At 69.8% G+C, this 57,671-nt stretch carries 44 protein-coding genes and 2 pseudogenes (1 of these 46 running past the window's edge); 16 read left to right on the top strand and 30 right to left on the bottom strand.

Annotated features, from left to right (window positions below; all coding sequences use genetic code 11):
- Positions 1 to 50, bottom strand: the 5' end (the start) of a protein-coding gene (gene thyX, locus ACFZDL_RS45025) for an FAD-dependent thymidylate synthase (protein WP_353596466.1). 691 nt of this gene lie to the left of the window's left edge; the window shows 50 of its 741 coding nt (coding positions 1–50); its start codon is at positions 48 to 50; the stop codon falls past the left edge of the window.
- 186 nt (positions 51 to 236) lie between these two features.
- Here thyX and ACFZDL_RS45020 point away from each other — a divergent pair, with 186 nt between their 5' ends.
- Together ACFZDL_RS45020 and ACFZDL_RS45015 are read left to right on the top strand one after the other, a co-directional pair.
- Entirely contained in the window at positions 237 to 479 is a 243-nt protein-coding gene (locus tag ACFZDL_RS45020) for a hypothetical protein (RefSeq protein ID WP_353596465.1), read from the top strand.
- Positions 480 to 542: 63 nt separating this feature from the next.
- On the top strand, positions 543 to 1,097 hold the full coding sequence (locus ACFZDL_RS45015) for a PH domain-containing protein (protein WP_353596464.1): 555 nt from the start codon (positions 543 to 545) through the stop codon (positions 1,095 to 1,097).
- Positions 1,098 to 1,219: 122 nt separating this feature from the next.
- Here ACFZDL_RS45015 and ACFZDL_RS45010 read toward each other — a convergent pair whose 3' ends face one another.
- From ACFZDL_RS45010 to eccD, 6 genes are all read right to left on the bottom strand, one after another.
- Positions 1,220 to 1,678 carry a tetratricopeptide repeat protein gene (locus ACFZDL_RS45010; RefSeq protein ID WP_353596463.1) on the bottom strand — a complete coding sequence of 153 codons (459 nt, stop codon included), beginning with the start codon at positions 1,676 to 1,678 and terminating at the stop codon, positions 1,220 to 1,222.
- Between the two features lie 9 nt (positions 1,679 to 1,687).
- The gene (gene dapB, locus ACFZDL_RS45005) at positions 1,688 to 2,440 is read right to left on the bottom strand and encodes a 4-hydroxy-tetrahydrodipicolinate reductase (protein WP_353596462.1); all 753 of its coding nucleotides are present in this window, start codon (positions 2,438 to 2,440) and stop codon (positions 1,688 to 1,690) included.
- A gap of 62 nt (positions 2,441 to 2,502) precedes the next feature.
- A complete protein-coding gene (locus tag ACFZDL_RS45000; protein WP_353596461.1) occupies positions 2,503 to 3,882 on the bottom strand; it encodes a pitrilysin family protein in 1,380 nt (459 codons plus the stop codon).
- On the bottom strand, positions 3,879 to 6,131 hold the full coding sequence (locus ACFZDL_RS44995) for a polyribonucleotide nucleotidyltransferase (RefSeq protein WP_353596460.1): 2,253 nt from the start codon (positions 6,129 to 6,131) through the stop codon (positions 3,879 to 3,881). The genes ACFZDL_RS45000 and ACFZDL_RS44995 overlap by 4 nt, the downstream gene beginning before the upstream one ends.
- Before the next feature lie 399 nt (positions 6,132 to 6,530).
- Positions 6,531 to 6,818, bottom strand: a complete 288-nt coding sequence (gene rpsO / locus ACFZDL_RS44990; RefSeq protein WP_030414166.1) for a 30S ribosomal protein S15 — start codon at positions 6,816 to 6,818, stop codon at positions 6,531 to 6,533.
- Positions 6,819 to 7,048: 230 nt separating this feature from the next.
- Positions 7,049 to 8,518, bottom strand: a complete 1,470-nt coding sequence (gene eccD, locus ACFZDL_RS44985) for a type VII secretion integral membrane protein EccD (RefSeq protein ID WP_353596459.1) — start codon at positions 8,516 to 8,518, stop codon at positions 7,049 to 7,051.
- 175 nt (positions 8,519 to 8,693) lie between these two features.
- On the opposite strand from eccD, the gene eccCa reads away from it, so the two are divergent.
- From eccCa to ACFZDL_RS44955, 6 genes are all read left to right on the top strand, one after another.
- Positions 8,694 to 12,650, top strand: a complete 3,957-nt coding sequence (gene eccCa / locus ACFZDL_RS44980) for a type VII secretion protein EccCa (RefSeq protein WP_353596458.1) — start codon at positions 8,694 to 8,696, stop codon at positions 12,648 to 12,650.
- 212 nt (positions 12,651 to 12,862) lie between these two features.
- Positions 12,863 to 13,339 carry a hypothetical protein gene (locus ACFZDL_RS44975; protein WP_353596457.1) on the top strand — a complete coding sequence of 159 codons (477 nt, stop codon included), beginning with the start codon at positions 12,863 to 12,865 and terminating at the stop codon, positions 13,337 to 13,339.
- A 9-nt stretch (positions 13,340 to 13,348) separates the two neighbouring features.
- Positions 13,349 to 15,664, top strand: a complete 2,316-nt coding sequence (locus ACFZDL_RS44970; protein WP_353596456.1) for a hypothetical protein — start codon at positions 13,349 to 13,351, stop codon at positions 15,662 to 15,664.
- Positions 15,665 to 15,964: 300 nt separating this feature from the next.
- Complete coding sequence (locus tag ACFZDL_RS44965) at positions 15,965 to 16,294, top strand: hypothetical protein (RefSeq protein ID WP_353596455.1); 330 nt, start codon at positions 15,965 to 15,967, stop codon at positions 16,292 to 16,294.
- 1,139 nt (positions 16,295 to 17,433) lie between these two features.
- A complete protein-coding gene (locus tag ACFZDL_RS44960) occupies positions 17,434 to 17,907 on the top strand; it encodes a hypothetical protein (RefSeq protein ID WP_353596454.1) in 474 nt (157 codons plus the stop codon).
- Between the two features lie 29 nt (positions 17,908 to 17,936).
- Positions 17,937 to 20,117, top strand: coding sequence for a DUF6571 family protein (locus ACFZDL_RS44955; protein WP_353596453.1), 2,181 nt, complete (start codon positions 17,937 to 17,939; stop codon positions 20,115 to 20,117).
- Between the two features lie 228 nt (positions 20,118 to 20,345).
- Here the strand turns inward: ACFZDL_RS44955 and ACFZDL_RS44950 are convergent, their stop codons facing one another.
- From ACFZDL_RS44950 to eccB, 9 genes are all read right to left on the bottom strand, one after another.
- Positions 20,346 to 20,654 (bottom strand): WXG100 family type VII secretion target, encoded by a 309-nt coding sequence (locus ACFZDL_RS44950; RefSeq protein WP_353596452.1) that lies wholly within the window; start codon positions 20,652 to 20,654, stop codon positions 20,346 to 20,348.
- Positions 20,655 to 20,741: 87 nt separating this feature from the next.
- Positions 20,742 to 21,146 carry a hypothetical protein gene (locus ACFZDL_RS44945; RefSeq protein WP_353596451.1) on the bottom strand — a complete coding sequence of 135 codons (405 nt, stop codon included), beginning with the start codon at positions 21,144 to 21,146 and terminating at the stop codon, positions 20,742 to 20,744.
- A gap of 256 nt (positions 21,147 to 21,402) precedes the next feature.
- Positions 21,403 to 22,524 (bottom strand): S8 family serine peptidase, encoded by a 1,122-nt coding sequence (locus tag ACFZDL_RS44940; protein WP_353596450.1) that lies wholly within the window; start codon positions 22,522 to 22,524, stop codon positions 21,403 to 21,405.
- A gap of 1,837 nt (positions 22,525 to 24,361) precedes the next feature.
- Positions 24,362 to 24,835, bottom strand: a complete 474-nt coding sequence (locus ACFZDL_RS44935) for a hypothetical protein (RefSeq protein WP_353596449.1) — start codon at positions 24,833 to 24,835, stop codon at positions 24,362 to 24,364.
- A gap of 875 nt (positions 24,836 to 25,710) precedes the next feature.
- Positions 25,711 to 27,867: a PQQ-binding-like beta-propeller repeat protein gene (locus ACFZDL_RS44930; RefSeq protein ID WP_353596448.1), complete on the bottom strand. Its 2,157-nt coding sequence runs from the start codon at positions 27,865 to 27,867 to the stop codon at positions 25,711 to 25,713.
- A 64-nt stretch (positions 27,868 to 27,931) separates the two neighbouring features.
- Positions 27,932 to 30,166 carry a PQQ-binding-like beta-propeller repeat protein gene (locus ACFZDL_RS44925; RefSeq protein WP_353596447.1) on the bottom strand — a complete coding sequence of 745 codons (2,235 nt, stop codon included), beginning with the start codon at positions 30,164 to 30,166 and terminating at the stop codon, positions 27,932 to 27,934.
- Positions 30,167 to 30,206: 40 nt separating this feature from the next.
- Complete coding sequence (locus tag ACFZDL_RS44920; protein WP_353596446.1) at positions 30,207 to 31,283, bottom strand: serine/threonine protein kinase; 1,077 nt, start codon at positions 31,281 to 31,283, stop codon at positions 30,207 to 30,209.
- Between the two features lie 92 nt (positions 31,284 to 31,375).
- Positions 31,376 to 32,674 carry a type VII secretion-associated serine protease mycosin gene (gene mycP, locus ACFZDL_RS44915; RefSeq protein ID WP_353596445.1) on the bottom strand — a complete coding sequence of 433 codons (1,299 nt, stop codon included), beginning with the start codon at positions 32,672 to 32,674 and terminating at the stop codon, positions 31,376 to 31,378.
- A gap of 3 nt (positions 32,675 to 32,677) precedes the next feature.
- Positions 32,678 to 34,249, bottom strand: coding sequence for a type VII secretion protein EccB (gene eccB / locus ACFZDL_RS44910; RefSeq protein ID WP_353596444.1), 1,572 nt, complete (start codon positions 34,247 to 34,249; stop codon positions 32,678 to 32,680).
- A 179-nt stretch (positions 34,250 to 34,428) separates the two neighbouring features.
- Between eccB and eccE the strand changes: the two genes are divergently transcribed.
- From eccE to ACFZDL_RS44895, 3 genes are all read left to right on the top strand, one after another.
- Positions 34,429 to 35,793: a type VII secretion protein EccE gene (gene eccE / locus ACFZDL_RS44905; protein WP_391194327.1), complete on the top strand. Its 1,365-nt coding sequence runs from the start codon at positions 34,429 to 34,431 to the stop codon at positions 35,791 to 35,793.
- Positions 35,793 to 36,650, top strand: coding sequence for a hypothetical protein (locus ACFZDL_RS44900; RefSeq protein WP_353596442.1), 858 nt, complete (start codon positions 35,793 to 35,795; stop codon positions 36,648 to 36,650). Before eccE ends, ACFZDL_RS44900 begins: the two co-directional genes overlap by 1 nt.
- A 172-nt stretch (positions 36,651 to 36,822) precedes the next feature.
- Positions 36,823 to 37,053 carry a DUF397 domain-containing protein gene (locus tag ACFZDL_RS44895; RefSeq protein WP_014175992.1) on the top strand — a complete coding sequence of 77 codons (231 nt, stop codon included), beginning with the start codon at positions 36,823 to 36,825 and terminating at the stop codon, positions 37,051 to 37,053.
- Positions 37,054 to 37,088: 35 nt separating this feature from the next.
- On the opposite strand, the gene ACFZDL_RS44890 is transcribed toward ACFZDL_RS44895, so the two are convergent.
- On the bottom strand, positions 37,089 to 38,567 hold the full coding sequence (locus tag ACFZDL_RS44890; protein WP_353596441.1) for a PQQ-binding-like beta-propeller repeat protein: 1,479 nt from the start codon (positions 38,565 to 38,567) through the stop codon (positions 37,089 to 37,091).
- A gap of 345 nt (positions 38,568 to 38,912) precedes the next feature.
- On the opposite strand from ACFZDL_RS44890, the pseudogene ACFZDL_RS44885 reads away from it, so the two are divergent.
- A pseudogene (locus ACFZDL_RS44885) lies at positions 38,913 to 39,143 on the top strand (hypothetical protein); the annotation flags it as partial.
- 20 nt (positions 39,144 to 39,163) lie between these two features.
- Here the strand turns inward: ACFZDL_RS44885 and ACFZDL_RS44880 are convergent.
- Positions 39,164 to 39,370 carry a hypothetical protein gene (locus ACFZDL_RS44880; RefSeq protein WP_391194348.1) on the bottom strand — a complete coding sequence of 69 codons (207 nt, stop codon included), beginning with the start codon at positions 39,368 to 39,370 and terminating at the stop codon, positions 39,164 to 39,166.
- Between the two features lie 73 nt (positions 39,371 to 39,443).
- Between ACFZDL_RS44880 and ACFZDL_RS44875 the strand changes: the two genes are divergently transcribed.
- Positions 39,444 to 42,707, top strand: a complete 3,264-nt coding sequence (locus ACFZDL_RS44875; RefSeq protein ID WP_391194345.1) for an AAA family ATPase — start codon at positions 39,444 to 39,446, stop codon at positions 42,705 to 42,707.
- Between the two features lie 141 nt (positions 42,708 to 42,848).
- Here ACFZDL_RS44875 and ACFZDL_RS44870 read toward each other — a convergent pair whose 3' ends face one another.
- The 8 genes from ACFZDL_RS44870 to rimP form a co-directional block, all read right to left on the bottom strand.
- Positions 42,849 to 43,832, bottom strand: a complete 984-nt coding sequence (locus ACFZDL_RS44870) for a bifunctional riboflavin kinase/FAD synthetase (protein ID WP_353596439.1) — start codon at positions 43,830 to 43,832, stop codon at positions 42,849 to 42,851.
- 355 nt (positions 43,833 to 44,187) lie between these two features.
- Positions 44,188 to 45,102, bottom strand: coding sequence for a tRNA pseudouridine(55) synthase TruB (gene truB / locus ACFZDL_RS44865; protein ID WP_353596438.1), 915 nt, complete (start codon positions 45,100 to 45,102; stop codon positions 44,188 to 44,190).
- A complete protein-coding gene (gene rbfA, locus ACFZDL_RS44860; protein ID WP_353596437.1) occupies positions 45,099 to 45,596 on the bottom strand; it encodes a 30S ribosome-binding factor RbfA in 498 nt (165 codons plus the stop codon). The genes truB and rbfA overlap by 4 nt, the downstream gene beginning before the upstream one ends.
- 98 nt (positions 45,597 to 45,694) lie before the next feature.
- Complete coding sequence (locus ACFZDL_RS44855; RefSeq protein ID WP_353596436.1) at positions 45,695 to 45,991, bottom strand: DUF503 domain-containing protein; 297 nt, start codon at positions 45,989 to 45,991, stop codon at positions 45,695 to 45,697.
- Between the two features lie 123 nt (positions 45,992 to 46,114).
- Positions 46,115 to 49,216 (bottom strand): translation initiation factor IF-2, encoded by a 3,102-nt coding sequence (gene infB, locus ACFZDL_RS44850; protein ID WP_353596435.1) that lies wholly within the window; start codon positions 49,214 to 49,216, stop codon positions 46,115 to 46,117.
- A gap of 156 nt (positions 49,217 to 49,372) precedes the next feature.
- Positions 49,373 to 49,663 carry a YlxR family protein gene (locus ACFZDL_RS44845; RefSeq protein WP_353596434.1) on the bottom strand — a complete coding sequence of 97 codons (291 nt, stop codon included), beginning with the start codon at positions 49,661 to 49,663 and terminating at the stop codon, positions 49,373 to 49,375.
- Positions 49,664 to 49,760: 97 nt separating this feature from the next.
- Positions 49,761 to 50,753 carry a transcription termination factor NusA gene (nusA, locus tag ACFZDL_RS44840; protein WP_353596433.1) on the bottom strand — a complete coding sequence of 331 codons (993 nt, stop codon included), beginning with the start codon at positions 50,751 to 50,753 and terminating at the stop codon, positions 49,761 to 49,763.
- 15 nt (positions 50,754 to 50,768) lie between these two features.
- Positions 50,769 to 51,290, bottom strand: a complete 522-nt coding sequence (gene rimP, locus ACFZDL_RS44835) for a ribosome maturation factor RimP (protein ID WP_353596432.1) — start codon at positions 51,288 to 51,290, stop codon at positions 50,769 to 50,771.
- 525 nt (positions 51,291 to 51,815) lie between these two features.
- Between rimP and ACFZDL_RS44830 the strand changes: the two genes are divergently transcribed.
- The 3 genes from ACFZDL_RS44830 to ACFZDL_RS44820 all read left to right on the top strand — a co-directional run bounded on the left by ACFZDL_RS44830 (position 51,816) and on the right by ACFZDL_RS44820 (position 54,080).
- Positions 51,816 to 52,304, top strand: coding sequence for a hypothetical protein (locus tag ACFZDL_RS44830; RefSeq protein WP_353596431.1), 489 nt, complete (start codon positions 51,816 to 51,818; stop codon positions 52,302 to 52,304).
- A gap of 201 nt (positions 52,305 to 52,505) precedes the next feature.
- Positions 52,506 to 53,009 (top strand): ferritin-like domain-containing protein, encoded by a 504-nt coding sequence (locus ACFZDL_RS44825; RefSeq protein WP_353596430.1) that lies wholly within the window; start codon positions 52,506 to 52,508, stop codon positions 53,007 to 53,009.
- Positions 53,010 to 53,135: 126 nt separating this feature from the next.
- Positions 53,136 to 54,080 carry an aminoglycoside phosphotransferase family protein gene (locus tag ACFZDL_RS44820; protein WP_353596429.1) on the top strand — a complete coding sequence of 315 codons (945 nt, stop codon included), beginning with the start codon at positions 53,136 to 53,138 and terminating at the stop codon, positions 54,078 to 54,080.
- Between the two features lie 65 nt (positions 54,081 to 54,145).
- On the opposite strand, the gene ACFZDL_RS44815 is transcribed toward ACFZDL_RS44820, so the two are convergent.
- The 4 genes and pseudogenes from ACFZDL_RS44815 to ACFZDL_RS44800 all read right to left on the bottom strand — a co-directional run.
- The gene (locus ACFZDL_RS44815; RefSeq protein WP_353596428.1) at positions 54,146 to 55,846 is read right to left on the bottom strand and encodes a proline--tRNA ligase; all 1,701 of its coding nucleotides are present in this window, start codon (positions 55,844 to 55,846) and stop codon (positions 54,146 to 54,148) included.
- A gap of 85 nt (positions 55,847 to 55,931) precedes the next feature.
- Positions 55,932 to 56,498 carry a GNAT family N-acetyltransferase gene (locus ACFZDL_RS44810; RefSeq protein WP_353596427.1) on the bottom strand — a complete coding sequence of 189 codons (567 nt, stop codon included), beginning with the start codon at positions 56,496 to 56,498 and terminating at the stop codon, positions 55,932 to 55,934.
- Positions 56,499 to 56,523: 25 nt separating this feature from the next.
- Complete coding sequence (locus ACFZDL_RS44805; RefSeq protein WP_353596426.1) at positions 56,524 to 57,369, bottom strand: GNAT family N-acetyltransferase; 846 nt, start codon at positions 57,367 to 57,369, stop codon at positions 56,524 to 56,526.
- Between the two features lie 151 nt (positions 57,370 to 57,520).
- Positions 57,521 to 57,671, bottom strand: a pseudogene (locus ACFZDL_RS44800) (4-hydroxy-3-methylbut-2-en-1-yl diphosphate synthase); the annotation flags it as partial.

Below are 57,671 nucleotides of genomic sequence, written 5' to 3'. Positions count from 1 at the left end.
ACATCGCTGCGGAAGCTGGCCTTCTCGCTCTCGGCGGGGATATCGGTCACCGGCGGGTCCTTCCATGTTTCATCGCTCAGGCGCGCCCAGCTTACGGGGCGGCACCGACATCACCTCCGACCGGTCGCAACGCTGAAAATGCCGAAGGAAGTCGACGAAAAAGGGCACCTCGCCCCTCGTGCGCACGTCCTACCTACTGAAGTACCCACGTTCGAGGTTCCAAGGAGAGCCCCCGCATGTCCCGTCGGCGCGAGCCCGTGCCCTTCGCCTTCATTGCCGAAGCCGACCAGTTCCGCAGCAATGTCACCCCGCCGCCCCGGCCCCGCGCCACCCCGTCGCAGATAGCGGGCCGCACACTCATCACCCTGACGATCATCGCCGGGTTCGTGGGCTCGCTGATGTTCGGGTTGCCCGCCCTCGAAAGCGGGCCGCGGACCACTCACCAGGTGCAGCAGTCGGAGGCGTCGAACGGGCGCTGAGCCCCTGGGATAGCCTCAGCCAGCACAGGCCCATCCGGACGTGTGTGTGAGTGAGGACCATTCGTGCCCCTGCCCTTCCTGACAGCGGACCGCGCCCTTGACGAAGACGGACCGGCGGCCGAAGCGGCCCCGTTGCCGTACGAGGACCCGGGCCGCCGGCGCCGCCCCTACCGGCCGGGTCCCTGGAGGGTCGGCGGAGCGGCGCTGCTGTTGCTGCTCGCCTCGTATGTGCTCTTCTCCGCGATGATCATCGCCCTCGCGGGATCGGTCCCCGCCGCCGGCATCTGTGTCGGCGGCGCCGCGCTGGTGATCGTGTGCGCCGTCCGGCTGGTGCGCGCGGGCGTGTGGATCGACGAGGAGGGGCTGCGGCTGACCGGCCTGTTGTCCGCCACGACGGTGCGCTGGTCCCAGGTCGCGGCGGTACGCACCGTCCAGCAACCGGTGCGCTGGCTGGGGCTGCCGCGCAGCGTCCAGGGGCAGGCGGTGCTCATCGAGCTCACGGGGGGCGGGGCCCCGCGCGTGGCCTTCACCGACCACAGCGCCGACTTCCTCGGTCGCCCCGAGTCCTTCGCCATGGCGGCCGACGCGATCGAGAACCGGGCGGCCCGGTACCGCTGAGGCCCCGAGCCGCCTGATGATCCCGGGCTGCCCGAGGCCCGGGATCACCGAGATCAGACATCTCCGCGATCAGGCATCCCGGGGTCAGGCATCCCGAGGTCAGGGATCTCCGAAACCCGCGGTCAGCCCTGCGCTCGTACCGGCCGGCCGTCGTGCAGGGCGATGGCGCGCTGCATCGCCTTGCGGGCCCGTACCGTGTCACGCGCGTCGTAGTAGGCGACGGCCAGCCGGAACCAGGAGCGCCAGTCGTCCGGTGACTCCTCCGTCTCGGCCCGCCGCTTGGCGAAGACCGCGTCCGCGGAGTCCCTGTCGATCCGCCCGCCGGGCGTCCGTACCAGCTCGTCGACCGGGAGGCCGCCCTCGGCCTCCAGCTCGCGGGCGAGCCGGTTCGCGCTGCGCGCGAAGACGGTCGTCTTCCACAGGAACCAGCCGCCGATGAACGGCAGCACCAGCACCGCCGCGCCGAAGGCCACGGTCAGCGGCGTGCCCTGCTCGATGAGCAGCACGCCCCGGCTGCCGACCAGGACGAAGTACACGACCAGGACGGCCGCCAGGACGAAATACGTGATCTTCGCGCGCACCGCTGTACCTCAGTCGAGATCGAGGAAGTGTTCCAGCCCGACGGTCAGGCCGGGAGCGGACACCACGCGCCGCACACCCAGCAGCACGCCGGGCATGAAGCTGCTGTGATGGGTCGAGTCGTGCCGGATGGTGAGGGTCTCGCCCTCCCCGCCCAGCAGGACCTCCTGGTGGGCGAGGAGCCCGCGCAGCCGCACCGAGTGGACCGGCACCCCGTCCACATCGGCGCCGCGCGCCCCCTCCAGCGCCGTGCTCGTCGCGTCGGGCTGCGGGGCGCACCCCGCCTCCTCCCGGGCCGCCGCGATCAGCTGCGCGGTGCGGGCCGCGGTGCCCGAGGGGGCGTCCACCTTGTTCGGGTGGTGCAGCTCGATGACCTCGACCGACTCGAAGAAACGGGCGGCCTGCCGGGCAAACTGCATGGTGAGCACGGCGCCGATGGAGAAGTTCGGCGCGATGAGCACACCGGTGCCCGGCGCGGCCTCGAGCCATCCCCGCAGCTGCGCCAGGCGCTCGTCCGTCCAGCCGGTGGTGCCCACCACGCCGTGGATGCCGTGGCGGACGCAGAACTCGAGATTGCCCATCACCGAGCCGGGGTCGGTCAGCTCGACCGCGACCTCGGCGCCCGCCTCGACCACCGTCTCCAGCTTGTCGCCCCGGCCGAGCGCGGCCACCAGCTCCATGTCCTCGGCGGCTTCCACGGCTCGTACGGCCTCGGAACCGATCCGGCCCTTGGCGCCGAGAACGGCCACGCGCAGCTTGCTCATCGTTCGAATCCCTTGTGTCGTCCGCCGGTGTGCGCGGCGGTCTTGCGCGGTCTTGCCAGGCGCTAGGCGACGGCCTCGTGCAGGCGCGACGCCTGCTTGTCCTTCAGCGGGCCGATGACGGAGAGCGAAGGACGCTGCCCCAGTACATCGCGGGCCACCTCGCGCACCTCGTCCGGGGTGACGGCCGCCATCCGGGCGAGCATGTCGTCGACCGACATCTGGTCGCCCCAGCACAGCTCGCTCTTGCCGATGCGGTTCATCAGCGCGCCCGTGTCCTCCAGGCCCAGCACCGTGGACCCTCGCAGCTGGCCCACCGCGCGCCGCAGCTCCTCGTCGGTCAGCCCGTGCTGCGCGACGTGGTCGAGCTCGTCACGGCAGATCTTGAGGACGTCGGCCGCCTGGCTCGGGCGGCAGCCCGCGTAGACGCCAAACAGGCCGCAGTCGGCGAAGCCCGAGGTGTAGGAGTAGACGCTGTAGGCGAGCCCGCGCTTCTCCCGCACCTCCTGGAACAGCCGGGAGCTCATACCGCCGCCGAGCGCCGTGTTGAGCACGCCGAGCGCCCAGCGCCGGTCGTCGGTGCGCGCGATGCCCGGCATGCCGAGGACGACATGCGCCTGCTCGGTCTTGCGGCCCTGCACCTCGACGCGCCCGGCCGCACGGATGGTGCGGGAGCCGTCGCGCGGGGCGACGGGGACCGCGTCCGTACGGGACAGGGCGCCCGCCTTGTCGAACGCCTTGCGCACCTGCCGGACGACCGCGGCGTGGTCCACATTGCCCGCGGCGGCGACCACCAGATGGGTGGGGTCGTAGTGCTTCTTGTAGAAGCGGGCGATCTGGTCGCGGCCGAGCCCGTTGACGGTGTCGACGGTGCCGAGGACGGGGCGGCCGAGGGGGGTGTCGCCGAGCATGGTGTGCGCGAACAGGTCGTGCACACAGTCGCCCGGGTCGTCCTCGGTCATCGCGATCTCTTCCAGGACGACGCCGCGCTCGGCCTCTACGTCCGCGGCGTCGATCAGCGAGCCCGTCAGCATGTCGCAGACGACGTCGATGGCCAGCGGCAGATCGGCGTCGAGCACCCGCGCGTAGTAGCAGGTGTACTCCTTCGCCGTGAAGGCGTTCATCTCGCCGCCGACCGCGTCGATGGCGGAGGAGATGTCGAGCGCGCTGCGCCGCTGGGTGCCTTTGAAGAGCAGGTGCTCCAGGTAGTGGGTGGCGCCGTTCAGCGCGGGGGTCTCGTCCCGGGAGCCGACGTGCGCCCAGATCCCGAAGGTGGCGGAGCGCACGGACGGCAGGGTCTCGGTGACGATGCGCAGGCCCCCGGGCAGGGTGGTCCTGCGGACCGTCCCGATGCCGTTCTCGCCCTTGAGAAGCGTTTGGGTACGGGCGACGGCCCGCCCCTCCGAAGAGGGGCGGGCCGTCGCCGCATGGGCGCGGGACGTCACTTGGCGTCCGCGGCGGAGCCGCTGTCGGCGGCGTCCTTCGCTTCGTCCTTCGACGCGTCCGAGCCCTCTTCGTCCTCGATGACGGGGATCAGCGAGAGCTTGCCGCGCTGGTCGATCTCGGCGATCTCGACCTGGACCTTGGCGCCGACCTTCAGCACGTCCTCGACGTTCTCCACGCGCTTGCCGCCGGCGAGCTTGCGGATCTGCGAGATGTGCAGCAGGCCGTCCTTGCCCGGGAGCAGGGAGACGAAGGCACCGAAGGTGGTGGTCTTCACGACCGTGCCCAGGTAGCGCTCGCCGACCTCGGGCATCGTCGGGTTGGCGATGCCGTTGATGGTGGCGCGGGCGGCCTCGGCGGCCGGGCCGTCGGCGGCACCGATGTAGATCGTGCCGTCGTCCTCGATGGTGATGTCGGCGCCGGTGTCCTCCTGGATCTGGTTGATCATCTTGCCCTTGGGGCCGATGACCTCACCGATCTTGTCCACCGGGATCTTGACGGTGATGATCCGCGGCGCGTTCGGAGACATCTCGTCCGGGACGTCGATGGCCTCGTTCATCACGTCGAGGATGTGCAGCCGGGCGTCACGGGCCTGCTTGAGGGCCGCGGCCAGCACGGACGCCGGGATGCCGTCCAGCTTGGTGTCCAGCTGCAGGGCGGTCACGAACGTCTTGGTGCCGGCGACCTTGAAGTCCATGTCGCCGAAGGCGTCCTCCGCACCGAGGATGTCGGTGAGGGTGACGTAGTGGGTCTCGCCGTCGATCTCCTGGGAGATCAGGCCCATGGCGATACCGGCGACCGGGGCCTTGAGCGGCACACCGGCGTTCAGCAGCGACATGGTCGAGGCGCAGACCGACCCCATCGAGGTCGAGCCGTTGGAGCCGAGCGCCTCGGAGACCTGGCGGATGGCGTACGGGAACTCCTCGCGGGACGGCAGCACCGGCAGCAGCGCACGCTCGGCCAGCGCGCCGTGGCCGATCTCGCGGCGCTTCGGGGAGCCGACGCGGCCGGTCTCGCCGGTGGAGTACGGCGGGAAGTTGTAGTTGTGCATGTAGCGCTTGCGGGTCTCGGGCGCGAGCGTGTCCAGCTGCTGCTCCATGCGGAGCATGTTCAGCGTGGTGACGCCCAGGATCTGGGTCTCGCCGCGCTCGAACAGCGCCGAGCCGTGAACCCGCGGGATCGCCTCGACCTCGGCGGCCAGCGTACGGATGTCCGTCACGCCGCGGCCGTCGATGCGCTTCTTCTCCTTGATCACGCGCTCGCGCACCAGGGTCTTGGTCAGCGACCGGTACGCGGCGGAGATCTCCTTCTCGCGCCCCTCGAACTGCGGCAGCAGCTTCTCGGCGGCCAGGCCCTTGACGCGGTCGAGCTCGGTCTCGCGCTCCTGCTTGCCCGCGATGGTCAGCGCCTGGGCGAGCTCGTCGCGGACGGCGGCGGTGAGCGCCTCCAGGACGTCATCCTGGTAGTCGAGGAAGATCGGGAACTCGCCGGTGGGCTTGGCGGCCTTGGCGGCCAGGTCCGACTGGGCCTTGCAGAGCACCTTGATGAAGGGCTTGGCGGCCTCGAGGCCGGCGGCCACGACCTCCTCGGTCGGTGCCTCGGCGCCGTCCTTGACCAGCTGGATGGTCTTCTCGGTGGCCTCGGCCTCGACCATCATGATCGCGACGTCGCCGTCCTCCAGGACGCGGCCGGCCACGACCATGTCGAAGACGGCGTCCTCGAGCTCGGAGTGGGTCGGGAAGGCCACCCACTGGCCCTTGATCAGGGCGACCCGGGTGCCGCCGATCGGCCCGGAGAAGGGCAGGCCGGCCAGTTGCGTCGAGCAGGAGGCGGCGTTGATCGCGACCACGTCGTAGAGGTGGTCGGGGTTGAGCGCCATGATCGTCTCGACGATCTGGATCTCGTTGCGCAGGCCCTTCTTGAAGGACGGGCGCAGCGGGCGGTCGATCAGCCGGCAGGTGAGGATCGCGTCCTCGGACGGGCGGCCCTCGCGGCGGAAGAACGAACCGGGGATGCGCCCGGCGGCGTACATCCGCTCCTCGACGTCGACCGTGAGCGGGAAGAAGTCCAGCTGGTCCTTGGGGTTCTTGGATGCGGTGGTGGCCGACAGCACCATGGTGTCGTCGTCCAGGTAGGCCACGGCGGAGCCGGCGGCCTGACGGGCCAGGCGGCCCGTCTCGAAACGGATGGTGCGGGTGCCGAAGGCGCCATTGTCGATGACGGCCTCGGCGTAGTGGGTCTCGTTCTCCACCAGGAAAATCTCCTCTTCTGCGTCCCTCGTCCGTGTGACGGAGGAACGGTGGTGGAGCAGCGCCCCTGGCCTTGGTCCGGCGGCCGGGCCGGTCTTCGATCGAAGCTACCGGAATTGCCAGTTCCGGGAGCCACTACCGAGGACCGGCTCCTGTGGCGCCGGTGCCGCGGGAATGAGGCGCTCCTCCTCGTTCGTTATGACGTTGTTGGGACCAGACTACAAAGCTTCGCCCGTCCTCACGACGGCTGTGGATATCGACGAGGACGGTGCGCGGGCGGCGGCAGGTCCCGGTGGCGCGCCGCGCCGCGCGGGTGCTGAGGCTCCAACGGAGCTGATGTGCGGCACGTACGGCAAAGGGAGCGGCCCCCTGTCCCGGGAACCGCTCCCTACCACGGCGTCTTACTTGGCGCCCGCCGCGCCGCGGCGGATGCCCAGGCGCTCGACCAGCGCACGGAAGCGCGTGATGTCCTTCTTCGCCAGGTACTGCAGCAGACGGCGGCGCTGGCCGACCAGGAGCAGCAGACCACGGCGGGAGTGGTGGTCGTGCTTGTGGGTCTTGAGGTGCTCGGTCAGGTCCGAGATGCGGCGCGAGAGCAGCGCGACCTGGACCTCGGGGGAACCGGTGTCGCCCTCCTTGGTGGCGAACTCGGCCATGATCTGCTTCTTCGTAGCGGCGTCGAGCGACACGCGGTACTCCTTCAGGGTTCTTCTGTTCGGCCACCGAGTGCCCCTGGTCTTGGTCTCAGGGGAGCTTCCGGGACTCGGGAGGCGGGGTCCGCTGGGCGCTGTCTCCAGAGTGCTCGTACGAGAGCTCCGGGGGCGCGTACACAAACGGCCGTCACACAGCGTACCAGCCGCCGACCATCCGTTTGGCCGTCGGCCTCACCTGAAGGCTTCACCCACAGCCCCGCCCCGTCCTACCCGCTGGTCAGGCTGCGCGCGGAGCTGTAGACATCCAGCACGGCCAGGGCGAGGGGCACCAGGGAGAGCAGCAGGGCGCTCTCGGCCAGATCGGAGAAGCGGCCCCAGAACGGGGAGAGTCCCTTCTTCGGAATGATCAGCGCGATGCCGGTGATCAGCGCCGCCCCCGCCGTGACGGAAGCGGCGAGCCAGATCGTACGGACGTCCAGCGGGCCGCTGTCGTGCCGCACCAGCAGCCTGAACATGGCGTCGGCCGGCGGGTTCAGGGACAGCCCGAGCACCAGCAGCCCCAGGCCCACCAGGCCCGCGGCGAGGACGGAGGCGACCTGGGCGGTGTAGCGGAAGAGACGGGCGCGCAGCAGCATCGCGAGGCCGGAGACGAGGGCCAGCACCTGGCCCCAGACGTTGTCGGAGAAGCCGAGCACGGCCGAGGCGCCGACGACGACCGCGGAGCAGCCGCCGACCAGGCCGAGCAGCATCTCGTGGCCGCGGCGGGCCTGGGCGGCGATCCGGTCGGCGTCCACGGGCTCGGGAGCGGGCCCGGCCCCCGGGTCGAGGTCGTCGTCCTCGGCCGCGGAGCGCGGCGCGGCGTATCCGATGGGCAGCCGGGCGACGCGCGCCGACAGGCCCGGCAGGAACGCGATGGCGCCGATCGCGACGGCGGCGCACACCGCGGCGGTCTCGGTGGGGCTGACCTCGGTGAGGATCGCGCAGAAGGTGGCGAGGGTGCCCACGGTCGAGGCGAAGACCGCGGCGACGAACGGGGCGTCACCGGTCGGCATGGCGACCACCAGGGCGACCGAGACGACGAGGACGGCGACACACCCGAGCAGGAACTGCAGGCGGCCGACGCCCTCGCCCTTGTCCAGGGCGAGCAGCCCCGAGCCCGCGATCATGGCGTGCGGCAGGGCGGCCAGGCCGAGCGCGATCGCGGAGGCGCGGTCCTCGTAGACCCGCGACCGTACCCCCGCAAGGGCCGTGAGCAGCACCGCGACTGCGGCGGCGATGATCCCCGGCAGCCCGTGCATATCGTGTTTGAGCGGATCGGCGAACCAAAGCACGAAGCCCATGAGGACCAGCAACAGGGAGCCGCCGAACAACCCGAAGGCGCGCAGGAACCGGTCGTTCCACAGCGTGCGGTCGCGGGTGACGGCGGAGGCGATCGCGTCCGAGACGTCGTCGTAGACGGCGGGCGGCAGCGACTCCGCGAAGGGGCGCAGCGACAGCAGTTCGCCGTCGAGCACCTGCTGGGCGCCCAGCGACAGCGCGCCGTCCAGGACCGTGCCGTCGCGTCGTACCAGGTGGTAGCCGGTGGGGGCGCCCACGGGCTGGGTCTGGCCGGTCAGCCGGAGGATCTCGGGGTAGACGTCGGCGACGGCGATGTCCTCCGGAAGAGCCACATCGATCCGACTGTCAGGCGCGACCACGGTCACCCTGCAGAAGCCGGTCGTGGCGGACGTACTCACCTTAAAGGCCCCCTGTTCGCTGTGGCGCGGCGCACGGCACCACCCGTGCGGCGGCCACCCTACCGGGGCCTGGCAGCTCATACGTCGGTAGGATCGCCGTCCCGCAGAGGTAGTCCGTCGCCACGGGGGTGCCGGAGAGGAACTGTTCATCTGCGTTGAGGGGTTGAGAGATCCGGTGAGCCAGGTCGTCGTCAAGCGCCAACCGCGGGCTCTCCCGCCCGAGGTGCCGAGCGAGGAACTCCGTCTCGAATCGCCCCCTGAGCTGCCGCGCGGCCAGCAAGAGGGCGTCCTGATGCAGCTGCTGCCCACCCTGGGCATGGCCTCGTCGATGGTCTACTTCTTCATGCCCGGCGCCGCGCCGATGATGAAGATCATGGGCGTGATGATGATGTTCTCCACGCTCGGCATGACCGTGGCGATGTTCATCAGGCACCGGCAGGGCTCTCAGGGGCAGCTGGCGGACATGCGCCGCGACTACATCAAGTACCTCGCGCAGACCCGCCGTACGGTACGGCGCACCGCGCGGGCCCAGCGCGACGCCCAGTTCTATCTGCACCCCTCCCCCGACCAGCTGTGGTCCGTCGTGGCCGAGGGCAGCCGGGTGTGGGAACGCCGGGCGAGCGACAACGACTTCGGCCAGATCCGGATCGGGCTCGGTTCACAGCAGTTGTCCACCCCGCTGGTCGCCCCCGACACGGCCGCGGTCGACGACCTGGAACCGCTGACGGCCGGCGCCATGCAGAAGTTCCTGGCGACCCAGGGGTCCCTGGAACACATGCCGATGGCGGTGTCGCTGCGCGCCTTCTACCACGTGACGGTGTCCGGGGAGCCGGACTCCGTGCGGGGCGCGGCGCGGGCGCTCGTCGGCCAGCTGGCCACCCTCCACTCGCCCGAGGACCTCGTCATCGCGGTGGTCGCGCCGCGCAGCTCGGCACCCTACTGGGACTGGACGAAGTGGCTGCCCCACCTGCAGTTGCCTGGCATGATCGACGGGGCGGGCTCGCGCCGGCTGTTCAGCGACTCCCTCGCGGAGCTCGAGGAACTGCTCAAGGGGCGTCTGGAGGGACGGTCCCGGTTCAGCAAGGACGCCCAGCCGCTGCTCGACCAGCCGCATGTGGTGGTCGTGCTGGACGGCGGCATGGTGCCGCCGGAGTCGGCGTTCGCGGCGCAGGAGGGCTTGCAGGGCGTCACCGTCATCGAGGTGGTGGCGGGCGACCTCGACGAGCTGCGCGGCGGGCTCTCGATGATCGTACGGCCGGGCAAGCTGGAGCTGCTGTCGCAGGTCGCGGCGTACGACGGAACCCCGGACGCCCTGTCCCTGGAGGCCGCGGACGCGCTCGCCCGGCAGCTGGCGCCGCTGCGCATGGGCGGGGGCGACGACGACGAACCGCTGCTGGCCAACCTCGACTTCACCGATCTGCTGGGGCTCGGCGACGCGGGCTCGGTGGATGTCTCGCGGACCTGGCGGCCGCGATCGCTGGCCGAGCGGCTGCGGGTGCCGATCGGGGTCGGCGAGGACGGCTCGCCGGTCATGCTGGACCTCAAGGAGGCGGCGCAGGACGGTATGGGCCCGCACGGCCTGTGCGTCGGCGCCACCGGCTCCGGCAAGTCGGAGCTGCTGCGCACCCTGGTGCTGGGGCTCGCGGTCACCCACTCGTCCGAGACGCTGAACTTCGTCCTGGCGGACTTCAAGGGCGGTGCGACCTTCGCGGGGATGTCGCAGCTGCCGCATGTGGCGGCGGTCATCACCAACCTCGCCGACGACCTGACGCTCGTCGACCGTATGCGCGACTCGATCACCGGTGAGCTGCAGCGCCGTCAGGAACTGCTGCGCGCGGCCGGCAACTACGCCAACATCCACGACTACGAGAAGGCGCGGGCGGCCGGCGCCCCGCTGGAGCCCGTGGCCTCACTCGTCCTGGTGATCGACGAGTTCAGCGAGCTGTTGACGGCCAAGCCCGACTTCATCGACATGTTCATCCAGATCGGCCGCATCGGCCGCTCCCTGGGCGTGCATCTGCTGCTGGCCTCGCAGCGGCTGGAGGAGGGCCGGCTGCGCGGCCTGGAGACCTACCTGTCGTACCGCATCGGTCTGCGGACCTTCTCCGCCGCCGAGTCCCGCACGGCACTCGGCGTACCGGACGCGTACCACCTCCCGTCCGTCCCCGGCTCCGGCTACCTCAAGTTCGGCACGGACGAGATGACGCGCTTCAAGGCCGCCTACGTCTCGGGCGTGTACCGCACCGGGGCGGCGCCCGCCGACTTCGACGGCACCTCACTGCCCATCGAGCGCCGGCCGGTCATCTTCACCGCCACCCCGGTCCCGGTCACCTACACCACCCCGGACCCGGCGGCGCTCGTCGCCCCCTCCCGCCAGGAGGACGACGCGCTGGCCGACACGGTCCTCGACGTCATCGTCCGCCGCCTGGAGGGCCAGGGCGCCCCGGCCCACCAGGTCTGGCTCCCGCCGCTGGACGAGGCCCCTTCGCTGGACCAGCTGCTGCCGCCGCTGTCCCCGGTCGAGGGCCGCGGCCTCACCGCGCCCGAATACCCGCGCCTGGGCAACCTCGTCGTCCCTCTCGGCCTCATCGACAAGCCCTTCGAGCAGCGGCGCGACGTGCTGTACCGCGACTTCTCCGGCGCCGCGGGCCATATGCTGGTCGTCGGCGGCCCGCAGTCCGGCAAGTCCACGCTGATGCGCACCCTGATCTCGGCCTTCGCGCTCACCCACACCCCGGCCGAGGTGCAGTTCTACGGCCTGGACTTCGGTGGCGGCGGCATGAGCGCCATCGCCGACCTGCCGCATGTGGGCGGCGTCGCCTCCCGTCTGGACCCGGAGCGGGTACGGCGCACCATCGCCGAGGTGGCCGGCATCCTGGCCCGGCGCGAGGAGTACTTCCGCGCCAAGAACATCGACTCGATCGCCACCTACCGGCGACAGCGGGCCCGCGGCGAGCACGCGGAACAGGGCTGGGGCGACGTCTTCCTCGTCATCGACGGCTGGGCCAACTTCCGGCAGGAGTACGACATGATGGAAGGGGTCGTGGCCGACATCGCGGGCCGTGGCCTCGGCTACGGCATCCACATCGTGGTCACCGCTTCCCGCAACATGGAAGTCCGCGCCTCTTTGAAGGACCAGCTCCTCAACCGCCTCGAGATGCGCCTCGGCGACACGATGGACTCCGAATTCGACCGCAAGGTCGCCGCGAACGTCCCCGTGGGCGTCCCCGGCCGCGGCCAGCTCCCGGAGAAGCTCCACTTCATGGGCGCCCAGCCGCGTATCGACTCGGGCAGCGACCCCGAGGACATCACGGACGCCTCCGGCGAGCTGGTCCGCGCCGTGAACAGCAACTGGCACGGCCCGCACGCCCCCCGCGTACGGCTCCTCCCCCGCCGGCTGCGCGCCGAGGACCTGCCCAAGGGCTTCGAATACCCCCAGCAGGGCATCGCGATCGGCATCGACGAGACCAACCTCGAACCGGTCTTCGTCGACTTCGAATCGGACCCGTTCTTCCTCGTCTTCGGCGAGAGCGAATCCGGCAAGACGGCTCTGCTGCGGCTCATCGCCAAACAGATCACCGAGCGGTACGGCCCGGACGAGGCGAAGATCGTGGTCGGCGACTACCGCCGCTCCCTCCTCGACGTCATCCCGGACACCCACCTCCTGGAGTACGCCCCGATCGCCTCGGCCCTCCAGGTCCACACCACGGCCCTCAACGGCCTCATGGAGCGGCGCGCCCCCAAGCCGGACATCACCCCGCAGCAGCTGCGCGACCGCAGCTGGTGGAGCGGACCGCAGTTCTTCGTCATCATCGACGACTACGAACTCGTCTCCACCAGCAGCGGCAACCCGATGGCCGTCCTCACCGACAACCTGCCCTTCGCACGCGATGTCGGCATGCGCTTCATCATCGCCCGCAACTCCGCGGGCGCCTCGCGCTCGATGTTCGAGTCCTTCATGCAGCGCATCAAGGAACTTGGCGCCCAGGGCGTACTGCTCTCCGGCGACCCCACGGAAGGCGACCTCCTCGGCGGCGTCCGCCCCCGCCCCATGCCCCCGGGCCGCGGCTTCTTCGTCTCCCGCAAGCGGGGGACGCCGCTGGTGCAGCTGGGCTGGCTGCCGGACCAGTAAGCCTCCTGCCTCGTTCGCGGCGCGGCGAAGCCTGCCACCGCGAGACACACGGAGCACTCGCAGACCTCTGCCCCGGGCCGCTCGGCCCGGGGCAGAGGTCTTTCTGCTCGGCGACACGCTCCCCCCAAACTCCCCCACACGTACGGTCAACTCCCATAAGCTGTGCGTGACTTGTGACACCGGGTCAGAAACGCGCATCAGGGGAGAGAAGCGTGTCGTTCGAAGAAGAGTGGAGTGAACTCCGCGCGCAGGCGGAGCAGGGGCAACGAGCCCAGATGAGGCTCAATCACGTCGATGACGGAAGCGGCGGGCGGGGCACCCCAAACGGCAGTGGGCCGAGGCAGCCGGACCTGAGCGTGAAGAGCGACGAACTCGGCAGGATCGGCCACGACGCGTTCCTGCTGTACGACAGGGTCATGTCGGACGGTGGATGGGCCCAGATGACCACGCTCCGGGCGTCCACCGACCTCACCGAAGGCCACCTTGAGACAGGGGCGGCGCTCAGCGAAGCCGACAAAGCGTGGCAGACAAAGCTCGGCACCTTGCAGGAAGCCTGCGCCCACATCTCCAATCACCTGGATTTCTCCGCCAAGTCACACGTCAAGGACGACGCGGACCTCGCCTACACGATGCGCGACATCAACGGCGAACGGCTGACCCTGTCCAAAATCAACAAGTACTTCCACTGAGGAGCTTCAGTGCCATCGTTCGAGGATCTCTATCACCTCAAGCTGAAGTCCCTCGGTGAGTCGGTCGCCGACTGGTCAGAGACGATCAAGAAGCTCAAGACGCTCGCGCAAGACGCCGACGAGGGAATGCTGGCCAAGGCCAAGGGTGCCGACTGGGCAGGCAAGAACGCCGGTGTGACCAAGCCCTTCATCGAGAAGACGGCCAAGGAATTTCACGACGCCGTCACCGAGGCCACGAGCTTCCGCAACATCCTGCGCGACGCTCATGATGCGCTCAAGATCGCCAGAGATGACCTCAAGGGCTTAGTCCACGAGGCCGGGACTCAGGGCCTCACCATCAGCTCCCAGGGCGTGGTCGACGTCAAGCCCACCGACTCCGGCGACAGCGCCGAGCCGCCCAAGGGGTCCCAGGCGAAGATCGACGCCATGGTCGCGAAGATCGAGGCCGTGCTCACCAAGGCCGCGTCGGTCGACACCGAAGCCGCATGGGCACTGAAGACTCTCAGCGGCGATCCCTACAACTTCAGCACCACGAAATACGACTCTCTCGACTCGGCAAAGAAGATCAAGAAGCAGGATGCGGTCGCCGACGCCAAGGAGGCCGCGAACCTCGCCGAGAAACTCACCAAGGAGCGTGTGGCAAGGAATCCCGATGACCTCAAGGCACTGAAGACCCTCCTCCATGAGCATGCACAAGACCCCGATTTCGATGTCACTTTCTACAAGACGCTGGGGCAGGAGAAGGCTCTGGCGTTCTACGCCCACGTCTCGCTGGACTCCACCGCGATGCACGAGAAGACACGCCTTGACCTCGTCCACACCATCCAGACCGACATGGGCACGATGCTCGGCGTCGCGACGGACAGGGACACCAAAGGGCACCTCGGCCCCACATGGATCGACGGCATGGTGCGCGCCGGGCGCAAAGAAATCGACGTGTCAGACATCGCCGGCTACGACAAGAAGATCTACGGCTACCAGGCGCTGAGCTCGATCGTGCGGCACGGCGACTTCAGAGATTCCGACCTCCTCACGGCCGTGGGGCGCGACATGGTAGCCATGGACCGAAAAGACCCGGGTGTCTGGACCCGGAATGCGCCGTCCAACATGAACATGGCGCTGAACTTCGACAAGAAGGGCGGCAAGGGCTTCGACCCGATCACCGGCCTCATGGAGGCATTCAGCCACAGCCCGGATGCCTCGACCCGGTTCTTCAACGAGCCGGTGCGCACAGACACCAATGGCGATGGAATCGTCACCAAGGACGACAAGCCCGTCACGGACTACGACTCCAACTACGACGGCAAGGTCAATGGCGTCGACAAACGTCCCATGAGCATGGTGGATTACATCCTCGACCGCTCCGAGAGTCTGGACCCCAGCGACCAGAGCACTGGGGGCGAACCGAGGCCCGCGGTGCGCGCGGCGGGCAACGCGCTGGAGGCTGCCAGCACGGGCAGGGTTCCCGGAGACGACGACGCACCCCTCATGCGCCACACCGAGGCGATGTCCAATGTGGCAGAGAGAATCGTGGAGAAGATCGGCCACAGCCCCGAGCTCGTATCAGGAGAAGAGCCGGGCGAGCCCGGCCCGCTTGGTGCCCTCTCGAAGAACTTCGGAAACATCATGGCTGGTTACATGGCTGACGTGCAGATGGCTATGGAGAACGGCGAGAAACTGATCAAGCCGTTCGGGTATCCGGCAGAATTCGACAAAGCTGACCTCAAGCTCTTTCTGGGAGCGGTGGCCCAGGACCCCCAAGCTTACGGCGCAATCACCCAGTCGCAACAAGCCTTCACCACGTCGCTCGTCCACGACATCATCCAGGAGAGGGGCAGGAACGTCCTACCAGAGACGATTGGAAATGCGGTGCACTCGGGGTCAGAAATCGCCGGAATCATGGCCGAGGCGCGCACTGAGGCCATCTATGAAAGGCATGCCGCCGAGAATGATGATTTCAACAAGGCGGTCGCCGATAACGCCAAGTGGAGCAATAGAATATGGGACATGGCGGGATCGAAATATGTCGAGATGATCCCCGTGGGCGGCGACCTCATCCAGTGGTTCAAGGAAGACACAATTGATGCGGCCATCGAACGCGCCGAAAAGGATACGTTCGACGAAGCGCACGAAGAGGCGGTCAGGACCTACACACAATCCGAGACAGCCACTAAAAAAGCCGCAGAGCGGGCAGTGCTAGCGGCTTGCAAAGACAGCGGGTTGCCCCAGGATTTCATCAACGCACTCGCGGGGACAGCTAGCACCAAGGCGGGATCAGCATATGCCGTCGGGAACACAGGGATGGCGCCTGGCGAGCATAAGTAGTGGGGCACCCCAATCCATATCGGAACTCGACATTTATTCATCCAGATTGAAGGGCAGATGAGGAACCGTAGACGACTCGCACTCACCCGCTGCACTAGCGCCCTGGTAGCTTCCGCGATCCTCACAGCGTGCCCCCATGGCGGCTCCGAGAAGGCGGCACCAAAACTCCCTCATCGAATCTGCTGGGGCGCATTTCCGGGAGACGAGGTAAGAACACTCTTGAAACCAGGGTCCCGGCTGAGCATAGACACGAAGCGCCCTCTCGATTTGTATAGCGGAAAAATTGACACCAGTTGCATCGTGTATATCGACGGCAACACAGGGTTTCTTGCGACCGCGAACAGGCTTCCCAGTTACGCGAGCTGGGAGCTGAGGAGAGAGCCTTATGATTCCAAGATCCAGGCCGGCCGGGAGGGTGTGTTGTCCGACGTTGGCGCAGCCTCATATTTCACCTGCAATCGCCCGGCCAACCTACCCGAGGATCGCTGGCATCCAAACTCGGAAAAGTACATCATTTTAGAGATCGACATTTGGGGATCCCCCGGGAATCCCGTTGACCACCGCAAGATCCTCACCTCCTTGATGAAGAAGTTTGTGCCCTTCGCACAGCAAAAACTCCGTTGCCAGTGACACCACACACCCGCCGTTTCTTCGCCGTCTCGAACCTGGCTGTCAGCACGGCAAAAATGGGCTAATGTCCGAAGAGTCGGCCCTCCGAGTCACAAGAACCGCGGAGAGTCAGTCTGTGGACTGTTCACACCTACAGAACCGCATGCGCTGTTCGCGGGGCTGGGGCGGCAGGCGCCCACGACGAGGGGGAGAGACTGGGCACTCAAGGTCGCGGACACCGGGGTGCGGAGTCGCGGGCACAATGCGGGAGCACCTCCGGGCACCCGAAGCCCGGTGCTGATGCAAAGCGTTGACGCTGAGCTCGCCCCGACGGTTCGACCTGGAGGCCGCTCAACACAGGGCTCGCTGCCCGTGACGCCGTGACGCAGCTCTGTATGTCGCGCGTACGCCAGACACGGTCATAGCTCAGGAGGGGCCTCCCAGCCGGCCCTCGTCGGCGGCGGGTATACGGACCCCGGCTGGATGCGCGGGGGCGGCACCCCTGAGCAGCCCCCGCACCCCGATGCGGTCTGACCTTCGAGTCAGGTCCACCCCAGGGCTCTACTGATTGTTCGTGCTCATCAATTTCCCGAATCCCACGCCAGAGGCGGTGGGTATAGAAGCCCCTACCCGTCCACCTCTCAAACTGAATACCCGTCAGTGGCCGGGACCTCGCACAGCAACGGCAGCAACAACATGGCGAAAGCTCTGGATTCCAAGGCGGATTGCGAGTTCGTCGCCGCCATCGCGGCCCGTACCTCATCCGATGGCTCGGAACGAGAGCCATCCTCAACTTAACATCCCGCTAACCCAAGGCGCCGACGAGATCACTTAAGGTGTCGGGCTACCACGGCTTGGGCCACAGTCACTTCATAGCCTGTGAATGACGCCCGCCGTGGAACCCGAAGACACGCACGCGCGTCTAACCCCGTAAGTTTCCCTTCCGGACATCACTGGTTCGAGCCTCCGACACGTGGCGTAGTCGGTGCGTCATTCTCCGCAAGGAGAAGTCGTCCGCTCAAGGGCCGAAACGCACAAACCGACCGATCGTTCGACCAGTGTGCCCGGAAAGGGGTGAATAACAAGGCACCAGCGTGCTAACTTCGGAAGGCTAATCGCCGTATGCGACGCGCCACTTGATGCCTAGCCATGGGGGAATCATGACCTTTGAGGACGAGTGGTCCAAGCTCCGCACTGACGCTGCGGCGGGGCGGAAGTCCACCCACATGCAGCTCAACCAGACTGACCCCCCTGGTCCGAGCCTCCCTGGAACGCTCAGCCTGAAGTCGAGCGCATCCAGGAAGAAGAGCGCCGTCAATGCTTTGGAAACCCACGTCGAGCCGGACACGAAGAAGGCCGGCGAGTGCGTCGACGAATCGACCGAGAAGGCCGAGAAGGAGTTCAAGGACTGGGCCACCGGGAGTGGGCTCACCGATGCCCTCAAGGGCTGGCACACCTCGGTCAAGGCACTTCAGGCCCGGCTCTCGCAGGAGAAGGCTGCGCTGAGCGGCACCAACAAGTATTTCGTGACCAATGACTTCCACGTCGGGTCGGAGCTCACCACAGCCGTTCCGTCTGCCCAGTACCCGGACAACACTCCGTTCTCGTCTCGCATCTCGGACTACTACCGCTAGGGGGGCTCGTGCTCACGTACCACCAGGTCATGACCATCGACCTGTCCCTCCTCGAGACGGCCGCCACCAAGTGGGACGAGGCCGCCAAACAGTTCGAGGCAGTCCAAAAGATTTACGACAGCAAGGTCAAATCGGTCGGGCTCGACGGGACCTGGACTGGTGTGTCACTGATGGTCGCCCGGCCCAACATGCAGGTGACCGACGAGCAGTTCACCGCGGCGCCAAAGGAAGCCCGCGCCATCGCCTCGATCCTGAGGGACGCGCACACCCAGTTCGTCGATTTGCGCGGGAAGGTGAAGTCCGCGGTCGCGGACGCCGTGAAGGCCGGTATGCGGGTCTCGGACGCCGGCATCGCGAGCTACGACTACTCGAAGGCGAGCGCCGCCGACGCCAATGCCGCGCGGCACGACCCGGATCTGCACACCATCGAGCAGTCATGGACCCGGCACATCGAAGCGGCGGTCAGGGCGGTCGACGACGCCGACCAGGGCGTAAAGGTCGCCCTCAAGGCGGCCGTGGAGGATCCCAACCTCATCGACGGTGCGGTCAACGGGTTCAACGACAAGGCGGAAGGTGACATCGAGAAGGTCGAGGCCAAGGAAGCCGAAGACCTCGCGACCCGGCTCAACTCCGGCGACAAGCTCAGCAACAAGGAGATGGCCGAGTTCCAGCGGCTGTTCCGGGACAACGAGAACAACAAGGTGTTCAGTCAGACGTTCCTGGACGGCATCGGCCCCAAGGGCACCATCGAGCTGACCAACAAGTTCTTCGACCGCGCCAAGGGCGACGACAAGGAGAACTTCCGTGCCCTTGAGAAAGGCTTGGCCACCACCCTCGCCACCGCTACCAAGTCTCCCTCCGATCCCTTCTACAAGAAGTGGCGGGAGGGCCTCAAAAAGGCGGGTGTCGAGCAGTACGACGTCGACGTTGTGCACGACAAGATTGATTTGAGCAAAGGGCACGGCCAGGGGGCCCGCGGCTACCAGAGCCTGGTCACCCTCATGAAGCAGGGCAAGGGGTACTCCTCGCGGTTCCTCTCCGACCTCACCGACGACATGATCGCGGCGGAGCGGAAGGACAAGAACATCTGGGACCTCTACGGCGAGTTCAGTGGCAAGGACGACGGCTGGTTCGCCAACGACCCCGTCGACGGCGCCCTCGACCTCATGAGCCGTGACCCCGGGACGGCCACCCAGTATCTCGACCCGAAGGCGGACGGCGGAAACGACCGGCTCAAATACCTGCTGCGGGACCGCGACTGGGACCTGAAGAACACCACAATCTGGCGCGGCAACATCGAGGTTGGGAGCGCCGACGCCTCCGACGCGGACGTTCGCTCCGGGTTCGGTCGGGCACTGGAGGCGGCCGCCACCGGGAATGTCCCGGGCTCTGATCACACCCTCGGCTACCACACCGAGGCTGAGTCCCGGGTGATGCACGACACCATCAAGATTCTCGACGACGGCCGAAATGGTTCCCATATACCCGACGAACTGCGCAAAAACTTGGGCAGCATGCTCGTCGACTACACGCCCGAAACCCACGAGATCCTGAGCGGTACGGGTCCGTACATGGACAAGGACGGCGTGTGGAGCGACGGCACGGGTGGCAAGGATGCCCACATGTCCGTTCCCAAGGAGAGCCTTACCCGCATCATGCGTGGTGTGGCTGAGGACGGTAAGGCATTCGGCGAGATGTACGACGCCGAGCGGTACTACTCCGCGGGGACGCTGGCCGGGACGGACTTCAAAGAACCCGACAACCGTGCAGCGGCCATCGAAGGAGCGTCGCACGTTTTCGGTTTCTACGACGGCATCAGCTCCGACATCGCCCGCGACAAGAAGAACGACGCCATCTCGTGGGCGAACCACTTCCAGACGGCGGAATTCGTCATCACCGGAGGCATGCAGGCCGGCGCCAGCGCGCTCAAAGGTCAGCCGACGGGGTTCATCACAGATGCCGCCTATCGCATTCTTTACGCGGGCTTCTACGACTGGAAAGAGGACCAGATCGCCCAGGCGAATGCCGCGGCCGCCCAGGAGACCGAGTATCACTTCACCACCGGCCAGAAGCAGGTGAATCATATGGTCGCGGGGTGGGCACAGGAGAACGGCTACGGCAAGGACACCGGGCTGTCGAGGCACCTCGTCGGTTCCGGACAAGAGCGTTACGACAGCGCGCGGACGGAAGCCCTTATTTATCTCGACTGATGAGCCGATGAGTCAATGAGCCGTTCGGCCGGGAGACCGTGCGGCTCGCCGGGGCTCAGCTGTCTGCGTCAGTCCGTCGGCCGCCGGTGGGGGCTTCTGCCTCCCCGGCGGCTTTTGCATGTGACGCAAGAACCGGTCGCCGTTCAGTGCCTGTGCGGACTCCGTGAGAACACCGATGGGGTGGGCGGCGGTGTAACCGCTGCCCACCCCATCGCGGAGGCGAATCGCTCAGTAGCTCAGGCTGAACAGCTTCGAAGCCTTCACGTCCGTGGCGTGGTACGCGTCCTTGCCCGACTCGACCAGAGCCGCGACCTTCGTCACGAGACCCTGGATGTGGTCGGCCCGGGCCTGGAACTGCTTCTCGGCCGCGAGCATGGCCTGGTGGGCCTCACCCTCCCAGCCCTCGGTGACCTTCTTCACGGCCGCCTGGATGTCCGCCATCTCCTTGCGGACGTGGCCGGCCGCCGTGCGGAGCTGAGTGGCGAGCTGCTGAATCGACTCGTAATCGGCGAGCAATTCGTCTGACGGTGTGGACACTTGTCCCCCAACTCGATAGTTCTGTGTGTTGTCAGGCGTCGCGGGGTGCCACGATGCGACCAGGCACCCCTTTCAGCATGGTCAGGCTCAGAAGCCGTCGACCTTCGAGTACGAAGCGATCGGGGCATCGGTGCCGGCGCCGAGGCCGCCCACGCCGCTGCCCGGGGTGATGTGTCCGCCCGCGGCGGAGCCGTTGACGTCGATGCCCTTCAGCTGACTGGCGATGTCGTCGTCGTTCGCGCCACTGGCACGGTGGGTCAGGGCGACGGCCTCGCGAATACCGTCGACCAGACGGCGGACGGCGTCGTGGTCCTGCTCCAGGTCCATCTGCGCCTTCTTGAAGGCGCCGGCGCCGCTACCCCGCCAGCCCGAGTCCACCGTGGCGAGAATGTCCGCCATGAGCTTCATGTTAGTGGCGAAGCCCTGGATGGACTGGTCCAGCTCATTCGTGAATGTCTGGAACGCGGAATCGCTAACCCGCTGCTTGCTCATTTTCCACCTTCCCCCATGAAGTGTTGGTGAGTTGACATGGGGTTTCGCTCCTCAACTCACCGCTGTGCGCGAATCCCTTGGGATTCATCGTACTGCTTACAGGTGTCCTACACATTGTAGTAAGCGTCCGCAACACCTCGCTCAACGTTCACGGTTATTTCATTTGTTGAACGAGAGCTCAGTGCTCGGCAGCACCCCAGCTCCCTGGGGGTGTCTTGGCTGAGTACCCAGTCCGCTACGCGGCAGTGACGACCTGTCATAGGCCGGCCGATGCACTGCCGCGGCGACGGACGAGCGCGATGGCGATGGCAGCCGCCAGGAGGACGGCAATACCTGCGCCAATGGCGATCCAGAGAGTACTGCTATTGTCGTCGTTTTTCTTGGGCTCCGCGACGGTTTTCTTGTCGCCTTTTTTGTCGTCCGTGGCCGTGGGTGTCGACTTTGGGTCTTCACTTGGAGACTCGGAGGCAGAGGCCGATGCGGAGGGGTCTGGCTTCGTCGCGCCCTCGCGGGCAAGCAGGGGGTTGACGCTGGCGGGGCCGGGGTCTCCCTCGCCGTCCAGGAGGACCTTGCGGGGGCGGATGGAGCCGTAGCCGACGTAGATGCTGGGGATGTCGCCGGTCGTGGGCTTCGCGGCGGTCTGCATCATGACACGGAGGACTTGGTTGTTGGTCCACTTGGGGTGCTTGGCCCAGATGAGAGCTGCCGAAGCAGAAGCGATGGCGGTGGCCTGGCTCGTGCCCCAGGAATTACAGAGTCCCTTTGACTTGGTGCAGTAGGTGGTCATATCAACACCCGGTGCAACCAAGCCGACTTGGTCACCGGCAGTGGACCACTTGGCCACGTTACCGGAGCTGTCAATCGCACCTACACCAACGACTCCGGTAAGCCCGGCCGGTTGCTCAACCAGATTGTCCGAGTCTCCGCTGTTCCCTGAAGAAGCAAAGAGCAGACTTCCCCTTTTGAGCGCATACTTGACAGCGGCTTGAGTGAGGGGAAACTGCTGAGCAAGCGCCTTCGCCCCCCATGAGATGTTGATGACCCGCGCATCATGGTCGGCAGCATATCTAATAGCCCTTTCCATGACCCCGTCGGCAGAATCGCTCCTCCCATCCACGACGTTCCTTATGGGAAGGATCTTAGCCTTCGGGGCAAGCCCGCGAATACCCCCGCCAGTGCCTGTGCCAGCGATGAGGGCGGCCATATTAGTGCCATGGCCATCCGTGTCCTGACGGGGGTTCTTCGGTGTGTTTGATGCGTCTGCGCCTCGCAGCACCTGGCCGCGCAGTTCCGGCAGTGAGGAGTCGACCCCTGAGTCGATGACGGCGACAGTCACCCCTTCGCCCTGGCTCACCTTCCACATCTTGTCCGCTTTCATTGCGGTGAGATACCACTGCCGCGAGCGGACATCCTGCGCCTCCGCGGGCGGAGCTATAGCACCCGCGGAAACGAGCACAGCACCGAGTAGAGCCAACAAGGCCCGACGCCGTACTCCAAGGGATGAAGGCAGCATGTAGTGGTTACTCCTCGCGTGAGCAGCTTTTCTGCAGGCTATTCGATGACAGGCGGAACGGTGTTACGCCGACCACCGGTCCAAGTGTCCTTGTCTTCTTCGAGATAGTCCGGCCTGGCCCCCGCGTTGCGCTGGTTACCACCGTGCGGAAGGGCTGTGGAGTGCGGTGCCACGGCGGGGCCGTGGTTACCGCGCACGAGCCCCGATCCTCCCTGAGTGAACTCGGAGCGCCCCTCACGCGGGACACGCGGACCTCCTGTGACACCACCGGGCTCCGACGTCAGCCGTCGGCCCGAGCCGGTGCCGCCAGGAGCGTGCGCACCGTCGACCGGGTGAACTCCCGTGCCCAGAGGTCCGCGAGGCAGAACGCCGCGCTCCTCCCCCACGACCATGCCGCGCGGCAAACTCCGCGGAGCCGGGTTCGTTCCCTTCGGGCGGTCAACCATGCCTCCCGGCTCCGACCCAAGCCGTCGTCCGGGGCTGTTGGTGCCGGCGGGGGTGGGGCCGTGAAGGAAGTGACCGCCCGGTCCGACGGGGCCACGTGCCATCGGGGCGTGCGGCTCCTCGCCGACCACCATGCCACGCGGAATCCGCGGAGCGTTGGTCGGCCCGAGGCTGCGCTTTCCTCCGACGATGCCATCGTTCGTCGGAATACGCGGGGGCAAACTCGACGTCCGCGGTGTGCTCGGTGCGGTCGGGGGCAGTTTGCCCAGCTGCCCAGGCCCGGGGATCGGTGCGGTTCGGCCAACATGCGGAGCAGTGGGGATGACCGGCCTCGGCCCCGGGGGACCAGTGACCGGGGGCATCGTGGGGCCGTTCGTTGGGACGTTGGGAACGTCCGGCACAGGAGGGAGAGTGCCGGGCCTGTTGATTGTGTCCGGCGCCGGCGGGGTCTTGACGGAGTCGATAGCCGTGTTGGTCGGATCCGGGACGCCCCCTCCGGGGATCACGCTGCCCCCGTTCGGGATCACAGGCGTGTGGGGCCTCACTGGCGTGTGGGGGCTCACGTCAGCCGGTTGCACAGGCGCGGCCTTCGGGCCTCCGACGGTACGGTCAGCCGCAGACAGGGGAGTAGCGTAGGCAGCGCTTGAACCAGCCGACGCCGTCGCTACCGACGGCGAACCCCCAAGGGGGGTCTCGCCGCCCTCTCTGCCACCTCCCTGGACCAACTCCTTCGGGAGAACAGGGAAGTTGGGCTCCTGAAGCACATCTTTCATGTACGAGTGCGCCGTCTCGTAGTACGAGTCCAGCTTCACGATCTGCTTGATGGCTTCTTGCCGCTCGGGCTCGTTCTTCAGCCGAGCTTTCTCCTTGTCCTCGTCCACGTAACACATAGGGACCAGCTTTGCGCCCTCAGAGTCGGGCTTCGGAATGGCCGATTTGACGTCGGCCAGTCCCAGCGCAGCGACGCCTATGTTGTTACCGACCCCCCACGTGTAATTGGCCAAGTTCAGAGTCTGCTTGGACAGCTCTTCGACCCAATCACGGAAGGCGTCGGCTCCCTCGCCTTTCCACTTGACGTTCTCAGCGTGTGCACGCATCTCGTCCGCGATGCCAGTCAAATCGGTCCACGCGGCCATCAATGCGGAACTGGCATCACCCAGCTTGACCGGATCGGCGCCCTTCACTATTTCGTAGAGTCGAAAGTGACTCATTCCCTCGTACTTGCTGGAGCTTTCCTCAGCCATCTGCGCCTACCCCCTCAGCTTGCGTCCGGGCCGACAGATTTACCATCGTTCGACGAGCTGCCCGGCGCCCCCGAGTGACCAGTATTCGGGGCACGGTAGTACTTCTGCGCCTCGGACTGGATCTCCTGCATGCGACGCCGTTGCTCTGCGTCAACACCGTCGTATCCCTTTTCGGCGATCAATGCCGTGAGACCCATTGCCTCAAGCTGGTCGCCGAAAGTCTTGGAATAGATTTTGATCTTCTCGTGAACCTGGTCGTACAGCTCCGACAATTTGTCGGCAGACGTCAGGGTACTGTCGCCGTAGGCGGCCCGAGAGATAGTTTGCTCATCAAGTTTCGTCTTGGACGCAGGCGACTTCTCAAGATCGGACAAAACCTTGTCAATCCGGCTCTTGAACTTCGCCAAGGTCTCCGCTTCCTTGGCCATGCCCTTGCCGAACAAGTCCGACTGTGGAACCGAACCGCCTGGGTCGACTGGTTTCGCCACCGCATCCTCCCCGTATGACACCAACGATGTCCTGAACCACTCTAGCGATCCCGCCTGCGTGGCCCAACTATCGTATCGTCAAGGTAGATCGACGACTCTGTAACAGATCGCTACTCAGCAGACCCCGGGCAGCCACAGCCCCGTCAATCATCGGCCCGCTCTCTCACTACGGCGAGCGCGGCGCCCGACCGCCCCTGACGTTCTCACTGGTAGACATGCGCTTCCCCTCTTGACGGAGGCGGCCCGCCGCAGCATCAACCGGATGATTACTGACGAACGCACCCTATCGGCGGGCCTAGGCGCATCAGTGGACCTTTCCGGTATCGCTTCGTGAGTCTTGTCGATCTTCGCTTAGATGGTTGGCGGCCTTGTGACGCTGCGGCGAGGGGTGTTCAACGCGGGTAAATAGTTGACGAGTTCACTACTTTTGCACTTCGGGTCGGCAGCGAAAGGCGGGTTCGGTGCTCCGCAGCCGAGGTCGGCCACGGAGGAGGGCGTGGGGCGTCCGACGAACCGGTTGTGGATGACGACCGGGCCGTGGATGCGAGCGCAGAATGGTGTCGTGTCCGCGGCCCGGGGGACTGGGGAGACCTACGGCGACCGGCCATCGGCCAGGACTGGCGCCGCTGGGGCCGACGGCCGCGTCGCGGGTCGATGTGGACAATGGCACATCCTTCATGGATCAGCGCAGCTCGAGCACCGCCCGGTTGGAGACGCCGTCCGCACGCGCGTCCGGGGCCCGATCCCTTCTCAACGCATGTGCAGCGGCTCCGCAAGACGCTCAATGTTCGCCTTGCGTTCACCAAGCACAGCATGGGGTCATCACGGCACCACAACCTTCACAGAACCGAGAGACCCCTCGTTGAACTGTGATGTCAGAGCACCGGCATGGCCGTCAATTTACCGGCGTGCACCAGGAACACGCGGTTGCCCGAACCCGCCATTCCCCAGTCGCCGCCGCCGTCCCGAGCATAGGTCCACACCGGTTTGCCTGTGTCCTTGTGCAGGACCGGGATGCCACCCGAATCGAGGTCATGGACGTTCACCCAAACGGTCTTTCCCTGGACTACAGGAGGATCGAGCTGCTGGAGGACAGCGCGGAGGGAGTATGTCCAGTCAGCATTCCCGTGTCTTCTGTCTCGACGGCTGATCTCATCGCCGTCCAGAGCGTACAGCGCATCACCGTCGAGCGTTGGCGCGCCCCAGCCTCCGTAAGTCTTCCTGAACTCGCTTTTCGCGGGCACAGACCATATCTCTTCTCCGCTCCGGAGCTTACGGGCCGTCAGGGTTTTCCCGCCCAAATAGGCGATCCCTTTGGAGATAGCGGGAGCGATGGGTTCGATGGCTACTGCCTGCCGCGGCAGCGTCCAGACCTCCTTCCCTGTGCGAGTGTCGAGTGTGACCACCTTGCCGTTTTCGCCGCAGAGAATCAGGCGTCCGCTGCCCGTCGCTGCCTTGGGCGGGGTGGTGGATGAGCACTTCACAGGCATCGGAACGGTCCAGCGGGTGGTGCGTGAGTCGATGTCGAAGGCACGTAGAAGATTAATATTTCGCCTTATCGAGTCGCTTGCAGCCGTGCAATAGACACTCTCGGCGTCCGCGGCGATGACGTGGACGGCGTTGGCGGGAGCCGACCACCGCTCCTTGCCCGTAGCACTGTCGAGGGCAAGAAGCCTTCCCGTACGGCCGGCGGTCATAGGGCAAACGGTCACAACAAGTTCGTCGGAGGGTGCGACATAGTGGGCGTACGAGCCCACGTCAGTGCCCCATTTGCGTGTCCCGTCGATGACGTTGTAGGCGCCCAGCGTGCTGCTTCCTCCCTCATGGACCAAGACGAGATCGCGAACAGGCAGGGGCTGGATAACAACCGGTGAGGGACCGTCCTGCGGTCCCCAGAGTGACGGCGGCGCGGTGCCGTCCTCGTACTGTGAAGCCGTCAGACGCTTCGCGTCCCACGGTTTCGGTGACGCTGTGCTCTCCTCTTCACTGGGCTTGCGAGCTTCCCCTGGCCCGTCGTCCTTGAAGAGCAACCACCAGGCGACTCCTCCGCCGCCCGCCGCCAGTACGGTGCCACCAGCCGCGAGCGCGGTGATGAGACGGCGCCGGGAGGGAACGGAGGGAGTACGCGCTTCCGGAAGGCTGATCAACTGCTTCGCTGCTGTCTCGCGCAGCTTGATGTCGGCGGCCAACTCTCCCAGCTGCCAGATTCGTCTGGTTCCGGGCCTGGTGCCGGGCGGCGGGGCGAAGACCGCGGCGATCTGCTCGGGAAGAGGGCGGTACGCGGGATCCTTGGCGAAGCAAGGAGCGACGAGCGAGCGTATCGGCTCCGGTACCTCGGACAGGTTGGGCTCTCCGTGGACCACTTCGTACTGCACCGTCGCCACGTGTCCGCCGTCGTACGCACGCTCTCCACTCGCCGCGTACGCCAGCACCGCTCCCAAAGAGAAGACATCGGCAGGCGGGCCGACACGCTGCCCCAGCACTTGCTCTGGTGCGCCGTAACCGGGCGTGACCGGGATCTGGCCGGTGAGGGTGAGGGTGAGGCCGTGCTCGGGGCGCGCGATGCCGAAGTCGATGATGCGGGGGCCTGAGGACGTCATCACGATGTTGGACGGTTTGAGGTCACGGTGGACCAGTCCTGCGGCGTGAATGTCCTGGAGCGCACGGGCGAGTGCGGCACCCAGTTCCCGGACCCCCAGGTCGTCGAAGGGCCCGTACTCTTCGATGTGCTGGTCCAGCGTCGGTCCCGCCAGGAACTCAGTGGCCATCCATGGCCAGGCTCCCTCGTACCACGCTCCGAGTACGCGCGCGACACCGATACTGGTGACGGCCTGCGCGACCTGCGCCTCCCGGACGAAACGCTGAGCCATGTTCTGGTCATACGCCAGCTCCTGGCGGAGCACTTTGACCGCCGCGGCCCGGCCGGTGGCGTCCCGCCCGAGATAGACCCTGCCCATACCGCCGTCGCCGAGTACGGCTACGAGGCGGTACGGACCGAGACGGAGGGGGTCGCCGGGACCGAGAGGGTTCATGGGGTGAATGTCTCCCTGTGGAGTTGTACGGTGCGTGGTTTTCGGATGCCGTGGGCGAGTTGGGTCACTCGAAAGGGATGGCGTACACGAAGTCGCCGCTCATCAGCACGAGAGTTCTGGCACGATCGTGGGCCACGAACGCACCATCGAAATTGCCGGGGATGCGGAGGGTCCATGCGACTTTGTGTGTACGCAGGTCGACAGCGCTGATCTTCGCGTTGCCGTCGACGGCGACGTAGGCGTATTTCCTGCCAATGACGGGCGTGACCAGGAGATTGGGCACGCCGCTCAGACTCGCCTCCCACAGCAGCTTGCCACTGTCTGCCTCCACGGCGACGAGTCCGCGGGTCCCCTCGGCCACATACACCACACCGTCCTTCACCGCAGGTCTGCCGTACGGACGCGTGCCCTTCTTGATGTCGCCCTTGTCCCGGCCTTCGCCGAACGCCCAAGCGTTGTCTCCATCGGAGAGCCGGAACGCGTAGAGCTGTCCGGTCCCGAAGTAGACACGATCGTCGTCAGCCACGAGTTGGCCCGGGTCGAGGAAGGAATCGGAGTCCAAACGCTCCCTGGGCAGGTCCCGGGACCAGAGCATCCGGCCCGTGCGGGTGTCCCGGGCGCCGAGCCCGTCCACGATGTCGAGTACGCCGATTCGTCGGGTGACGGCCAGACAGTTGCCGACGGCCCTGGCGACAATGCCGTCCCTGGAGGTGGCCGGGAAATAGGCTCCCGTGATCGGCTGGCGCCAAAGCTCCTTGCCGCTCCGGAGATCGGCGGCCATCACATGCCAGCCCTTTCCGTTATCCACCGGGCCCGCCTTCCATCTTTGGGCTACCAGATAGATCACTCCGTCAGCGGCGGTCAGCGGTTGCGCCTGCTCCGTGCGAGATCCGAAGAAGTCCCGGAACGGTCCTATCAGCGGCTTCGGCTTACCGTTCTCGAGGTCGACGGAGTGAACGGCCAGCCCTTTCGCGGTGGAGGTTTCGGGTATGAAGGCATAGGCTCGCTCGCCATCCGAGACGACTTGCCAGGCGATCTGTGCGCCGGACCAGGTTTCCCACTTGCGGGTCCAGCGCTCTTCGCCGGTCTTCGCGTCCAGCCCCACAAGGCCGTGCCCGATCATCACCAGGATCAGATCCCCGACCGGCGTCGGGACGAAAGTCTCATCCGTCCTGTTGACCTTCGCCCACCACACCGCCTGTAACGGGACGTTCGCTGGGCGGGTGGTGGAGCTCCGCCGTGGGCCGGCGGTGTCATCGTGCTCTCCCCGCCGGGTCAGCCATGTCCACGTCCCGACGCCCGTGGCGGCTGCGCCGAGGACCGAGCCGCCGGCGAGGGTCAGGAGCTTACGTCTGGACATGCCGGGCCGGGGAGCCGACTCCTCGACGGATCCGGGTGGTGCGGGCAGCCGGGTCGGCTGGATCTGCCATACCTCTGTGGCCCGTCGGCCGATCTCTGCGAGGGCCGTCTCAGGGAGGTAGTCCGTGAACTCCCCTCCCTCGTGGTTGAGCTGACCGGCGAGCTGGACCATGCTGGGGCGCTGAGCCGGGTCCTTGCTGAGGCAGCGGGTCAGGAGCGGCAGCAGGCCGGCGGGGACCCGGTCGAGGTCAGGCTCCGCGAAGCGGACGCGGTAGAGCAGGTCGGCGGGCTGGCCACTGCCGAAAGGGCCGTGTCCGGTGGCCGCGAAGATCAGTACTCCGGCGAGTGCGAACACATCGCCCGCGGAGGTGTGCTCCCCGCCCATCGCCTGCTCCGGTGACATGAAGGCCGGGGTTCCCGCGGTCACCCCCACGCTGGTGAGCCTCTGGTCCCCGATGGCGCGCGCGATGCCGAAATCGATGACCTTCGGCCCGAAGGCGGTGATCAGGATGTTGGAGGGTTTGAGGTCCCGGTGCACGACGTCCGAACGGTGCAACTGCCCGAGCGCGGCGCAGAGGGCGGCGCCGAGGGCCCGTACCGACCGCTCCGGGAGCGGGCCGCAGAGGGCCACCGTGTCGTCCAGGGGCGGGCCGAGCACGTACTCGGTGGCCAGCCAGGGGACGGGGGCGAAGGGATCGGCGTCGACGACCTCGGCGCCGTAGCGCTCGCCCATGACACGGGCGGCGTCGATCTCCAGCTGGAACCGGGAGCGAAACGTCGCCTCCGTGGCGATCCGCTCATGCATGGTCTTCAGCGCGACCGTGCGCCCGCGCGGCGAGCGGCCCAGATAGACGGTGCCCATGCCGCCGCCGCCCAGCCGGGCTATGAGCTGGAACGGCCCGAGCTGCTGGGGGTCGTCATGGGTCAGGGGAAGGGCCATCGAGTCGGTCCACGGTGAGGGCGCGGGCGTCGCGCGAGCGTCATGAGGCAGGAGAGGCGGGAAAGCCAGGGGAGGGCGGGGGTGGGGGCGCGGATCCGAGAGCCGTCGGCGGCGAGTACTGCTGCGGGGCCGGGACTTGGCTCACCATGCTGTCGGAGACAGGCCCGTAGGGGCTCGGTGCCACGGTTTCCGTCGCCAGCAGGTCAGCGGACTGGCGGGCGAGTGCCGCGATGAGCCGCCCCGGCAGCCAGCCGGGCCCGAGAGCGGCGGAGGCCCGGCTCACCCCGCCGTCCAGTACGGTCCCGTGTGACGCGGTCACGTGAGGTGCGTATGGACCGGAGGCGGACCCGGCGGTCCCCTGCGCGGGCAGCAACTCGTCCAGCAGCTGGCCCGCTTGCGGCCTCGACACCGCGTCCCGGGTGAGACACAGCGCGATCGTCCTGCGCAGCCCCTCCGGCAGTTCGCGCCGCTCGGGGACCAGGTGTCCCGTCGCGGCGTACGCCAGCACCGAGCCCAGGGCGTAGATGTCGCCCAGCGGGCGGGGCCGGCCACCCGCGATCTGCTCCGGGGGCAGACTGCCCGAGGCGAGCCCCGGCAGCCCCGATCGCTGCTCACCGTCCGGGGCCGCCGCCCGTACCGCGCCGAAGCAGGTCAGGCGAGGGCCGTCGGCGGTGAGGAGCACCGTGGCAGGTGAGAAGCCTCCATGTGTCACGCCCGATGCGTGTAAGGCCGCGAGGGTCTCCGCGAGAGCAGCGCCCAGCGCGCGCACGGTGCGCTCCGGAAGAGGGCCCTGATGCACGGCGACCGCGGCGGGCAGCGGTAGCGCGGGGAGGTACGGCGAGGCGTACCAAGGCGCTCCGGCCGTACCGGCGACTTCCAGCACGGGGGCGATCCAGGGGCCGGGCAGCCCCTGCCGGGCGGTCGCCGCCTCTGCGGCGAAGCGCTCCGCGTCCACGCCGGGCAGCGGCATGCTGATCACGACCGTACGGTTCCCACCGGGCAGCCGTGCGATGAAGCGACGCTCGGGGACCGGCACTCGGCCGCCGTCGGTATCGAACCGGGCGACGACGTCATATGGGCCGATCCGCCGGGGGTCGTCCGAGCGCCGCGGTTCCATGGATGGCGATTCCCCCTCGTGGAAGCCGACGGAGCAACCTTACCTACGGGCGCGGACAGCGAAGACGACGCCGCCGGCTGCGGGCATCCCGCTCAACCGGCAAGTCGGCGGCGTCGCTTCTGTTCGTGGAGTACGGCTGCCGTGCCGGTGATCATCGCGACGAGGAGGGCTCCGCCGCCCAGTGCGTAGGTCGCGAGGCGCTCGCGGCGTTCCTGGGGGGTTTCGCCGAGGGTGAGGGGGGCGGGGGTGGGGGCGTCGACGTTGCGGGCGGGGCTTTTGTCGAGGGTGACGTGGTCGATGGGGTGGTCGTCTTCGGTGAGGGCGCGGACGGGGTCCACGACGCCCCAGCCGACGTAGGGGTCATGGCCGTTGACGGCGCGCTCGGCGGTCTGCTCGATCTGGGCGACGACCTGGTGCTGCTTCCAGTCGGGGTGCTTGGCCCGGATGAGGGCGGCGACGCCGGCGACGTAGGGGGCGGAGAAGCTGGTGCCGTTGTCGACGCACTGGCCGCCGCCGGGGACAGTGGAGACCATGTCGACGCCGGGGGCCGCGACGCCGACGAAGTTGCCGGCCTGGGAGAAGGGGGCGCGTTCGTTGTTGCGGTCGGAGGAGCCGACGGCGAGGACGCCCTTGTAGGCGGCGGGGTAGGTCTTCTTGACCTTGCCGTCGAGGCCGTCGTTGCCTGCGGAGGCGACCACGACGACGTCGTTCTCCAGGGCGTTGTTGATCGCCCTTTCGAGGTTGTTGTCGGGGAGCAGGGGTTTGACGGTGTCCTGGGAGATGTTGATGACTCGGGCGCCCTTGTCGACCGCCTTGTCGATGGCGGTGGCCATGGTGTCGGTGGTGCCGGAGCCCTTTTCGTCGTTCTGGCGGATCGGGATGATCTTGGCGGCCGGGGCGAGGCCGACGAAGCCCGTACCGGTGTGGGGGCGGGCGGCGATGATGCCGGCGACCTTGGTGCCGTGGCCGACCAGGTCGTCCGTCCCGTCGCCCTTCTTGCCCTTTTCCAGGCTGTTCTTGCCGGATTTACGGACCTCGAAGCCCAGCTTGGTGTCGACCGCGTCGGTGAGTTGCGGGTTCTTGCTGTCGACGCCCGTGTCGATGACGGCGACGAGGACGGGGTGGCCTGTCTTCTTGTCGATGCCCTTGGTGTCCTGCCACAGCTGGTCGAGCAGGACGCGCTGCAGCGACCAGGGGGTGCCCTTGATCTGCTTGGCGGGGTAGGTGCACTCCCCCGCGCCCGCCAGGGAGAGGGTCTCCCGGAGCTGGACGGGCGTCAGCGGGCCCTGGGCGGCCGACAGTGCCGTGAGGGTGGCTGCCGTCGACAGGAAGAGTGCCTTCTTCACGGGCCGTCGCGTCGGGGAGGCGGGGCCCTGCTTCGTGTTCCTCATGGGCTACGACCCCTGCGGCTGCTTGGCGCTGTTGGTGTCCAGGCGCGGTCCCCTCGGCAGGAACTCCGACCAGTTGGCGGGTACGGGCACCGGAATGAGCTCCTTGTAACCGAGCCTTATCTGAGCCTGATTGACGTCCTGCTGTGCGGAATTGGTTCCCGACTGATCGGAACTGCCATCAGTGATCTTTGACTTGTCCGTATCGCTGTCGTTATTGGACTGGACCACATAGCGAAGCCCGGTGTCCGTGACCAGGAAGACCGAGCCGCTCGTGGTCTGGCGGCCGGTGACCTGGCGGTACAGGAGGCCCGATCCCGGGGTCACATACGCGCTGGTGGCGCCGTCGGGGATGGTGGCGGGGAAGTCGGTGCCCGCCCAGGTGGCCAGCTCGGGCGTGTGCTTGGACGTCATTCCGCTCATGATGCTGCAGACGGTGTCCCGCTCGGCGCTGCCCTGGGTCTCCTGCTGCTCGATGGAGTTGGCCTGCTCCGGGATCTTCGTCGGCCACTCGTACTGGCCGTAGAAGTCCCCCTCCGGATTGAAGGAGGCGGTGCTCACCCGCTCCGCCCTGCCGGCCTGGCCGAGGTCCCTGAGCTGCTCACTGTTGAGGAGGAGCTTGGCGACGAACTCCGAGATGCGCTGCACCTTGCCCTGCAGGACGACGTAGTTCTGGGTGCTGGTGCCGGTGTTCGCTTCGAGGACCATGCCGACCTTGTCGGCCTCGTCCGGGAGGGTGCCGACTCCGGCGCCGGCGCCGATCTGGCCCGGGACCTCGGGGAAGGAGATGGGCGCGCCGTCACGGAAGGTCGCCAGCCAGTCCTTGGTGACGCGCTGCGGCTTGGCGCCGTCCCGGAAGATGGAGCGGAGGAGGAGGTTGTACTTCTCCGACGGCAGCTGCTTCCACTTGGAGCCGCCGATCAGGTACTTGGTGCCCTGTGGGTCGACCAGATAGCGGGCGTCGTCCTGACCCTGCACATAGAGGGCCTGGGCGCCGCTCAGCCGCTGCGAGCTCCGCAGCTTCTTGCCCTTCGGGTCCCGGTCGGAGAAAAGGAAAACCGCCTTTTGGGTGGTTTTCCCATTGCCGCCGGGCTGTTCGCAGATGGCCCACTCCTTCTGCTTGCCGGCCTCGTCGGCGCTGGGCAGGCGGTCGGGAGCGTACGGGATGCCGATCGTCGGGCCGCGCGGGATGTGGCCGTCGTCGAGCTCGGACTCCTTCACCTTGACGACGGTGGACTTGTCGCCGGTGAGCAGGAGCTTGGCGGACGCGAAGTTGAGGACGGGGTGCAGCTGCACCTTGCCGTCGGTCTTGAGGATCACATAGCGGGTGGTGGAGTTGGAGCCGACGATGACGTGGGCGCCCACCTCGTCCCATCCCTTGGGGGCGACCGGCTTGAACATGCCCCAGGCGCCGAATCCGGCGAGGATCAGCGCGCCTATGACGACCCCGGGGAGGACCGTGCGCAGCGGGCGCGGGGCGCCCTCCTCCGTACCGCTCGGTGAGGGTTGCAAGAACGCGGCCACTGTCCGCTTCTTCGCGAATGTGTAGGCGTTGAGCTCATCCCGCCGTGATGCCATCTTTAGCCGTATCTCCCCGCTTTTCGGCCTCGGCCTTCGGGCACTGCCCTCGGTCCGGGTGTCGTACCGACCCTCTACTATGCCGGGAAGGAATTGGCTCGTGTCGCTCGGGGACGATCCGGCCACGGACGTCCGCCGGGCCTTTCGGGTGTGTTTCGGACTTTAAGGGGCTGACGGGGATGGCTGCCGCCACGCGCGCACGTACCGCGGGGAGCGGATCCGGCCGGAGAGGGTCGGGTGAATCTCGCTCGCGGGCGTCCTCCGGGTCTTCGCCCGCCCCCGCGCCCGCATCGGCGGCGCCAGCCGCCCCGGGAGCGGTCACGCCGAGACCGGCCTCGCGGTCGGGCAGCTTCGGGCCGGTGCGGCTGCAGCAGCTCGTGCTGATCGAGGTGGCCGCGGCGGTCGTGCTGGTCGCGTGGGTCATCGACGAGCTGTTGCTGGTGCCCGCCGCGGTGGTGGGCCTGGTGCTGGTGCTGCTCGCCGTCGTACGCCGCCGTCAGCAGCCCATATCGGAGTGGCTGAGCACCGCCGGCTCGCTGCGGCGGCGCAAGCGGCTGGCGGCGAAGCCGCTCGACGCGGGCACGGACCCCGGCTTCGCGATCGCCGTGGAGTGCGAACCGGCCCTGCGGACCCTGACGTTCATCGACCGCGACCGGCGCGCGGTGGGCATGGTCGGAGACGGCACCTTCCTGACGGCGGTGCTGCAGGTGGAGGCGGTGGACGCGCCGCTGCGGCCGCAGCGCGCGCACAGGCCGCTGCCGCTGGCCCTGCTGCGGGACGCCATGGAGGTCGACGGGATCCTGCTGGAGTCGGTGCAGGTCGTCCAGCACACGCTGCCCGCGCCCGCGTACCATCTGCCGGCCCAGTCGCTGGCCCTGCGCAACTACGCGCCGCTGCAGGCGCAGACCGGCGCGCCCGCGGTTCGTATGACGTGGGTGGCGCTGAAGTTCGACCCGGAGCTGTGCCCGGAGGCCGTGGCCGCCCGCGGCGGCGGTCTCGGCGGCGCGCAGCGGTGTCTGCTGCGCGCGGCGGACCAGCTGTCGAGCAGGCTGCAGGGGGCCGGTTTCGGGGTGACGGTGCTGACGGAGGAGTCGCTGACCGCCGCGGTCGCGACCGCTGCGAGCGCCAACCAGCGGGCCACCGCACAGGCCGGGCGGCGGGACACGCTCAACCGCCGCACCCTGGAGAGCGCCCGGGCCTGGCGGTGCGACGACCGCTGGCACACCGCCTACTGGATCGGCCGCTGGCCGCAGTTGGACGCGGTGTCGGCGCCGCTGCCCCAGCTGGCCGCGCTGCTGACCTCGCTGCCCGCGCTGTCGACGACCCTCAGCCTCACGCTGCGCCGGGGTGGCAAGCTGGGCGGCCGGCACGCGCCGACCATCAGCGGCCATGTGCGGATCACCGGCCGTAGCGCCGATGAGCTGGTCAGCATCCGCAAGGAGTTGGAGCGTGCGGCGCGCGGGGTGCGGATCGGGCTGGTGCGGCTGGACCGCGAGCAGGTGCCCGGTGTCCTCGCCACTCTGCCCCTGGGAGGTACCCGCTGATGGCCACGCCCACGACCGCCCCGAACGGGGCCGCATTCCCCGGCCCCGGCTTTCCCGGCTCCGGCGTTCCCGGCCCCGGGTCCGGCCCCGGCCCCGGCTTTCCCGCGGCCACCGGCCCCGGGCAGGGGCCCGAGCCGGCGCCCGCGCCGCCGCGCAAGCAGTGGTCCGGCTTCGGGCTGCTCGGACCGCGCCGGCAGCGCCATGAGGTGCCGCCCGAGCAGTTCGAGTCGCTTGCGCTGCCCGTCGGTGACGACGGCATCGTGATCGGCGCCGACGGGCAGGGACAGCCCGCGGTGCTGGGGCTGCACCGCCCCTCGCCGTTCAATGTCCTGCTGGTCGGCGGCCTGTGGACGGCGCAGGTGATCGGCCTGCGCGCGGTCGCCACGGGCGCCCGGGTCACCGTGGAGACCGGCCGTCAGCAGATGTGGACGTCGCTGGCCCAGGCCGCGAACAACAACCAGCAGTGCATCACCCTGCATGATGTGGGGCGGGTGCCGCCGCAGGGCGCCTCGGTCAGCAGCCCGGTGCTGATCGTCCGGGACGCCGGGATGCGGCCGCCGCGGGGCCGGGTGACCGCCGCGCCCTGGCAGTCCGTGCTGACCCTGCTGCCGTATCTCAGCCCGGTCGCCCCCCGGTTGATGGAGAACGCGGGCCTGGTCGGCATCCAGCGGGTGTCCCCGGACGAGGCGGCGCAGATCGGCCGCATCATGGGGCTGCCGGCCGTCGATGTGTCCGCCCTGTCCACGCTGGCGGACGGGGTCACCCTCTGGTGCACCCGCCATGCGCGGCTGTACGTGGCGACGCAGCCGACCGACGCCGAGTCGGGTCTGCTGGGCGCGCCGCGCCGCATGGACTGACGGGCTGAAGCGGGGGGACGAGGTGCCGGCCCTGGTGTCATGGCTCCGGGGCGGCTGTCAAGTTCGATTGCCTCGGCGCGCTCGGCGGACGACACTGGCGGCGACAGTGTCCACGCGGTTCGCTCCCGTGAACACGTTGGTTTCCGCAGTATCCGAAGGGACGTACGAACCAATGGCCGACGCCAACGAGAAGGCCGAGCTGTACGCGCTCGACATCTCCGATGTCGAATGGCTCAGCGCGCCCGGCAGCGCCTCCGAAGACCGGGTGGAGATCGCCTATCTGCCGGGTGGCGCGGTCGCCATGAGGAACTCCGCCGATCCCGAGACGGTGCTGCGCTACACCGAAGCCGAATGGCGCGCCTTTGTGCTCGGCGCGCGGGACGGTGAATTCGACCTGCAGTGATCCGCGGTGTCCCGCGGTGAGCGGTCCGGCGGCGGTCAGGGACAGAAAGCCATGATCATTTCTTCGGCCGCTCCCGAACCCGTCAACCGGTCGGAGGCGATATAGAAAACGCCGTTCCGGTAGACCCGGGTCGCGGAGGCGAGGCCGGCTTCCGCGCCCCTGGTCGCGTTCGGCAGCCGCAGCAGTGTCTTCGGCCTGCCGCCGCCCGCGCCGATGGCGACGACGGAGCCCGCCGTGCGATCCGTCGGCTCCTCGTACGCGATCAGGTCCCCGCCCTCCACGCTCAGCGGAAACAGCATCCGGCCGGGCACCTTGGCCGCCCACTTCCGCTGCCCCGTCCTCAGGTCGAAGGCGTGGATCTCGCTGGCCGGGCGCCCGTCGCCGGTCAGCGTCAGCTCGGTCGGGAGGTAGAGCGTGTCGGAGGAGACCGCGACGCCCCGGCAGCCGCCCAGCTTGGTGCCGAAGAGGTCCAGGCCGCACTCCGGTTGATAGGACCGCTTGCCCAGGTCGAGGGTCGAGCGCCGCTTGCCGCGGTCCGATATCGCGAGAATGCCGCCCGACTTGTGGTGGTCATCGGCGAGAGCGACGACGGCGGGGCTGGTGGAGAAGATGGTGCTGACCTTGTAGCCCTTGCGTACGCGGTAGGTCCAGGAGACCTCACCCGTGGATGTGTTGATCCTCTGCAGCCCCGCGGTGCCGTCGTCGCAGGAATAGGCGCGCAGCAGCGACGGTCCGCCGCCGAAGCCGTCCACGTCGCAGCCCGGGCCCAGTGCGCCGGGCGAGATCTGACGGCCGTCGGCGACCTCGAGGACGGCCGAGCCGCCGTACCAGGAGAGGCCGACCAGATCCCCGCTCTGGGCCAGGCCCATGCCGAGATGGTCACCGCCGGAGGCGGCCGAGGCGGGGGCGCGGCGGTCCCACAGCTTGACGCCCTTGTCGAGGTCGATGAGCGACAGCCGACCGCACTCGTCCTTACTGCCGCCACGGTAGGCGATGACCACCTTGCCGTGGGTCGGGGATTCGGGGACCGCGCACACCGCCTCGCGGAGCTTGACGGTCCACTTCGGCTCGCCGTTGCCGCCGTAGGCGATGACCCTGTCCCGGACGGGCTTCACGGCATAACCGTCCATCACCCAGAAGCCGGGGATGTCGGCGCCGCTCCTGGGTGCCCGGGGCGCGGGTTCGCGGAACAGCACCCTCGCCTCGCCCGGCCGGCCCGGGTGGTCGGGGCCGCTCTCACCGCCGTGCCGGCCGCTGGTGGTGCCGGTCCCGCCGCCGGGCCCGCCCGGGACCGCGTCCGCGTGCCGTCCGGCCCGGTCGGTGTCCCGCGTCCCCGGCGCGGCGGCGGGCCGCTCGCCGCCGTACCCGACCGCGGCCCATACGCCCGCCCCCGCCGCGAGCAGGGCGGCCACGGCCGCGCCGACGACGAGGGACCTGCGCCGTCCGGCGCGCTCGCCTCCGCCGCCCGCCGGGGGCGACGGCGGCCGGTCGGGGGGCTGGGGCGGCTGCGGCATCGCGCTTACCTCTTACTCGGATCCACGGACCGGTCGGCCTCCCCCCGCGATCCAGAAGGCCGTTCCTCCCGGAAAGGAGCGATTCGATCGGGACCCCGCTGTACGAAGGGCACTCGAGCGGGGAATCTTTGTATCACCCGGTGCCGGGGTACACCGATGGTCGTGCGGCCACCTGTTGGCGCCGCCGGGTCGGTACGCGGCCGGGGCATGGGCGCATTGAGGGGCGCAGCGCGCCGGGATGTACAAGGAGAATGTGTGCGCGCGGCATACGAGATGTTGCCGTGACGCGTGCGTCAGGTATCGGACAGGTTTGAGGGCGGGGACGGGCCTGCCCCCACGGCGCCCATGGTGATTAGTCTTGGTGTGCACGATGGAGAACCTGATCTCGGGTTCCCGGCGTCGCAACGGGGAAAGCCGAGCGGTCGGACGACAGTAACGATCGGCAACGATCGGCCTCGCCAAGATTTTCAAAGGTGCTCGACCACACCAGGAGGCATTGTGAGTAGCGATCGGGACGAGATCCGCGCGGGCGGAACCACACCCGGCGATGATCGGTCCGACGCGGAGACCGAGCACACGGGCGAATTCACCATTGATTACACCCCGCCTGCCTGGTACACGCAGAACGCCTCCTCGTCGTCGGCGGCAACGGGCGGTACGGGTGCCGGGGTCGGCGAGAGCGCGTCGGCGCCGCCCCCGCCCCCGGCGGGCAGTCCGGTGAACGTGCCCGGGTCTCCCGAGCCGAACGGCTTCGCGCCCGCGTGGCCGGCGGCGGGTGCGCCCGCCCCCGGCACTCCCCCCACCGGAACGCCGGTGGGGCAGCCCGGAAGCGAGTTCGGTGCCGAGCGTCCCCAAGCCGGGGGCACGCCGTCAGATTTGCCGGATTCATCCGACTTCACTCTGCAGCCGAGCGCGCCTCGTCCCGCGGCTGACGCCCCGACAGCTGACGCGGCGTCGCCGTCCGGGGCCGGTGGGGAGGGACCGGCCGGGGACGGCCACGCGGCGGGCCGGGCTCCCGGCGCGGCCGACGCCCCCGAGGAGCGGGAGCCGGCGGCCCCCCAGGGCGCCGACATCGGCGAAGCGCCCGCAGCGACGGACGCCGGTACGGCCGTCGCCGGGTCCAGTGACGTCAGGGACGACGCGGCACCGCGGGCCGGCGGTTCCGGCTCCGGCGATGTGAGTGGCCACGCCACCATGCGGTTCTCCCCCGCCGCGCTGCACCGCGAGATCGCGGAGCGGGCGGGCGACGGCGCTGGTGGCCCGGGGGGCGCCGGTGGCGCCGACGCGGCCGGTGGGGCTAGTGGAGTTGGTGGGGCCGGTGGGGCCGGTGGGGCCGAACCGTCCGACGCCGTTCCCGCCGACGCGCCTCCCGCCCCTCCCGCGCCCGCCGACGCCGCCCCGCCCGCCGATGTGCCTCAGAGCGGCGATGTGCGCAGCGAGGGCACCCTGCGGTTCTCCACCGCCTCCCTGCGCCGCGACATCGCCGAGCGCAGAGCCAAGAGCGCAGAAGGGGCGGGCCCCGTGCCGCCGGAGGGCCAGGGCGCCGAGGCCGGGCCTCAGGACGCGCCGCCCGCCGGGCAGCCGCCGCAGTCCGGCCAGCAGCCCGCCGCGTGGGCCCCGCCGGCCGCTCCGCAGGCCGGTCTGCCCCCGCTGCCCCCGGACTTCCAGCCCGCCGCGCCGCAGAGCGCGGGCGGTGCCGCGGGCGCGCCGGGCGCGGCCGAGGCGCCCGGTGGCGCACAGCCCGCGCCGGGCACTCCGTGGCCGGCCCAGGGCGCCGGTGCCGCGGGGCCGGGCGGACCGCTTCCCCAGCAGCGTACGGACGCCCCGCAGCAGGCGCCGGGCGCGACCGGCGGGCCGGGGGCGGACGGCTCGTTCACACAGCAGGCCGCCGCGTGGCCGCCTCCGGTCCCGGGCACCGAGGGGCAGCCCGCCCCCGGCTCCCAGGCCTCTCCGGCGGCTCCCGGCCAGGCCTCGGCGCCGCAGCAGGGTGGTTACGGTTTCCCGGGCCCGGCGGCCGGACCCGGAAACCCCCAGCAGCAGCCGCAGAGCCAAGCACCGGCCGCGCCCGGCCCGCAGGGCCAGCAGGGCGGCTACGGCTTCCCACGCCCCGCCGACAGCACCCCTGTCGACGGCACCCCGGTCGCCGGCACGCCGGTCGCCGGCACGCCGGTCGCCGGGCAGGCCGCACCGCCCCAGGCCATGAACGCGCCTGGCCCGCACGGCGGCGTGCCGCAAGGTGGCCCCGCGGCGGCCGGCCCGGGCGGTCCGGCGCAGCCCGGCGCCGACAACCGCGGTTACGGATATCCGCAGCCCGGCGCCCCCGGCCCGAATCCGGCACAGCCCACACCCGCGGCCGCGGGCCAGGCCCCGGCGTCCCCACAGCAGGGCGGCTACGGCTTCCCCGGTCCGGCCGCCGGACCCGGATACCCCCAGCAGCAGCCGCAGAGCCAGGCGCCGGCCGCGCCCGGCCCGCAGGGCCAGCCGGGGGGCTACGGCTTCCCACGCCCCGCCGACGCCACCCCCACCGGTGGCACCCCCGTCGCCGGCACCCCCGCGGCCGCGCAGCCCGGACAGCCCGGGCAGCCCGGCCCCGCCGCACCCGGCCCGCAGGCCGGCTACGGCTATCCGCAGCAGAACCCGCAGGACGGCTACGGCTATCCGCGCCCCGGCGACAGCGCGAGCACGCCCGGCGGTGGCAACAACGACTCCCCGCTCGACCCGCGCACCGGCGGCTGGCCCGTCATCAGCCCTGAGCAGCGGCAGCGCCCCGCGGGCCAGGGCGCGGGGGCCCCGCTCGGCTACACCGCCGCGGTCGAACTGTCCTCGGACCGGCTGATCCGCGGCAAACAGAAGCCCAGGAAGAACAACAACAGCGGGCCCTCGCGGTTCAAGCTCGGTGGCCGGAAGGAGGAGGCCGAGCGGCAGCGCAAGCTCCAGCTGATCCGTACGCCCGTGCTGTCCTGCTACCGCATCGCGGTGATCAGCCTCAAGGGCGGCGTCGGCAAGACCACCACGACCACCGCTCTCGGCTCCACCCTCGCCAGCGAGCGGCAGGACAAGGTCATCGCGATCGACGCCAACCCGGACGCCGGCACGCTCGGCCGCCGGGTGCGCCGCGAGACGGGGGCGACGATCCGCGACCTGGTGACGGCGATCCCGTATCTCAACAGCTACATGGACATCCGGCGGTTCACCTCGCAGGCGGCCTCCGGCCTGGAGATCCTCGCCAACGACGTGGACCCGGCGGTCTCGACGACCTTCAACGACGAGGATTACCGCCGCGTCATCGACGTCCTGGGCAAGCAGTACCCGATCATCCTCACCGACTCGGGCACCGGCCTGCTGTACAGCGCCATGCGCGGGGTCCTCGACCTCGCCGACCAGCTGATCATCATCTCCACCCCCTCCGTGGACGGCGCCAGCAGCGCCAGCACCACCCTCGACTGGCTCTCCGCCCACGGCTACGCCGATCTGGTCTCGCGCAGCATCACGGTCATCTCCGGCGTCCGGGAGACCGGCAAGATGATCAAGGTCGAGGACATCGTGTCGCACTTCGAGACCCGGTGCCGGGGCGTGATCGTCGTGCCGTTCGACGAGCACCTGGCGGCGGGCGCGGAGGTGGACCTGGACATGATGCGCCCCAAGACCCGGGAGGCGTACTTCAACCTCTCCGCCATGGTCGCCGAGGACTTCGCCCGCGCCCAGCAGGCACAGGGGCTGTGGACGGCGGACGGCAACCAGCAGCCGCCCCAGATGGCGCCGCCGCTGCCGGGGCAGCAGCAGGGCGAGGCGTACGGGCAGCAGCCTCAGCAGCACCAGCCGTACCCGCAACAGCAACAGCCCCAGTACCCGGGGCAGCCCGGACAGCCGGGGTCCCCGCAGCCCGGGCAGCCGGGACAGCCACAGCCCGGGTATCCGCAGCCCGGCCAGCCTGCCCAGCCCGGTTACCCGGGTGCGCAGCAGCAGGGATGGCAGCAGCAGCCCCAGCAGCCCTATCCGGGCGCGGCACAGCCGGGTCAGCCGGGCCAGCCGGGCCAGCCGGAACAGCCCGGGCAGCCTGCTCAGCAGGGGCAGCAGCCGGGTCAGCCCGGGCAGCCGTGGCAGGCCTGGCAGCAGCAGCCGGGCGGGCCCCAGGGCTGAGCGCCGCGCCGGGGCCGCGCCCCGGCGCAGCAGACGACGAAAAGACGCCGGACGGGCTGACTCCAGCCCGTCCGGCGTCTTCGTCGTTCGGTTGCCGCCCCGGCGCCCCGGCCGCTGCCCGGGCCGCCGCCGCGGAGGGCGTCAGCGGCCGTCGCCCGCCCGGAAGGCGGTCTCGGGGGAGCCGGCCGCCTCGACCAGCTCACGGGCGCGCTTCACATCGGCCGCAATGCGCTCCAGCAGGGCCTCGATCGACGAGAACGTCTCCTGGCCGCGCAGATAGGCGAGGAAGTCCACCTCGACGTGCAGGCCGTACAGGTCCAGGCCCACGCGGTCGATCGCATACGCCTCGACCGTGCGCTCGGTGCCGTCGAACTGCGGGTTCGTGCCGACCGAGATCGCCGCCGGCATGGCCTCGCCCTGGGCGGTCAGCCAGCCCGCGTACACCCCGTCGGCCGGGATCGCGGTGTGCGGCAGGGTCTCCAGGTTGGCCGTCGGAAAGCCCAGCTCGCGCCCGCGCTGGGCGCCGCGCACCACCACGCCCTCGACGCGGTGGGGCCGCCCGAGGACCTCCATGGCGCCCGCGACGTCCCCCTCGGCGACCAGTCTGCGCACCAGGGTGGAGGAGAACGGCTCGCCGCCGCCCGCCGCCCCGCGCTCGTACAGGTCGACGACCTCGACCTCGTAGTCGTAGGTGGTGCCGAGCTCCTGCAGAAACGCGACGTTCCCGGCGGCCTTGTGGCCGAAGCGGAAGTTCGGGCCCTCCACCACAGCCCGCGCGTGCAACTTGTCGACCAGCACCTTCACCACGAAATCGCCGGGCGACAGCCGGGAGAACTCCGCCGTGAACGGCAGGATCAGCACCGCGTCGACGCCCAGCCCCTCCATCAGCTCGGCCCGCCGGTGGTGCGGGGCGAGCAGCGGCGGGTGGCTGCCGGGCCGCACGACCTCGCTGGGGTGCGGGTCGAAGGTCACCACGACCGCCGGTACGCCCAGCTCACGAGCGCGCGCCACCGTACGGCTGATGATCACCTGGTGTCCGCGGTGCACCCCGTCATAGGAGCCGATGGTGACGACGCTGCGTCCCCAGTCCTCGGGGATGTCCTCCAAGCCACGCCAGCGCTGCACTGTGCCCGCTCCTCGCCCGAACTCATGTCTGTCCACTTCGCAGGTCTAAGACTGCCATGTCGTCGGCGTACGCTTCGCATCGGTCGGCACGCCGGGCCGCCCCGTCCGGCGTCCCCGCAGGTGGCGACGGTGCCCACACACCGGAACGCGCCCCCTTCCGCTCCCGCCGACCCTCCCGAGCGCCTGCCCGATGGGGTGAATCCGGGCGTGGGGGTGGACAGAGACCCTTGGGGGGTAAAGGGGGCGCGACGCACCCCGGAACGGCGAAGGCCGCCCCGCGGTGTGGAGCGGCCCAAAGGGATCGCGGAAAACCCCGGCCCAGGAGTCCTGGGCAGCACGCCCCGGGCAGGGAGCCTCACGCGAACACGGCCAGGCTCTTCGCCTTGCCCTTGTGCTCCTCCACCAGGGCCAGGAAGCGCCCCTTGGGACCGAACACCGCCACGGGCCCGGACTCCTCGCGCGCCGGCATGCCGATCCGTACGCCGTTGCCCAGCAGCCGGGCCCGGTCCTCGTCGATGTCCCAGCGCGGGAAGGCGGCGGCCGCGGCCTCGGCGATGGGCATGACCTGGAGGGACTCCTCCAGCTGCGGCAGCGTCCTGGCGGCGGCCAGCCCGTACGGTCCGACCCTGGTGCGGCGCAGCGCGATCAGGTGGCCGCCGACGCCCAGCGCGGCGCCCAGGTCGCGGGCCAGGGCCCGGATGTAGGTGCCCGAGGAGCACACCACGGTGACGTCCAGGTCGAGGACGGGAGTGCCGTCCTTCGCCTCGGTCTCGCGGTGGGCGTGGAGGGCGAAGGACGACACAGTCACCGGCCGGGCCGGGATCTCGAAGTCCTCGCCCTCCCGCGCCCGCGCGTAGGAGCGCTTGCCGTCGATCTTGATCGCGCTGACCTTGGCGGGCACCTGCATGATGTCCCCGGTCAGCCCGGCGATTCCGGCCCCGACGGCGTCCAGGGCCGTCCCGGCGGCGCCGGCGGAGGAGGTGATCTCCCCCTCCGCGTCGTCCGTGACGGTGGTCTGGCCGAGCCGGATCGTCGCCTCGTACTCCTTCTCGGTCAGCGCCAGGTGCCCGAGCAGCCGGGTGGCCTTCTCCACGCCGATCACGAGCACGCCCGTGGCCATGGGGTCCAGCGTCCCGGCATGGCCGACCCGCCGGGTCCCGGCGAAGCGGCGCATCTTGGCCACGACGTCGTGTGAGGTGAAGCCGGCCGGCTTGTCGACGATCACCAGGCCGTCCGGGGCCGTCGAGCCGGCCCGTCCCTTGCCCGTCATGCGTCCGAGGAGCCCTTGCCGTCGGTGCTCTCGCCATCGGCCGCGCCGGGGCCCTCTGCGGCCTCCTCGGGGCCTTCGCCGGGCTTCCGGTACGGGTCGGCGTCACCGGCGTACGTGGCGCCCGAGGAGGCCTCGCGCACCTGGGCGTCCGCCGCCTTGGCCTTGGCCAGCAGGTCGTCGATCGTCCGGGCGTTGTCCGGCAGCGCGTCCGGGACGAACGTCAGGGTCGGGGTGAAGCGCACCCCGGTCTGCCGGCCGACCTCGGACCGCAGCACGCCCTTGGCGCTCTCCAGGGCCGCCGCGGAGGCCGCCCGCTCCTCGTCGTCGCCGAAGACCGTGTAGAAGACGGTCGCCTCCCGCAGGTCACCGGTGACCCGGGTGTCGGTGATCGTGACGTAGCCGAGCCGCGGGTCCTTGATCCGCCGCTGCAGGGTCTCCGCGACCACGACCCGGATGCGGTCAGCCAGCTTGCGTGCCCGCGCGGTGTCGGTCATGCGTCTTCTTCTCTCTTCTTCGGTTCGACTATCGGTGGTCGGGGACGCTACGGCGCCTCGGGCGGCGCAAGCAGTCACACGGCTGTGCGGTCACACGGCTATTCATCGTCATCACCGTGGAACCGGCGCCGTACCGACAACAGCTCCACCTCGGGCCGTGCGGCGACCCAGCGCTCGCAGCGGTCGAGTACGTCCGTCAGATGGCTCGCGTCCCCGGAGACCGCCGCGAGGCCGATCTCGACCCTGCGGTAGAGGTCCTGGTTTCCGACCTCCGCCACGCTCACCGCGTAGCGGCGGTGCAGTTCGGCGACGATCGGGCGGACGACGGAGCGTTTCTCCTTCAGCGACCGTACGTCGCCCAGGAGCAGGTCGAAGGACAGCGTCCCTACATACATGCGGTCCGGGTCAAGCCACCCGTGGGGCCTTAGGTGTGCAGGCTTTTCGAAACCGTACACGCAATGGCCGGGGCCGATCGACGGAAATACTCCGCCGACCGGCCCCGGTCGAGCAGCAGCGCGTCAGCCGCGCGGCTTCTCACGCATCTCGTAGGTGGCGATGACGTCGTCGACCTTGATGTCGTTGTAGCTGCCGAGGTTGATACCGCCCTCGAAGCCCTCGCGAATCTCGGTGACGTCGTCCTTGAAGCGGCGCAGACCCTCGATGTTGAGGTTCTCCGCGATGACCTTGCCGTCGCGGAGGAGGCGCGCCTTGGTGTTCCGCCTGACCTCGCCGGAGCGGATGAGCACACCCGCGATGTTGCCCAGCTTGGACGAGCGGAAGACCTCGCGGATCTCCGCCGTACCGAGCTCGACCTCTTCGAACTCCGGCTTCAGCATGCCCTTCAGGGCCGCCTCGATCTCCTCGATCACCTGGTAGATGACCGAGTAGTAGCGGACGTCCACGCCCTCGCGCTCGGCCATCTGCGTGGCACGCCCCTCAGCGCGCACGTTGAAGCCGATGACGATGGCGTCGGAGCCCGTCGCCAGGTCGATGTCGGTCTCGGTGACCGCACCCACACCGCGGTGCAGCACCCGCAGGTCCACCTCGTCGCCCACGTCGAGCTGGAGCAGCGAGGACTCCAGGGCCTCGACCGAACCGGACGCGTCGCCCTTGATGATGAGGTTGAGCTGCTGCACCTCGCCGGCCTTGAGCACCTTGTCCAGGTCCTCCAGCGACACCCGGCGGGTCCGCTTGGCGAAGGCGGCGTTGCGCTCGCGCGCGGCGCGCTTCTCGGCGATCTGGCGGGCGGTGCGGTCCTCGTCGACGACGAGGAAGTTGTCGCCCGCGCCGGGGACGTTGGTGAGACCGAGCACCAGGACCGGGGTCGAGGGGCCCGCCTCCTCCAGCGCGTTGCCGTTGTCGTCGAGCATCGCCCGGACGCGGCCGTACGCGTCGCCGGCGACCATCGTGTCGCCGACCCGCAGGGTGCCGCGCTGGACCAGCACGGTGGCCACGGCGCCGCGGCCGCGGTCGAGGTGCGCCTCGATCGCGATGCCCTGCGCGTCCTGGACGGGGTTGGCCCGCAGGTCGAGCGAGGCGTCGGCGGTGAGGATGACGGCCTCCAGGAGGTCGTCGATGTGCAGACCCTGCTTGGCGGAGATGTCGACGAACATGGTGTCGCCGCCGTACTCCTCGGCCACCAGGCCGTACTCGGTCAGCTGACCGCGCACCTTGGTCGGGTCCGCGCCCTCGACGTCGATCTTGTTGACCGCGACCACGATCGGCACATCGGCCGCCTTGGCGTGGTTCAGCGCCTCGACCGTCTGGGGCATCACACCGTCGTTGGCCGCCACCACGAGGATCGCGATGTCGGTCGACTTGGCACCGCGGGCACGCATGGCGGTGAACGCCTCGTGACCCGGGGTGTCAATGAAGGTGATCCTCCGGTCCTCGCCGTTGACCTCGGTGGCGACCTGGTACGCACCGATGTGCTGGGTGATGCCGCCGGCCTCGCCCGCGACGACGTTCGTCTTGCGGATCGCGTCCAGCAGTCGGGTCTTACCGTGGTCGACGTGACCCATGACGGTCACGACCGGCGGACGGGAGACGAGCGCTTCCTCGCCGCCCTCGTTCTCGCCGAACTCGATGTCGAAGGACTCGAGAAGCTCGCGGTCCTCCTCCTCCGGGCTGACGATCTCGATGTTGTAGTTCATCTCCTCGGCGAGGAGCTGCAGCGTGTCGTCGGACACGGACTGCGTCGCGGTGACCATCTCGCCCAGGTTGAACATCACCTGGACCAGGGACGCCGGGTTGGCGTTGATCTTCTCCGCGAAGTCGGTGAGCGAGGCACCCCGCGACAGCCGGACCGTCTGGCCGTTGCCGCGCGGCAGCATCACTCCGCCGATGGACGGGGCCTGCATGGCCTCGTACTCCTGGCGACGCTGCCGCTTCGACTTGCGGCCACGACGCGCCGGACCGCCGGGACGGCCGAAGGCGCCCTGCGTGCCACCACGGCCACCGGGACCACCCGGACGGCCGCCGAAGCCGGGACGGCCACCGCCGCCACCGAAGCCGCCGCCACCGCCGCCGCCACCGGGACCACCCGGACGGCCGGCGAAACCGGGACGGCCACCGCCGCCACCGCCACCGGGACGGCCCGCGAAGCCGCCGCCGCCCGGACGACCGCCGCCGCCGGGGCGACCGGCACCGCCGGGACCGCGACCGCCGCCACCGGGGCCCGGACGCGGGCCCGCGGCGGGACGCTGCGGCATCATGCCCGGGTTCGGGCGCGGACCGCCGGGACCGCCGCCCGGACGGGGACCGCCCGAAGCGCCCTGCGGACGCGGCATCGCGCCGGGGGTCGGCCGGGGGCCGCCGGGGCCGCCTCCGGGCCGGGGACCGCCGCCCTGGCCGCCCTGCGGGCGCGGGCCGGCGCCACCCTGGCCACCGGGGCGCGGGGCGCCGCCGGGACGGGGCGCCTGCGGGCGCGCCATGCCGGTGGAGCCGCCGGAGGTGAAGGGGTTGTTGCCCGGACGCGGACCGGCCGGACGGGGACCGCCCGGACGCGGAGCCCGCTCGCCGCCGGGGCGCGGAGCGCCGCCGGGACGGCCGCCCTGACCCTGGTCACGGCCCTGTCCCGGACCACCGGGACGGGCGCCGGGGCGCGGGCCGGGAGCGGCGCCGGGCTTGGCCGGGCCGCCCGGCTTGGCGCCGGTCGGCCGCGGGGCCGCCGCGGGCGACGGCGGGGCGGTGAACTCGGGCTGGGCCGGAGCCGCGGGCTGGGCCGGAGCCGGCTTGGGGCCGGGGGTCGGCCGTGCGCCGGGGGCGCCGGGGGTGGGCCGCGGGCCCGGGGTGGGCGCCGACGGCATGCTCTTGGGGCCCTCCGCCACGGCCGGCTTGGGGCCGGGGGCCGGGGGCTTGGGGGCAGCGGGACGTGCCGCCGACGCCGGAGTGGGCGCGGACGGCTTGGCGGGCGCCGCCTTGCGCGGCGCCGAGGGCTTACCAGCGGCCCGGCCGGAGCCGCCCTGCTGGAAAGCGTCAGTCAACTTGCGAACAACCGGCGCTTCGATCGTCGAAGACGCCGAACGGACGAATTCGCCAAGTTCTTGGAGCTTGGCCATGACGACCTTGCTCTCAACTCCGAACTCCTTGGCGAGTTCGTATACCCGGACCTTAGCCACTTCGCTCCTTCTGGTCCGGGGTGGTCGTCCGCCGGACCGTCGCTACTTCATGGGCGTACTCATCGCGTACTCATCGAGTGCTCATCGCAATCTCGACCTACTTCCGACTCGCGAGGTACCTGACCGCACGGTGACCCGTGCCGTTCTTCTTACTTCTTACGGCGCCGCTGCCTGCTCGGCGTGCTCGACATAACGGCGCAGTGCCGTGGTGTCGAGCGGCCCCGGCCCCCTGAAGGCCCGGGGAAACGCCCGGCGGCGGACCGCCAGGTCGAGGCAGACCCGTGTGGGGTGCACATAAGCACCCCGACCGGGCAGCGTACCGCGCCGGTCGGGGACGCATGCGCCCTCGGCCGTCACGATCCGCAACAGATCGTCCTTGGCCGCCCGCTCCCGGCATCCCACACAGGTTCTCTCAGGGCATGCGCGAGCACGCGTGCGGCCAGACACTGCTTAAGTCTACCTCCCCGAGCCGACCTCACCCCTTGGGGGATGCGATCGAACAGTCGGATGTCTTCGGTTGAATCCCGGAGGGCCGTTCCGTGAATCAGCCTTGTTCGGCGGGCTGTTCCGTATCGGGCCGGATGTCGATCCGCCAGCCCGTCAGCCGGGCCGCCAGCCGGGCGTTCTGCCCTTCCTTCCCGATCGCCAGGGAGAGCTGGTAGTCCGGCACGGTGACGCGCGCGGAGCGCGCCGCCAGGTCCACCACCTCGACCTTGCTCACCCGGGCCGGTGACAGCGCGTTCGCCACCAGATCCGCCGGGTCGTCGGACCAGTCCACGATGTCGATCTTCTCGCCGTGCAGCTCGGCCATCACGCTGCGGACCCGGCCGCCCATCGGGCCGATGCACGCGCCCTTGGCGTTCAGACCCGAACGGGTGGACCGAACGGCGATCTTGGTGCGGTGGCCCGCCTCGCGCGCGATCGCCGCGATCTCCACGGAGCCGTCCGCGATCTCCGGCACCTCGAGCGCGAAGAGCTTCTTCACCAGGTTCGGGTGGGTGCGCGAGAGGGTGACGGACGGGCCGCGCACGCCCTTGACGACGCGCACCACATACGAGCGCAGACGGGTGCCGTGCGCGTAGTCCTCGCCCGGGACCTGCTCCTGCACCGGCAGGATCGCCTCGAGCCTGCCGATGTCCACCAGGACGTTCTTCGGGTCCTTGCCCTGCTGGACGACGCCCGTGACGACATCGCCCTCGCGCCCCGCGTACTCGCCGAAGGTGATCTCCTCCTCGGCGTCCCGCAGCCGCTGCAGAATGACCTGCTTGGCGGTCATCGCGGCGATCCGGCCGAAACCGGAGGGGGTGTCGTCGAACTCTCTGGGCTCCTCGCCCTCCGCCAGGTCCTCGGCGTCCTCCTTGGCCCACACCGTCACATGGCCGGTCGCCCGGTCCAGCTCCACGCGGGCCCGGCGACGGCTCCCCTCGGTGCGGTGATACGCGATGAGGAGGGCCGACTCGATCGCCTCGACCAGCAGGTCGAACGAGATCTCCTTCTCCCGAACCAGACCCCGCAGGGCACTCATGTCGATGTCCACGGCTACGCCTCCTCCTTAGCTCTCGTCGCTCGCGCCCGCGGCCTTCTCGGCGGGCTCGGCGGGCTTGCGGTTGAACTCGATCTCCACCCGTGCCTTGGAGATCTCCTTGAAGGCCAGCCGTCGGGCGGTGGGTCTGCGACCCTTCACGCCCGGCACCTCCACATCGAGCCCCTCGTCGTCCACCGCGGTGATCCGCACGACCAGCTCGCCGCCCTCCGCCAGCCGCGCCTTGATCAGGCGGCCGGTGGCCCGGCGGTAGTGGCGCGGCTCGGTCAGGGGACGGTCGGCGCCGGGAGAGGTGACTTCCAGGACGTACGGGTGCTGGCCCATCGCGTCGGTGTCGTCGAGCGTCTGCGAGATCGCCCGGCTCAGCTCCGCGCACGCGTCCAGCTGCACACCGTCGTCGGAGTCCACCACGATACGGAGCACGCGCCGCTTCCCGGCCGGTGTCACCTCGACCTCTTCCAGATCCAGGTCCCGCGCGCTGACGAGCGGTTCCAGCAGTCCGCGCAGCCTCTCGCTCTGGGTGGTGCTCATCCGGGTGACTCCTCGGCCGCGTGTGCTGTTGTGGGAAGGTCGCGTGTCAGGTCAAAGCCTATCCGTTCCGGCGGCCGGCTGACGATTCGGTGGCTGGTGCCCGGCAGTCGCCGGGCGAGTGAGCCGAAGGGGCGCGCCGCTGTCGAAAGAGAGAGCGCGCGGAGACCCTGAGGTACGAAGGGTCGAGCACGGTCGACCGTCGACAGGGGCAGAGGCGCCCCGGAGGCGAACCGAGCCCCGAAACAAGGGCGCGCGAGGGTACGCTCGCCTGCTGTGATCACCAACGGCGGCCGGGAGCGGTCGCAGCCCGGAAAGAGGAACGTGCCGATCACTCCCCCACCGCACGCGCGCCCTTCCCGCGCCCCCCTGCCCTCCGGCGCGCCGCCGCGCCCGCCGTCCTCCACCTGGAATCCGTCGCCGGCTCCGGCTCCGACTCCGGCTCCGGCTCCGACTCCGGCTCCGGCTCCGACTCCGGCTCCGGCTCCGTCGCCGGGTCGGCGGAATCTCCTGCTGGCCGGCGGTGCGATGGGGGCCGCCGCGCTGCTGGCCGGCTGCTCCGACGGCTCCGGGTCCCGGCCCGACGCGGCGGGGGTCCCGGCGGGCGAGGAGCGGCTGCGCACCCGGGGCGCGCGCGACTCCACCGCGCTCCTGGCGCGCTACGACGCGACCGCCGACGCGCATCCGCAGCTTGCGGACCGGCTGCGGCCGCTGCGCGAGGAAACGGCCCGACACCTGGATGCCTTCCGCGCGCCCGCCTCCGCGTCCGCCTCGCACTCCTCCGCTTCCCCGTCCGCCTCCGCTTCCGCTTCCGCGTCGGCGGGCGGGGCGCGGGTGCCGGATGTCCCGAAGGACGAGGAGAAGGCCCTGGCCGCGCTGGCCCGCGCCGAGCGCCGCACCGCCGACACCCGCACCGCCGCGCTCCGCGACGCCCCACCCGAGCTCGCCCGCCTCCTGGCCTCGATCGCCGCCTGCGGCGCCGCCCACGCGTACCTGCTCACGTCGGGGCGCTCATGACCCCGCCGCCCGGGCCCGCCCACCCGCCGTCCCCGGGAAGGCGCGCCGAGCCGTGCCTGCACGCAGCTAGGAGCGCCCGAGGGGAGGCCGGGCACGGCCTGTGTGGGGCCTCGTCCGGGTACCGCTTCGCGCACCGCGGCGGTGCCCGTGTTCGTACCGGCTACCGATCGGCGGCGCCTGGCGCCGCGGAAGGGGACTGACATGACCGCCTCGACGGCCCGTGCGCCTCGTAGGGGGCGCGCCATGGCGCTCAAGGCCACGCAGGCGGCGCTGGCCGCCGAGCACGCCGCGGTCTACGGCTACGGCGTGGTCGGCGGGCGGATCGGTGACGACCGGCTGCAGGAGGCCCGGGACGGGTACGCCGCGCATCGGGCGCGGCGGGACGCGCTCGCGCGTGCGGTGCGGGATCTGGGTGGGACGCCGGAGGGCGCGGCGCCCGCTTACGCGCTGCCGTTCGCGGTGCCGGACGCCGCGGCCGCGGTGCGGCTCGCCGCGGAGTTGGAGAGCCGGGTGGCCGCCGTCTACGCGGATCTGGTGCGGGCCGCCGAAGGCGCTCTGCGCCGCGAGGCGGCCGGGGCGCTGCGCGAGGCGGCGGTCCGGGCGGTGCGCTGGCGGGGCAGCGGCGTAGCCTTCCCTGGGCTCACCGAACGCGCCGCCGCACCGAGTCCGTCGGCGTCGGCGAGCGCGTCCGCGGGCGAGTTGTGACGGCCGGCCGCGGCTGTTGGATCATGGTCTGTCGGCAGCCCGGCCGAGCCTGGGCGGGAGCCGGCCGGCGACCGACGTAACGGCGTACGAAGCAGAAGAAACAGAGGAAAAGGGGACAGCTCGGCGATGGCATCGGCACCGCAGCCCGGAGGCCCGGAAGCGGCCCCCATCACCCTGCCGCAGCGGCTGCTGGACTCGCTGAGCAACGACCCCGAGAGCCCGGCCCGGGTCTGGCTGGCCAAGCTGCCCGAGCTGGTCGCGCACCAGCTGCGCGACTGGGAGCTGACGCTCGAGCGGGTGCCGAGCCCGGGTGGCCGGAGCAGCCTCATCGTGCTCGTACGGCAGGCCGACGGCACGCCCGCGACGCTCAAGTTCCCCGCCCCGGGCCGGTACGCGGGGCATGAGCGGGCGGCGCTCGCGCACTGGAACGGCTGGGGCGCGGTGCGCCTGCTGCGCGACGACCCCGAGAGCGGGGCGCTGCTGCTGGAGCGGCTGCAGGGCGCGGTGTCGCTGCGCTCGCTGCCCGAGGCCAAGGCGCTGCTGGAGGCGGCGGGCACGGTGCGCCGGCTGTGGGTGCCGCCTGCCGAGGGGCACCCTTTCGGTTCGGTCGCGGCCCGGACCGGCGAGGGCGTCGAGACGCTGCGGCTGATCGCGGCGGGGACCTGGGCGGCGGACGCGCGGCCGCTCGTCGACGAGGCGCTGGAGCTGCGCGAGGGGCTGTCCGGGCAGGCGCCGGAACACCTCCTGCTGCACGGCGCCTTCCGGCAGGGGAAGGTGCTGGCCGGGGAGCGCGCGCCGTGGCTGGCCGTGGGGCCCGCGCCGCTCGTCGGCGAGCGGGCGTACGACCTGGCGCAGCTGGTGCTCGACCGCTGCGAGGACCTGGCCGCCGGGTCGGGGCCGGCCGCGGCCGCGCGGCGCCGCGTCGCGAAGCTGGCGGACTCGCTGGAGGTCGACCGGGACCGGCTGCGGGGGTGGACGCTGTTCCACGCGGTCGACGCCGGGCTGCGGCACGCCGCGGTCGGCGACCGGCGGCGGGGGGAGCTGCTGCTGGAGTTCGCGGGCTGGTTGTAGGCCCTCCCGGCGCCCCGATCACTCCAGGGAGCGACCAGAGCGCCGGGAGAAGCGCCCAGGGGCCGTCAGGCGGTGAGGCGGGTCAGGGCCTCGTCGACGGGAAGCTCCTCGCGCTCGCCCGTGCGGCGGTCCTTGAGCTCCACCACGCCGTCCTTCGCGCCGCGGCCGACGACCAGGATCGTGGGCACCCCGATCAGCTCGGCGTCGGTGAACTTCACGCCCGGGGAGACGCCGGCCCGGTCGTCGACCATGACGCGGACGCCTGCCGTGCCCAGCTTGTCCGCGAGTTCCAGGGCCAGCTCGGTCTGGAGCGCCTTGCCCGCCGCGACGATGTGGACGTCGGCCGGGGCGACCTCGCGCGGCCAGCACAGCCCGGACTCGTCGTGGGTCTGCTCGGCGAGCGCGGCCACGGCGCGCGAGACGCCGATGCCGTAGGAGCCCATGGTGACCCGGACCGGCTTGCCGTTCTGGCCGAGCACATCGAGCTGGAAGGTGTCGGCGTACTTCCGGCCGAGCTGGAAGATGTGGCCGATCTCGATGGCCCGGTCGAGCTCGATGCCGGCGCCGCAGCGGGGGCAGGGGTCGCCCGGCTGGACCACCACGACGTCCAGGTACTGGTCGACCTCGAAGTCCCGGCCGCAGACGACGTTGCGCGCGTGCTTGCCGGGCTTGTTGGCGCCGGTCACCCAGGCGGTGCCGGGCGCGACGCGCGGGTCGGCGAGGTAGCGGAAGGACTTTCCGGCCAGGCCCTGCGGGCCGATGTAGCCGCGGACCAGGTCGGGGCGGTCGGCGAAGTCCTCGGCGGTGACGACCTCGACCTCGGCGGGGGCGAGGTGCTCGGCGAGCTTGCCGAGGTCCACCTCGCGGTCGCCGGGGACGCCCACCGCGGTGATCTCGCCGTCGACCTTGACGAGGAGGTTCTTCAGGGTCGCGGAGGCCGGGATGTCCAGGTACTCGGCGAGGGTGTCGATGGTCGGGGTGTCGGGGGTGTCCAGCTCCTCGACCGGGCCGTGCTCGGCCCCCTCGACGGGGGTGACGGCGAGGGTGACGGCCTCGGTGTTGGCCGCGTAGTCGCAGTTCGGGCAGTCCACGAAGGTGTCCTCGCCGGCCGCGGCCGGGGCCAGGAACTCCTCGGAGGCGGAGCCGCCCATGGCGCCGGAGATCGCGGAGACGATGCGGTAGTCCAGGCCGAGGCGGGCGAAGATCCGCTGATAGGCCTCGCGGTGCAGCCGGTAGGACTCGGCCAGGCCCTCGTCGGTGGTGTCGAAGGAGTACGAGTCCTTCATCTGGAACTCGCGGCCGCGCAGCACGCCGGAGCGCGGGCGGGCCTCGTCCCGGTACTTGGTCTGGATCTGGTAGAGGATCACCGGCAGGTCCTTGTAGGACGTGCACTGGTCCTTGACCGTCTGGGTGAAGATCTCCTCGTGGGTCGGGCCGAGGAGGTAGTCGGCGCCCTTGCGGTCCTTGATCCGGAACAGCAGGTCGCCGTACTCGTCCCAGCGGCCGCTGGCCTCGTACGGCTCGCGGGGCAGCAGGGCGGGCAGCAGGACCTCCTGGGCGCCGATGGCGTCCATCTCCTCGCGGACGATCCGCGCCACGTTCTCCAGGACCTTCTTGCCGATGGGCAGCCAGGTCCAGATGCCCGCGGAGGTGCGGCGGACATAGCCGGCGCGGACGAGCAGCTTGTGGCTGGCGGTCTCGGCATCGGCCGGGTCCTCGCGCAGCGTCTTCAACATCAACCTGGACATGCGCTGGACGTGGGCCATGGTTCTTCTCCTGCGTACGAGATGGGATGTCCAGGAGATTAACCGCTGCTGCCGCCCACCGGGAAATGGCCCGGGGCGCGCGGAATCAGCGGCGCAGCGGGAGCGGGGCGCCCATGACCGCGTACGGGGTCGGCGCGCTCGGGAAGAGCACCGGGCGGGCGAGGTCGCGGTAGCCGAGGGCGTGGTAGAGGTGGCGGGCGGGGCTGTCGGCGTCGATCGCGGAGAGGATGGAGCGCGGCTGGGAAGCTCCGTCGGTGATGTCGGTGATCAGTGACCGGCCGATGCCCTGCTGCTGGTAGTCGGGGTGGACATGCAGTTCGGTGATGACGAAGGAGTCGTCCAGCCAGTCCTCGTGGCCGGTGTCGCGCAGATACGGCTCGACGACGGTGGACCACCAGTGGGTGCGGTCGTTAGGCATGCCGTAGACGAAGCCGACGAGCCGCCCGGTGCCGGTGGTGGCGCCCAGCGCGCGGGCGCCCGGGCTGGTGAGGTGGCGCAGCACGATATGGCGCCGTACGCCGGCCTCCTCGTCGGTGAGCCCGAAGGCGACCGCCTGGACGGCGAGGGCTTCGTCCACGCGCGCGGCGAGGTCGAGCGGCCCCACCACCACGTCCTGCGGGTCCGGTGGCCCAACGCCTGGTTGATGCAGCATGGGCGGCACCCTACTGGGCCGCCGATCAGAACAGCACACTCATGAAGGCGCCGACCTCCTGGAAGCCGACCCGGCGGTAGGCGGCGCGGGCGGCCGTGTTGAAGTCGTTGACGTAGAGGCTGACGACGGGCGCGACCTCGCTCAGCGCATAGTGCAGGACGGCGGCCATACCGGTCTCGGAGAGCCCGCGGCCGCGGAATTCGGGGGCGACCCAGACGCCCTGGATCTGGCAGGCGTGGCGGGTGGCGGCGCCGATCTCGGCCTTGAAGACGACCCGGCCGTTCTCGATGCGGGCGAAGGACCGCCCGGCGCTGACGAGTTCGGCGACCCGGGCCTGGTAGAGCAGCCCGCCGTCGCCGGCGAGCGGCGAGACGCCGACCTCCTCGGTGAACATGGACACGCACGCGGGCATGATCACGTCCATTTCGTCCTTGCGGACGCGGCGGACGAGCGGGTCGGGCGCGACACCGGCGGGCATGGCGGTGGTGGCCATGAGCGGCTGGTGGGCGCGGACCTCACGGGCCGGGCCCCAGCTGGGCTCGAGCAGCGACCAGAGCTCGGCGGTGGTGTCGGCGGGGCCGACGATGGAGGAGCAGCGGCGGCCGGACCGGCGGGCGCGCTCGGCGAAGCCGCGTACGGCCTCGGGGGTGGCGCAGATGGGGACGAGGTTGGCTCCGGCGTAGCAGAGCGATTCGAGCCGGCCACCGGTGTACCAGCCCCACATCTCGCCGCCGAGCCGCCACGGGTCCAGGCCGGCGACCTGGACGCGGGCGGCGACGAAGGCGTTGGAGACCGGGTCCCGGTCGAGGACCGCGAGGGCCTCGTCGAGCTCATGGGGGTCGAGCACCCTGGTCGTGGACGTCGTCAGCACGTGTCGGTATGCCTCACCGGTTGCGGCCGAGGGCCAGAAGATTCGATTCTCCGCACTGTACCTCGGGGGTCGCCTCAGCCACCGCCCGCGTTCACCGACGGGGCCGTGGTCCGGTCGGGCGCGGGCGGTGGAATGGAGGGTGGGGCCGGTGTCAGCCGGTGACGGAGATCTCGGGCTCTCCGGAGGCGACGCCGTCCTTCTCCATCTGCTCGGCGATCTTCATGGCCTCGTCGATCAGGGTCTCCACGATCTTCGACTCGGGCACCGTCTTGATCACCTCACCCTTGACGAAGATCTGGCCC

This window comes from Streptomyces sp. NPDC007917 (genome assembly GCF_042959105.1).
Lineage (GTDB): Bacteria > Actinomycetota > Actinomycetes > Streptomycetales > Streptomycetaceae > Streptomyces.
Note: the sequence above shows the minus strand (reverse complement) of the source record. Positions and strands in the feature narration are given on the sequence as shown.

What these genes read in the sequence shown, in the direction of transcription:
- ACFZDL_RS45020 (WP_353596465.1), top strand. Translation starts at nt 237, where the DNA reads ATGTCCCGTCGGCGCGAGCCCGTGCCCTTCGCCTTCATTGCCGAAGCC.
- eccB (WP_353596444.1), bottom strand. Translation starts at nt 34,249, where the DNA reads ATGGCATCACGGCGGGATGAGCTCAACGCCTACACATTCGCGAAGAAG.
- ACFZDL_RS44820 (WP_353596429.1), top strand. Translation starts at nt 53,136, where the DNA reads ATGGCATCGGCACCGCAGCCCGGAGGCCCGGAAGCGGCCCCCATCACC.
- ACFZDL_RS44830 (WP_353596431.1), top strand. Translation starts at nt 51,816, where the DNA reads ATGGGGGCCGCCGCGCTGCTGGCCGGCTGCTCCGACGGCTCCGGGTCC.
- rimP (WP_353596432.1), bottom strand. Translation starts at nt 51,290, where the DNA reads ATGAGCACCACCCAGAGCGAGAGGCTGCGCGGACTGCTGGAACCGCTC.
- ACFZDL_RS44945 (WP_353596451.1), bottom strand. Translation starts at nt 21,146, where the DNA reads ATGAGCAAGCAGCGGGTTAGCGATTCCGCGTTCCAGACATTCACGAAT.
- ACFZDL_RS44925 (WP_353596447.1), bottom strand. Translation starts at nt 30,166, where the DNA reads ATGGCCCTTCCCCTGACCCATGACGACCCCCAGCAGCTCGGGCCGTTC.
- eccE (WP_391194327.1), top strand. Translation starts at nt 34,429, where the DNA reads ATGGCTGCCGCCACGCGCGCACGTACCGCGGGGAGCGGATCCGGCCGG.
- ACFZDL_RS44900 (WP_353596442.1), top strand. Translation starts at nt 35,793, where the DNA reads ATGGCCACGCCCACGACCGCCCCGAACGGGGCCGCATTCCCCGGCCCC.
- ACFZDL_RS44940 (WP_353596450.1), bottom strand. Translation starts at nt 22,524, where the DNA reads ATGAAAGCGGACAAGATGTGGAAGGTGAGCCAGGGCGAAGGGGTGACT.
- ACFZDL_RS44855 (WP_353596436.1), bottom strand. Translation starts at nt 45,991, where the DNA reads ATGTATGTAGGGACGCTGTCCTTCGACCTGCTCCTGGGCGACGTACGG.
- ACFZDL_RS44960 (WP_353596454.1), top strand. Translation starts at nt 17,434, where the DNA reads ATGACCTTTGAGGACGAGTGGTCCAAGCTCCGCACTGACGCTGCGGCG.
- ACFZDL_RS44815 (WP_353596428.1), bottom strand. Translation starts at nt 55,846, where the DNA reads ATGGCCCACGTCCAGCGCATGTCCAGGTTGATGTTGAAGACGCTGCGC.
- ACFZDL_RS44920 (WP_353596446.1), bottom strand. Translation starts at nt 31,283, where the DNA reads ATGGAACCGCGGCGCTCGGACGACCCCCGGCGGATCGGCCCATATGAC.
- ACFZDL_RS44825 (WP_353596430.1), top strand. Translation starts at nt 52,506, where the DNA reads ATGACCGCCTCGACGGCCCGTGCGCCTCGTAGGGGGCGCGCCATGGCG.
- rbfA (WP_353596437.1), bottom strand. Translation starts at nt 45,596, where the DNA reads ATGACCGACACCGCGCGGGCACGCAAGCTGGCTGACCGCATCCGGGTC.
- mycP (WP_353596445.1), bottom strand. Translation starts at nt 32,674, where the DNA reads ATGAGGAACACGAAGCAGGGCCCCGCCTCCCCGACGCGACGGCCCGTG.
- ACFZDL_RS44930 (WP_353596448.1), bottom strand. Translation starts at nt 27,867, where the DNA reads ATGAACCCTCTCGGTCCCGGCGACCCCCTCCGTCTCGGTCCGTACCGC.
- ACFZDL_RS44810 (WP_353596427.1), bottom strand. Translation starts at nt 56,498, where the DNA reads ATGCTGCATCAACCAGGCGTTGGGCCACCGGACCCGCAGGACGTGGTG.
- dapB (WP_353596462.1), bottom strand. Translation starts at nt 2,440, where the DNA reads ATGAGCAAGCTGCGCGTGGCCGTTCTCGGCGCCAAGGGCCGGATCGGT.
- truB (WP_353596438.1), bottom strand. Translation starts at nt 45,102, where the DNA reads ATGACGGGCAAGGGACGGGCCGGCTCGACGGCCCCGGACGGCCTGGTG.
- ACFZDL_RS44890 (WP_353596441.1), bottom strand. Translation starts at nt 38,567, where the DNA reads ATGCCGCAGCCGCCCCAGCCCCCCGACCGGCCGCCGTCGCCCCCGGCG.
- ACFZDL_RS44895 (WP_014175992.1), top strand. Translation starts at nt 36,823, where the DNA reads ATGGCCGACGCCAACGAGAAGGCCGAGCTGTACGCGCTCGACATCTCC.
- ACFZDL_RS44955 (WP_353596453.1), top strand. Translation starts at nt 17,937, where the DNA reads ATGACCATCGACCTGTCCCTCCTCGAGACGGCCGCCACCAAGTGGGAC.